Raw genomic sequence first — 57,671 nt, forward strand, 5'->3', positions numbered from 1 at the left:
GCCAAAGCGGAGATGGGGCTTGGGATATTGAGCTACAACCTGGCCAGAATAGTGAATGAGGTGGGTGTGCCGAGGTTGCTGGCGGCGATGAGGTAATACACCCCCTGAGAATCAGGTACCGAAAAGAGAAAAGCCCAGCTGAAATCAGCTGGGCTTTTTAGTTCAAGGCCGCTAGAGCGTGTTTTTACACAGTCTCCACTCGGTGGCCCTTTTCATTTCTTGCCGGTCAGTTTCAAGCCGGCATTCCAAAGTTCGTAGGTGCGCCGCCCGGCGCAGAACGATGGGGGCAGGGCAATTGTAAAACAACATCCCGCTCGCGCAGCTACTAATCAATTTCTCCCAAACACAATACTCCCACCGCCGTCACTCGTATCATAAGAACTCGCACCAGGAGATTTCACGGATGCCTGCCTATCGAGTCGCGAATAAACTATCCATTGCTGAAGCAGCCTATATAGCCGGACTGGTCGATGGCGAAGGCAGTATCACCCTGACTCGCAAACACCGAAATGAAAATCGACACCTGGGACTGACGATCAGCAGCACGGAACTGCAGCTTCTGCAGTTTGTAATAGATGCTGCTGGTGTTGGGAAAATCTCTAACAAGAGAGCGAGCAAACCCGGCCACTCCCACAGTTTTGCCTACGGTGTATACAATCGACAAGCCCTACAGCTGATTGAACAGATCCATCCACATCTACTGTCTTACAAGGCAGAACGTTGTGCGCTTGTCCTGAGCGAATACCTCAGACTGACACCCAGGAACGGCAAGTACAGTCCGCAACTGATGAAGGAGAGAAAGCATTTTGAATCCCGCTTCCTGGATATCAAACCAAACAATTTCAAGCGGGAATGAAGCTCTGGCCTCTCTCCAATATGCTCAACTAAAAACACACTTTAAGTGCCAAATAAGACACTTCTTTCGACCATTCGTCATCAGGAACACCCCAGCACATACCCAAAAAAAACGTAAGTTGAAACTAACAGCTACTTCTTGGTCATGGAACAGTGCGCCAGGCCCTGGTAATCGTTAATCGCTAAAGTAGCCATACAAAGCCGCTGAAAGAGGTGTTTTAAGCAACCAGGTAACGTTCATCGGCTTCTCAGAAGTGTGACCTTGATAGTCAACTTGACCACAGTAAATAAACGGCGCCGCTTTACCCTTTTGAAGTTTGTGCTTCCTAACAAATAGCTGAACAAGGCTGCCTTGAGCTCGATGCTCAATGATACCCCTCCCCCTCTTTCCGGTGGGGCCTGTGCTATTTTGGCTTTGCCAATGAAAGGTTTTCTTGTCTAAAAAGTAGTCATGATACTGCTCACTCTTGTTTTTTCCCTGCTTATTCAGCGTGACCAATAAAATCTGATAGTTACTATTTTTTGGGCAGACATGTCCTGTTTCCCAAATGGCCTTGCTGAACTCCAACCCAAAAAGCGGCGGAATATCTGCGCGCATAAACGATTGATGTACCTGCAACTCCAGTTCATCGATTACACTCTTTAAGCGTGCGAGCAGAGCGATATCTGCTGTCAATGGCATTGCAGGATAGCTAGGATTCTGGGCAGCCAGGACGATATCGCCGCTAACTGCCGTTTCTACATTCCGAACCAAGAACTCATTGCCGTACTCTTTGCGATTCTCGGCGATGACAGTTCCCAACTCAGCAATCTCTGATTCCTTCACACTGGGCTCTCGTATCTCGTTTGAGGCGATCTGGCTAGATCCCCTTCCGGGTGGAAGAAGTTCGAAAAGAAGATAATCACCATCCCGAATTGGATGATCACCGCCATCCATAGAGTTACCAGAGGCTTGAGCCACAAAATGCTTAGCAGGATCTAGTGCTCCATACACAGAAGGCAAGGGTCGATAATCAATACTCGTATTGTCGTGCGGACTCTCTCTAAAATAGCCACACGCCACCTTTAGGTCTGTAAAGAACGGAATCTCTACCGATGCTTGATCTAGATCCAGCACTGGTGCAACAGGTGTTTGCTGCTCGATACGAGACTCATACTGCCTAAATCGAAAATCAACGATCTCCTGCACCATATCAGCAAATGTAGCTAAAAGGCTTGGCGATATGGGTTGCCGAAAACGAAAGGCACCGTCATCTATCTGGAAGTGCGCAGTTGCGGTGGAAGTATTGCCACCAATCCAAGCATTGATAGGGTTGTCAGACCAATACTTTAACCATCCTTTGACCTGATCTTGAGATATATCGGAGACTTGACGATATATTTCGGGCAGATCAGTCAGTAAAACCCGCCGCCGCTGAAGGACGTCGAAACTCTTCATTGCTAGGGCTGCTATCGAAGGCGGATTGGTAAATCCATCTAACTCGATAAGCGCTTCAAGTAGCACTAGCTTAAACGACTTTACCAACGTGGTTGTTTCTAGCTCCCTCAAAAAGCTCCCAAAGGTTGAAAAGCATTCAATTTCATTGTCTGCGAGGTCCTGTTCATCCTTTAGGAACGCAAACCATTGACCAAAATCTCTGCGGATTGTATCTGCACTACCCCCTACTCGATAGAATTCTGCCAATGACGGCCTCCTACCCAGAGAGTCCTTCAGATTTCGATAGATTTCAATCTGTTGATCACCCTTGGTTGATATCAACTGCTCCATGAAATCTATCGACTCCAGGTCGTAGTTCACGAAACAACCCGCCGGCAGCTCTAAGTTTTTCTTCCGAACATCATCGATAAAGGCTTTGCGATCCTTTGTTGTCACTCCTACATTGAATAGTGCTTCGGGCTTTCTGAAGAAGCTAACATGGTTGCCGATAAAATCTAGAACCACCAATTGGTCTTTTCCGGTTCCCGAGCTGTTTCTAAGACCGCGTCCAAGCTGCTGCAAAAAAATAATCTTCGATTCAGTAGGCCGGAGCATCAAAACAGTATCTATCGCTGGAAGATCAACGCCCTCATTAAACAGATCGACCGAGAATATGACCTGCAAGCGACCTTGTTCCAGCAAAGATAATGCCTCATTGCGGCGCATTTCTGAGTCTGAATGGACAGATGCAGTATGGATGCCCTGTCGATTAAAGTAATCAGACATAAAATCCGCATGCTTTTTGGATATGCAGAACGCAAGCGTCCGACTCTGGTGTTTATCTTGCCAGTGTCTGAAGTTATGCCGTGCTCGGGCATTGGTTGCCAGCTGGTTCTCCAACTGTTGAGGATCAAACTTACCATTGCGCCAAGTGATCTCCTGATAGTTCACTTCATCAGCGATACCGAAGTAAATAAACGGGCACAAAAGCTTGGTTTCTATGCCGTGGAATAGATCTTTGGTGTAAACAAGATTGTCATCACATAAGGCCAGAATATCGGACTGGTCGGTCCGTTCTGGTGTGGCTGTAAGCCCCAAGAGAAACCTAGGCTCAAAATGAACTAGCAATTTACGGTAGGTACTCGCAGCAGCATGATGAAATTCATCAACAACTATGTAGTCGAAGTGCTCTCGACCAAAAAGCTTGAGATGGCTGGCTTGTCCCAGTGTTTGTACCGAGGCGAACAGCATATCTACATCTAGCTCTTTCTTTTGTCCGTTGTAGCGACCTACTTTTACATCGGGCCGAATCCTGACAAAAGTCTCCTCTGCCTGCTTGAGAATTTCTTCTCTATGAGCCACAAACAACACTCGCTTGGCGTTCATTTGCTGACTATCGAAGGCTGACAACCAGGTTTTTCCAAGTCCTGTCGCTAAAACGACTAGTCCCCGCCTGTAGCCTTGCTGCCGAGAGGCGGCTAGTGCTTCAAGGGCTTCTAGTTGGATTGCATTGGGCTCAGGTGGGGGTACTTGCTCATCTTGACCAGGCTCACTCGCTGGCGGCGCTGCAGACGCCTCCGGAATCCGCTGTATGTATTCATCAATCCATTCGTGTGACAGCGTTTTGCATGAAGGATTAGCGTAAAGTGTTTCGTACTCGCACAGAATACGAGCAAATCGATCATGATCCTCCGCTTGATCGACTTTAAGGTTCCATTCGAGTCCACTTACCAATGCAGCATGACTAAGATTACTCGAACCGATAAAGGCACAGCCCTCGGCGTCGGTAGCTGATTCACTGCGCGTAAATAGGTAGGCCTTCATATGAAAGCTCGTCTTCCCACGGCTTTCAAATACCTTAACTTCGGCACCTTGCTCATGAAGCAGCATCAAGTACCTTAGTGCTTGTGGGTCGGTAACCCCAAGGTAGTCTCCAGTGAGCACCCTCACCCGAGCACCCCGCTCTAACGCGTCCTCTAGCGCACCTTGTATGAGACGAACGCCTGTCATGCGGATAAAGGCGGTAGCGATCGCTATATCATCGGCGTGATTAATTGCTTCCAATAGACTCGGAAGAAACGGGTTATCCCCTCCGACAGTAAGCGCAGTATCTGGAAATTGGCTCACACCTGCCCTCCACGCTTACGAACAATCGCGTATACCCATCTTTGTGGCTTGTCGCGTAGCGTCGTTTCAGCGTCCCAGAGCTCCAGAATTTCAGTATCCTGAATGCTTTCCAGAAGAAAACCAAGTGACTGAGTCGTCTGGTTAGTGAAATATCGTCCTCGTTCATCGACGGAGGGTGACTCCCCCCATTTGAAAGACATATAGGCAATCGCTTGGTCCTTCAACGCCGCAAGTATCTTTTGGATAACATCCTTCAGCTGCGTTTCGGGACAATGCAATAAGCTGGCGGATGCCCAGACAGCATCGAATTCATCTTTGTAGTCCAGCTGTTGGAAAGATTTCACCTCCACAGGATGTCCTGTAAACACACTCGCCCATGCCGCGATTTCAGCGTTTCCATCCACCCCCGTGACGTTGTGGCCCATTTCTCTAAAGGCTTTACTGTCTCTACCCGAACCACAGCCCAAGTCAAGAATATGGGCTACTGGCGATAAATGCTTAAGAAACGGGCGATATAAATCGCCGATATCAAATTCGCTGGTTTCTCTACAATACTCGACTGCACTGGTTGAATAATAACCAGCTGTTCTTGCCCAGGCTTCATACTGCTCTACCAACGGGATGTCGGCAGGCGCCCATTTCACATCAGTAAGCTGATCCATTTTAAGCCAGCGCAGCTCATCGTGATCTACCAACTCGAATTTGCCAGCCGTATGCTCAACCTCATAGCCCAGTAAACGAACTACCTTTTCTCCGTAATCGTAAACACTCTCGCCTATATACTCCCCTATTTTGGAGGAAATACTAAACTCCTCCGCCAGTTCGCGCTCTAGACAGCTCTCTGGAGATTCATTTTCCTCAAGCTTGCCACCAGGGAACTCCCAGTATCCTTCAAGGTGCTTTCCAGGGCCTCGTCTTGCCGCAAGGACCTTACCGTCTCTGACTATTACTGCAGCGGTGACTTGAATTACAGTCTTCATCGCATCCATTGTTTTTCAGTGAGCATTTTTTTCGAAAATAATAGACCGACTATCAGCGAGCAACTATGGCCCGAGAAGCTGCTTCGTGAATACAGTCCATGATGCTGACCAGTTGAGCCATTCCGCTCGGGGATTAGACGATCAGAGCTGGAAAGTAATGAAAATTTGATTCAAAGTAAACGAGCGTATAGCGTACCCGGTCAGTGGAGGGTGGTTTTTTGTCACGCCAGCCGAAGAGCTCGGGAAATTTTTTTAGTGCATTTAAGGGAATTACTTGGAGAAAAATGAAGGTTTCAGAACTAATTGTAGAATTAAAAAAAAATAGCGGATCAAGGTGATGCTTGGAAAGATGCTGAAGTGGAGTGGTATGGCACAAAAGAAGAGACCGAAAAACGCGGTGGGCCATGTGCTCTTGGTGAGATCGAACAATTGGATTTTGGAGATCATCTTCTAGTAGTTATCTCCGCCGCTGAATCACCTTGACGAGAGTCAGATCCGACAGCTCTCGGTTGGCCGAGCAAAACAGCGATCTGAAACCAATCCATATTCGCCCCCTCGCACCGCCAAATTTCAGTGATATACGTAGGGCTATAGCTCTATAGAGGATCGCATAGTGGTCATCGATAAACAGAAGATCATGCGTCCTCTCAATTGCCGCCGCCTCCACCAACGCAGAACAGGGCCACCACTTGGTGGCCCTGTTCATTTCTTGCAGTGCAGTTTCGACCACTCCGTTCAAAGTTTGCGGCCGCCCACCCCAAAGCAGTGTTAGCATATTCACCATGGGATTGCCCATTGGGACACAGGAATGCGCATGAACGACCCCGACAGTGCGGCGCTCATCGAGCGACTCGGCCTCGAGCCACATGTAGAGGGTGGGTATTTCAGGAGAACCTTCCAGGCTGATCACCGGGAGTGCGTGGACCAGGGCGATGGCCCGCGCTTCACCATGACCTCCATCTACTACATGCTCACTCGCGAATCACCGGTCGGGCGCTGGCACCTGAACCGCTCTGACATCGTGCATTATTTTCACCTCGGCAGCCCGGTCAGCTATTACCTGATCGATGCCGAGGGGCGGCTGGAGACGGTCGAGCTAGGCCCTGACCTGGAGGCGGGCCAGCAGCTGCAACTCACTGTTCGCGGCGGCATGTGGAAAGCCTCACACCTGCAAGCGGGGGAATACGGCCTGATTAGCGAGGCGGTAGCGCCGGGTTTTGACGATCAGGACATGCAACTCGGCGAGGAAGCCAGCCTGCTCAGGGCATTCCCCCAGCACCATGAACTGATCCGCGCTTTCACGCCGTAGGCCGAAGAACGCGGCGGGGCTGCGTTTACGGCGAATCGTCCCGGTAACGCTTCGCCACTTGCGGCTTGCCGAAGAACAGGGCTGCACTGAGCACCAGGCGTTCCGGTGCACTGAGTTCCGCCAGCTGCGCCAGCACTTCGCGGGCCAGGGCGGGTTCATCGGTGATGACACCGTCCACTCCCCGAGTGGCCCACTTCGCCATCGACAGCCCGTCGTTCACCGTCCACACGAACACCTGCTTGCCCGCCTTGTGTGCACGGCGGACAAACGCAGTGGTCGCCATGCCCTGATTGACGGCGAGAAAGTCCACATCAACACGGCTGAGGTCGCCGATGGACTTGGCCGCCAGTACGCCGGCGGTCCATTGGGGGCGTATGGCCTGGAGTTTCTCCACGCCGCTGAGCTTCAGCGACATCACTGCCACCTCGTCGGTCATGTTAGCGGCCTCGACGATGTCCACCACGCGCTGTTCCAGCGCCTCATCATGGCCGTAGTACTTGAGCTCGATCAGCAGCCTGGAGCGGCCGCGCACGGTTTCCAGCACCTCGGCCAGTTTGGGCACCCGTTCCGCGGAGAAACGCGGGTCGAACCAGCTGCCGATATCAATCTGTTGCACGGAAGCCAGGTCGCCCTCCCATACCTTGAGCGGATTACCGGCGAGCTTCATAAAGTCGCTGTCGTGCACCACAACCACCTCGCCGTCACGGGTTTCCTGTACATCGATCTCCACCCAGTCGGCGCCGTCATCCAGCGCCTGGCGCACGGCAGCCAGCGTATTTTCCGGGGCCGCTCCGGCGGCACCGCGATGCGCTACCACCGCCACATCCCGATTGATATCTACGCCGCGCAACAACAGCAGCCCGGCGCCCACTGAAAACACGGCCAGACCTGCCAGCAGCAAAGCAGTGCCGGGCAGCCAGCGCCGCCCTGTGGGTTCGGCACCGGTGGCCGCAAGCAAGGTCGCGACATCCTGCTGCTGAGCACTGGGCGCCAGTTGCGCGAAGAGCCGGGCCACCGCCATGGTGAAGCCGGCCATGTTGATCGCGGCGACGAGCACGTTCAGCAGCGTCCACACCAGCGCGGCAAGACCCAGCAACGCCACCAGGGTGGGCAGGTGAGACACGCCGGCACCAATCAATCCGGCATTGGTAACCGCCAGAAACAGCAACGGCACCAGGGACAGCGACACTGCCAGCAACAACCAGGACAGCAACGTGCGCAGACACATTCCGCGCTTGCCTCTGGTAATTGCCTCGCTGGCGGCAAATGCGGCCCGCGGCGATTCGCCCGCCACCAGCACCAGCGGTAGCACCAGGCTCCAGTCCAGCAGACGGCGGCCGAGTAAGACCAACAGTGCCGCGGTCAGCACAACACCCACCACCAGGGCGACAACAAACTCCGGAGGCCGGCGGGAGAGATAATAGTTGATGTCATGGTCAGCGAGCAGCCACCACGCCACGGCGCCGATCAGCAGCAGATAGGGCACGAGGTAGACCAGCACCCGCAGGGTCAGGCTGAGCGTGAGGCGCAACAGCGATGGCGCGTTGCGCAGGGTATGTTGTATGGCGGCGGTCGCGGGCACGGTGCTGTCGCGCTGTGCAGCGCAGGCAAGCATCTGCAGAGCGCCCAGCTCCAGCGCGCTGATGGCAAGGAATATGGCCACCAGGGTAATGGCCACGGTGAGACCCAAGGGCGATAACAGCAGCAGGGCGATGTCCTGGTCCGCCACTGCTGCCGAGCCGGTCATCGCCACGGCGCTGCGTACCAGGAACCCGAACAGCGGCGTCAGCAGCGCCACGCCGAGCAGGGTGAAGAACAGGTGGATGACGACAATGCGCCGCCAGTTGGCGCGCAGCGGTGCGATCAAGCCTGGCATGGCCCTGGCTCCTCCGGGATGCAATGCGCCCACCTTAACACGACTTCAAGCGGCGCTCTTGACGATTCACCTCAGGTCGGCCCAAGCACTTCCACCAGGATAGCCTGCCGGGTGATATGACGGGCGTCGTCGCTGGCCGCGAATCTGCATCGGGGGGGGAAACGGTTGGCGGCGGGGAGTCACGGCTGGGGGTTCGGCCGGCCTTTACCCAGCGATCAATCCGCGCTCAGGAGCCGGTGACCCAGAGCAGCGAGAGTACCAACAGGCTACTGGCTGCGCTCCAGGAGCCGGCGACCCGAACGGCAATGCGTTGCCACTCACGTTGCGCCAACTCGGCAATGGCCGCGAACACGACCAGGCCGATACAGGCCCCGAGGCCACTACCGGCCAGAACCGCGGCGGCCTGGGCGACGCTGTCAGATTCAGGAAACGAATCCAGGCCCACGGCCACCCCCACCCCCGCGGCCAACAGTCCCGCCAACGCCACCGGGGTGCGCAATTGCAGCGCGGCGAAAAAGCCGCAGCAAATGCTCGCCGCCAACAGCCACGGCTGCATCACCGGCACCCAACCCGCGCCGGAGGCGAACAGGCCCGCCACAATGGCCGGCACGAACGCGCAGTAACCAACGCGCATCGCTGTGAGCCCCCGCTGCCCGAGGAACAGTCCCAGTGAGAACAGGGCGAGAAGCTGCGCAGGCACTACAGCCGGGTGCAGTATTCCGGCGTAAAAATCGCCGATGCCTTCTATGGGGCTGTGGGCGCTAGCACAAGGTGCTATCAATAACCCCGCGAGCACTAAAGGGATGCGCCAGCGAGACAGCACTACCAGGCGCCACTGAGAAACCCGACGCCAGCGCCCGCTATCAGCCCGCCTGCCATGCGCACGGCGAGGCGCCCTGCGGGCCAATGGGCCAACAGCCCAAAGGCAATACCCGCAACGTGCAGGAGACCGGTACTGAGCACAAAGCCAAGGCTGTAGGTCAGGGGGCTCACTGCGGCCGGCAATTCGGTGCCATGGGCATGACCGTGGAAAATCGCGAAGGCGCCAACGATGACAGCGGCGACCCACAGCGGCGCTTTCGCCGCAAACAGGATCATCGCGCCGAGTACAACGGCGGACGCGGCAATGCCTGTCTCCACGGCGGGCAGCGGCACACCGGCCACGCCAAGCACCCCGCCCAGTGCCATTACCAGCGGGAACACCACCGGCAGCAGCCAGATTGCGGGTTTGCCAAGGAAAGCACCCCACAGGCCCACCGCCACCATGGCGGCAACGTGATCCCAACCCAGTATCGGATGCATAAAGCCACTGGCGAAGCCGCCCGCCAGGCCAGTCGTTTCATGCGCGTGGGCGCCCCCTGCTGCGCACAATAGCAACACCCCTGTGGTTAGTAGCAGCCTGCTCATCGCTTCTCCTTTCGCGTCGGTTGCGGAAATCAAGTTCGGGGGATTATCAGGTAAATCGACCGCTTTCGCACCCTATCCGGCGCCGAGGCCTGACACATCGGCGACAGCCGTTGCGGGGCGCGTTGCCGGCGGATCCCACAGCAAACATGTTTCTGGCCGCCAGCTAACACTCCACAATACTGACCGGCAGTTCCAGTACGTTAACCGCCAGGCCACCGCGCGCAGTTTCCTTGTACTTTTCCTGCATATCGCGGCCGGTGTCACGCATGGTCTTGATGACCTGGTCCAGCGACACATAGTGTTCCCCGCTGCCACGCAGGGCCATACGCGCGGCGCTGATGGCCTTGATCGCGCCCATGGCGTTGCGCTCGATGCACGGCACCTGCACCAGGCCGCCGATGGGGTCACAGGTCAAACCGAGATTGTGTTCCATGGCGATCTCGGCGGCGTTCTCCACCTGTGCCGGTGTGCCGCCCAGTACGTCGGCCAGCGCGCCGGCGGCCATGGAGCAGGCGGAACCAACCTCCCCCTGGCAGCCGACCTCTGCGCCGGATATGGAGGCGTTGATTTTATAGAGGATACCGATCGCGGCAGCGGTGAGCAGAAAACGAACGATATCCTCCTCGCTGGCGCCGCGGCAGTGTTCCAGGTAGTACTTGAGCACAGCCGGAATGATGCCGGCGGCGCCATTGGTAGGAGCGGTCACGATGCGCCCGCCGGCGGCATTCTCCTCATTCACTGCCAGGGCATAGAGCGTCACCCAGTCCATGGTGTTCAGGGAGGCATCGCCAATGGAGTCGTGCTGGCTTTTCAGCTGCCGATGCAACTGCGCCGCCCTGCGTTTTACCTTCAAGCCGCCGGGCATCACGCCCTCGGTCGCGCAGCCGCGCTCGATACAACTGTCCATCACCTGCCACAACTGCAGCAAGCGCTGGCGCACCTCCGCCGGAGGCCGCCAGGCGGACTCATTGGCCAGCATCAGCCCGCTGATGGAAAGGCCGCTCTCCCGGCACTGCTGCAGCAGTTCGGCGCCCGAGGTGAATGGGTACGGCAGTGAGGTTGGGTCGTCGACGATGAAGTCACCGTCGGTGGCGGTGTCATCCACCACAAAGCCGCCGCCGACAGAGTAGTAGGTCTGGCTGAATAGCTCGCCCGCTGAGGTATCGAAAGCGGTGAAACGCATGCCGTTGGCATGAAAAGGCAGCGACTCCTGCCGGTGCATGACCAGGTCGTTGCGGTAATCGAAGGCAATCTCATGGCGCCCGAGCAGGCTGATACGTCCCTCCTCCCGCGCCCGGGCGACGCGCGCGGGCAGGCTGTCGATCTCCACCTGTTCCGGCGTTTCGCCCTGCAGGCCCATAATCACGGCTTTCGGGGTGCCGTGGCCGGCGCCCGTGGCGCCCAGCGAACCGTACATTTCACTGCTGACTCTGGCGCTGCGTTCCAGCACGCCTCGGCTCTCCAGCGCGAACACGAACCTTCGCGCGGCCACCATCGGCCCCACGGTGTGCGAACTGGAAGGGCCGATACCGACCTTGAACAAGTCAAATACGCTGATAGACATTGTGCCTGCTACTCGATTGCCTCTCCGCCAGGAGGGGCTGGACCTTGAAGGGAGTTTACAGTACCATTTTTGACTTCGAATGCAATAACAGCTTCACGCGGTAGCTGCTAAGCTTCTCCAACCTGCCGCGGCAGCAATAACACAGGCAACAATCTATTCATGGACAACCATTACGACAGCGCGCCGGCGGGCACAGATACCGGCTCCATGCGCGGCTTTGATCCCGAGTTTACCGATATCGTCGATTACATACTGCGCATCACCTATCGCATCTGGGAAGGCAAGCAAGTGGGCCTGTGTCGCGACTACTACTCCGAGGACTGCCCGGTGTACACGCTGGCCGGCTACACCGAGGGCGCCGAAGCCGTCACCCAGAACACCATGCGTACGCTGAGCGCTTTCCCGGACAGGACCCTGCACGCCGACAACATCATCTGGGGCGGCAACGACGAGGACGGAATCCACTCCTCGCACCTGATCACCACCAATATGACCAACCTCGGCCCCAGCGAGTTCGGCGAGGCCACCGGCGTACAGGCGCAGATCCAGGTGATCGCGCATTGCGTCTGCAAGGAAAATCGCATCGTCGAGGAATGGCTGGTGCGCGACAACCTGTCGCTGGCGCTGCAGTTGGGCGTCGATCCGCTGGCCTACGCCCGGGAACAGGCGCGCAAACCGCTGGATGCAAAGGGCACCTTTGCGCGCTGGCTGAACGACGAACACACCAGGGTGTCGACCTCTGGCCGGGAGCGCCAGGACTACCCGGCGCAGGACGAGCACGAGGCCCGCATCAGCACCGCTCTGCATAATATCTGGAACGCGCGCATGGTGGGTGATTGCCACCTGCTGTACGCAGAGAACGCACGCCTGCACGCCTCCGCGCGGGACGACTACGACGGCGTGGACAACATCGTTCGCTTCTATCTGGAGATACTCGGCAGCCTTCCCGACGCCCGCATCAGCGTTGACTACACCTGCAGTAACGCGATGCTCGAAGGTAACTACATCGCCGCGCGCTGGGTGATTGCCGGTACGCACAGTGGCGCGTCACTCTGGGGGGAGCCAACCCACGCTCCCATCGTGATCCTTGGCGAAAGTCACTACCGCCTGGTCGACGGCAAGGTGATGGAGGAGTGGCTGGTGTTCGATGAACTGGCGGTGCTGACCCAGGTAGCACGCGCAAGACTGGCTCAATCCGAAAATAAAGAAGGAGACGACAGATGACGGCGTTTGCTACAGCAACGGCTTTTTTTCACGCCTGCGAGGGCCTGCAGGGATGGCAGGGTTGCGCACAATACATCGCCGATGGCGCCGCATTCTCCGCACAGTGCGAGCCGCTGGTGGATATCAGCAGCGTGGCGGATTACTGCGAGTGGATGGCCGGCCTCGGCAACGGTCCACTGCCGGGCTGCGGCTATACCCTGCACAGCAGCGCCTGGGATGAAGCCAACCGCACGGCCCTGTTCTTCGCCACTTTCAATGGCAAGCATACCGGCGAAGGCGGCCCGGTGGCAGCAACCGGCAGCGAAACGCACACGCACTATGTGTACGCCATCACCATGGACGCCGACGGCAAAGTCTGCGCCATGACCAAGATCTGGAATGCCCCCTGGGCGCTGAAGGAACTGGGCTGGGCCTGAGGCTAGCGGAACCGCTCGAACCAGGCCAGGTCCCTGGCTACGGCGGTGGCAAACTGCTCGCCGGTGAACAGGTGATCGCCACCCGGGTAAACCATCAACTGATAGTCCCTGCCGGCCAGGTACAATTGCGCCGCCAGTCGCAGAGACGCGGCTACCGGCGTGGTCGGGTCTTCCGCCGCATGCTGTATCGACAGCGGTACGCGCAGATTTCCCGCGCCGTCGATGGGGCGCAAAACCTCCCTGTTGCCAATATTCTCCAGCTCAGCGGCCAGCTGGTCCAACGCCGGCTTGGCCCGGGTGCCAGCGTCCTCTCCAGCCGATGCCTGCAGCGACATCTGCATCAGGTAGTCCAGCCCACCGCCGGCGGTGGTTGACCAGACAGCGCCAGCGCGAACTCGATCACCCAGCGCGAGCAGGGCTCGCAGCGTGACGCCCGCTCCCATGGAATGTCCGAGCATATACGCGCGACCGAGGTCGATATTCTGCAAGGAGGGTAACGCCAGGAAACAGGCGACAGCGTCCCGCGTATACCACATGTCGGCAAGCAGCCTGCGCGTAAACGCAGCCCCGGCTGAGATATTGTGGCCGCGGTAGTCGGGCACCACGGTGACATAACCAGCCCTGGCCAGGGCCTGCACGGTTTCCCGGTAGTAGTCGCCGGGCCTGTCACTCACGCCCTGGGCATTGAACCCGTTACGCGGCGGGTCGGGATGATAGCCGTGGTTGAATTGCACCACCGGCCAGCCCTGCCCGGGTGGCTCACCCGCTGGCCACAGCACCAGCGCATACTGGCGCAGGTCGTCCACCGAGAAACTGACCACCTCGCGGCGAATGCCTTCTGTCGGTGTGTTCTCACGCACGTGAGCGAAGGCATAGCCGCCCTTGCCGATCAGTGCCTGTAGATCCGTCGGGTCAACTTTCTCTGCATTGGCTGTCGCCGGCGACAGCGATGCCGCCAGCATCAGGGCCAGTGAGATCAGCAGGCGATTAGTTGTTTGCATCTGTATTCCCCAGGGGTTCTTATATGTGACGACAGCCGATTTTTTGCTATGCTCCCGCTTATTGACTTCGAATGCAAATAATTGGGATCAATCAGTTCATGGATATACACAGCCAGAATAAAAACCGCTACGCGCCGCTGCGCGATGCCCTGTACAACTTTGAGACCGATCACGTCCGCAACACCCTGAACGCGCTGTTTCGCGATGACGCACTGATCCAGTTGGCGTACCCCTTCGAAACCCTGGCGGGCCCCGGCCAGTTGTTCGACCAGGCCTACGCGCCGCTGCAGCGCGCCATCCCCGACCTGGAACGCCGCGACACCATTGTGATGGCCGGGCGCACCGCGCACCAACAGGACTGGGTCGGCTGTTGCGGCTACTACACCGGCAGCTTCCAGCGCCCCTGGCTGGATATTCCCCCTACCGGCCACCAGGTGGCCATGCGCTACCACGAATTCTTTCGCTTTGAGGAACAGCGCATTGTTGAAATGCAGGCCCTGTGGGACATACCGGAAGTCATGATGCAGGCCAACGCCTGGCCCATGAGCCCGAGCCTCGGTCGCGAGTGGCAGGTGCCCTCCCCCGCGCCCCAGAACGGCATCGTGCCCGGCCCCTGGGACGCGCAGCACTCCGCCGCCAGCCTGCAACTGGTAAGTGACATGTGCGAGGGGCTGGGCAGGTACGCCAGCGGTGGTGTGGAAGCGATGCAACTGGAAAAGTACTGGCACCCGCGCTGCAGTTGGTACGGACCCTCCGGCATCGGCACCGGCCGCGGCATCAGCGGATTCCGCAACTGGCACCAGATACCCTTCCTCAACGGGCTACCGGATCGCGTGGGCGATGCCGCCGCCGGGCACCTGTTTGCCGACGGCGACTTTGTCGGCTTCACCGCCTGGCCGGGTATGCACATGTCAGTGAGCGGCGATGGCTGGCTGGGCATCGCCCCTGCCGGACAGCAGATCACCATGCGCAGCCTGGATTTCTGGCGTTGCGAGCAGGGTCTTATACGCGAGAACTGGGTGCTGGTGGACCTGCTGCACGTCTATCATCAACTCAATGTCGATGTCTTCGCGCGACTGCGCGAATTCAACAAGGCTCGGCCCGGGCTATTCAGGGATTGAGAATCGCGCTGGTGCGCTCCAGCACGTCAAGGCCCTGTTGCTTGAGCCAGTAGGGAATGTCGATGATGACCCAGTTTTCCAGCAGTTTATCGCCTTCCCGGCGATAGACGTCTACCACGCGCATATGCGTGCGCTCGCCTCCCGGCAGGCCCATGAAGCCGCCGGTGGGCCGGTGTGACAGATTGGGCCAGCCGAAGAAACAGGCGAAATCGCCCTCGGCAAAACGGCACACATGGCCGTTATAGACTTTGTCGGTGAGCCCCTCACGAAAAGGGTACTGATGCTGCTGCTGGTAACGCGGGATGGTGCAGGTGGCGCCGATACCGGCGGGCCCATACCACACCATGTTTTCGTGCCAGGTGCGTGCGAGGTACTCGGGAGGGCAGTTGTCGTTGCCACTTTTATTGAGTGCGTCGAGATCATCGATCATCTGGTTGAGCACAGCCAGGGTCTTCTCGCCCTCCTCCGGCGCCTGCCGGTCGAGCAGAATACCGTCATGGCCCCGCGGCCCCGGATAGACGAAGGACGCCCCGGTCTGCGGCGGCAGCGGGTTGCATCCCACCTGCTGCATCAGGCCGATGATGTCCAGGAACATGCCCGTCTGCACGATCTTGCCCCCGGCCACGCAGTTGAACTCGGCGTAGCGCAACATCACCATCTTGCGGGTCGCACGAATACCCAGCCAGTCGGCATCGAACAGGCCCATGAAGTGCCCCATGCTCATGACCCACTGGTCGCCGGCGATTTCGCTGGTACCGGCGATGAAAATATCCTGCCGCCGCTGCAATGAGTTGAACGCGCGCAGCAGCGGCTGCCAGAATCCTTCTGCGATGGCCTCCTGCCCGTGTATCTCATCGAAGGGATGGCTACCGAGAAACCGGCAATCGGCACTGGTGTAGCGCGCGAGCACCGCCGGCAGCGTGTCCGCAGCGGCGGCCTCCAGCGCCTCGAAGTACTCGATCACCAGGGCCTTGTTTTGCTGGTAATCACTCATGACATCACGCTCCGGGTATCAACCGATCATCGCATTGAACAGGTACAGGAAAACCACCGTCAAGATGAAAAGGCCCAGCAGGTAGTAGCTGACGCGATCGACCCGACCCGGGATCAGGTACCAGTTACCCTCCTTTTCCGGTCTGCCCTCGGCGGCAAACTGCGCCTTCTGGCCCACCACCGTGTAGGGCGAGTATTCCTCCTGCCTGCCGTCCAGCGCCAGGCTCGCCAGCAGCGAGACGCTGATATTGACGGCGCCGCCGATCGCGCAATACCAGGGCCAGGCGATATCGGTGTTGGTCGCCACGTACCAGATCACCACAAAACCCACGGCCACACCGATCAACAGCCCGCGCTCGGTCGTATGCTTGGAAAAGAATCCGAGGGCGAACATGCTCAGCTTGGCACCAACGAAATAGGAGCCCACCTTGCTCAGCGTCTCCAGCACCGAGCCTTCGCTCTCTGCAAACATCAGCGCAGGAATCACAATCATCACCGCCCAGAACACAGTGAACAGGCGCGAAACTTTCAGGTAATGCTCACCGGATTCGCCGGGCTTAAAGTATCGCTGGTAGAAATCCACGGTGGAAACCGTGGACATGGAGTTGAAGGCGGAATCGAGGCTCGACATGCTGGCGGCGAGCACCGCAGCCGCAATCAGGCCCATCAACCCGGGGAGCCCATAATCAGTAGCGAACTGCAGGATGATGGTGTTGCCGTTCTCAAACTCGCGGCCGCCATAGTAGGAGTAAAACAACACGCCCAGCAAGATAAACAGGAAGTAAATAAAGAAAGCACCAAAGCCCATCATCAGGAAAGACTTCTTGGCATCGCCGATATTTTTCGCCGCCAGGGTTCGCTGCACCATCATCTGGTTGGCCCCGTACACGGTGACGTGGAACAGGGTCATGGCGATTACGCCGGACCAGACCGTGGTCACCCTGGTCATGTCCACGCTGAAATCCAGCGCATCGGTGCGGCCCTGGGCTTTCAGCTGCGCCAGTGCCTCCGCCACCGGCACGGGCATCTCGCCCAGCAGGGCGAACAGAATGACGAAGGCCCCGACGAAGAGGATTCCCGCCTGTATCACGTCGGTCCAGATCACCGCGGCAATACCGCCGAGGGAGGTGTAGATCAGCGCGATCAGGGTCACGATGGCAATACAGTATTCCACCGGCAGGCCGGTAATAAATTCCAGCACCAGCGATGTGGCGTAGAGCACCGCCGCCGAGGTCAAGCCCTGGGACAGCAGGAACACCCCGGACATGACGCTGCGTGAAGCGGGGCCGAAGCGCTTCTCCTGGTACTCGTAAATCGAGGCCACCCCGCTGTTGAAAAAGAAAGGCAGGAAAAAGGTCACCACAAAGAAGATGACCAGCGGGTAATTCAGGTGAATGGCAATCACGGATAGCCCATCGGTATACGACCATGCAGGGCCGCCGAGGAAGGTGAGTGCACTGACGTAGGTGCTGACCACGGAGATACCGATCGCCCACCAGGGGATGCTGCGATCACCCAGGAAGAAGTCGTCCGCCGAATGAATTTTCTTACCGAGAAAAAAGCCCAGGCCCAGGTTGGCAATCACGTAGATCACCAGGATAGACCAGTTCAGCGCACCAAATTCCGCCATTACCACTCACCTTGTTGTTATTGCTTTCACTTTATTTGTGCTTTCATTTCCGCGAATACATCGAGGCCCATTTGCGCGAGCATATGCGGTATATCGATCGCCACCCAGTTTTCCTTGAGCCGGTTGCCCTGCCGGCGCCAGATATCCATTACCCGCAGTGCCAGGTGCTCGCCGGAAGGCGGCAGGCCCAACCAGCCGCCACCGGAATGGGTGCCGTGCATATGCGGCCAGCCGCCGGTGGCAACATAGTCGCCGCAGGCCACGGTACAGGCGTGGTGATCCACATCACGGTCGGGGAAGCTGCGCAGGAACGGCCCCTGGTGGTGGGCGCGGAAACCGGCAATACCCCGGGTGGTGCCGATGCCGCCAGGCCCATACCACATGAAATCCGGGTGCCAGTATGTCTCCAGATCCATGCTTTCCAGATCCCGGCCATCATAGCGGCGCAGGCAATCCAGCATATCCATCACCAGTTGCACCGAACTGGCGCTGTAGGCCGGGTCAGTATCCTCGCCGCACAGTCCATCCAGCGTGGCCGGAGGCATCACCAGGCCGGGGTGCCCCAGCGCAGGTCGCAATGGATAAACACCGGCCTGGTGCATGGCATCGAGAAAATCCGGAAACAGGTAACACTGGATGATACGCCCGTTCTCCAGGCGTACCAGTTCAGAGTAGCGCAGGTACAGCGCCCTGCCCGTGGGCGGGATACCAAACAAGGGCGCCAGAAACGTGCCGCAGAAATATCCGGCCCCGGCAACCCACTGCTCGCCCTGATACTGGCCCGGAATCTCGATGAAAGGCCTGCGCTCAAGGTCCGGTAGCGCCGCCCGCAAAGGCAGCATGAATTCTGTCAGTACTGCGTCGGGGCCGCTCAGGTCATTTACCGGATGGCACACCGACCACGCCACCTGTTCATGCAATGCGCTGCGCGCGGCACCGGCTGCATCAGGCCCCGCGGCAGCGGCGTAGAACTCGGCTATCACACTCATGTACGGATCCGCTATGGTGAACGCGACAGGCGCAGGGTGATCTTTTACCCCCCCCTCCTGACAGACGTGATTAATTGGCTGCGGCCGAGCGCGTCGGGGCTTCCATCCACACTGCCGCTGCGGGGGCGTCGCCGCCGCGGACCACGTAGGCCACGGTATTACTGGCGCCGGGATTACTGAAGCCATGCATCAGTTCACGGGGCACGGTAAGCACATCCCCCTGCTGCAACGTCAGCTCACCGCCATCCCAGCTGAACAAGAGTTCTCCGCTGTGCAGGTATACGACTTCTTCCTCGTGACGGGCATGGAAAGGCAAGCGGGCGGCCGGCTCGAAATCCATGCGGCGAACCTGGAAGCCGTGCGGCCAGGCCATCTTGCCCGCAGGCACGCCCTCCGCCTGGCTGGCGGGGCCAATCAGCGCGTATTCAGCCACGCCGGGCACGCTATCGGTGAGTGCGGAGCCGGCACGTGAGCACTGTTCCTCCTCGCGATAAACACACTCGAGCATTTCTTCAACACTCATCACCCGGTGCGCCTTCACCTGCTGCTCGGTAGTCTTCGGTTTGGGATTGACGCCTGCAGGCACCTGCTCCCCCCGCGTGGTATCCACCAGGCGGCCATTCTCCAACAGCACCAGGCCATACTCACAGGCCTTGTCAAAGACATCCGGCGCCCAGAGCACGTTGCCCGGGTCGTCACCACCGAGCACGGCAAACAGGTAGCCGACGTCATCACCCACGTTCTCAAAGCCGCGGAACACGTTCACCGGAATGCTGATACAGTCTCCCGGACCCAACACGGCCTCGCCATCCTGGCACTGGTCGCCCCAACGGAAGGCCCAGCGACCGCTGTGTACGATAAAGACTTCCTCGGTTTCATGACTGTGCTGGGAGTTGGTGCAGCCCGGGGGCTGCCGCGCGCCGCCAATGTTGAAGCCGTGCGGCTCGGTAATGTGCACGTACTGGTCGGGATGCTCCGCCACACCCGGGCCGATAACGGTGAAATTCTCTTTTTTGTCGCTGCCGGGGGTATAGGTATCGACAAACGCGTTGGTGCAGGGTCGCAACTCCGTATAGCGCACCAGACGCTGCTGCATCGCTTCGGTAGTCCACTGCTTGGACATGGGGCCTCTCTCCACTCAAATAGTTATTAAAAATCACCGGGGCCACTTGCACTGGCAATCTGATTGGTGAAAATGTACTTCGAATGCAAAAATTTATCAAGCGCAAACAGAGACTGCTTCATGCCTGACTCAATGCCCATGTTTATCGATGCCCACCACCACCTCTGGGACCTGCACCACTGCCACTATCCCTGGCTCATGGCCCGGGGCGAGAGGCGCTTCTTCGGCGACCCGACCCCCATTCAACGCAATTACCTGCCCGCGGAGTTTGCTGCCGAGTCCGCCGACTATAAACCCGTGAAAAGCGTGCACATACAGGTAGGAGTGCGCACCGAGGACGAAACCAGGGAAACCGCCTGGCTGCAATCACTGGCGCCGTATCCACAGGCCATCGTGGCCGCGACCGACCTGCGGGCACCGGACCTGCCCGCCAGTCTGGACGCACATGCCGCCCATGAACGCTTTCGCGGTGTGCGCCAGATCGTCGGCCGTCACATCGCCGAAGACCGCAAGCACGGCAGCGACGAACTGCTTGACGACCCGGCGTTTGTGGCCGGACTGCGCGAGCTTGCCACCAGGGGCCTGTCCTTCGACCTGCAGATGATTCCGCCACAGATGCCGCGGGTGCTTGCCGCGCTGCAGCAGGTGCCCGAGCTGCGGGTGGTGCTGTGCCACTGTGGCTCACCCTGGGATCAGAGCCCCGACGGACTCGCCGACTGGGGCAAGGGCCTGCGGGCGCTGGCCGCACGGCCCAATACCTGGTGCAAGGTCTCGGGCCTGGGTATGTTCAACCCGCAATGGACCGACGCGGCGCTCGCTCCGCTCATCACCGAGGTGGTGGATATCTTCGGCCCGGGGCGGGTGATGTTCGGCTCGAACTTCCCGGTGGACAAGCTGTACAACAGCTACGAGGCACTGTGGCGCTGTTACAACGCCGCCACGTCGCAATACACCGCCACGGAACGGGAGCAGATGTTCTACCACACCGCGGCGGACTTCTATGGCATCTAGCGGGCTGTGCGGATGACTGCCCTGAACCGCTAGCTGCCGCGAAACCGCTGCACCAGGCTGGCGGCGCCCTGCAGCAGGAAACCGTGATCCGATGACAGCAGGAAAAGTGTGGCACCGGCATCCTGCCAGCGCGGGATCTCGTCCAGGTTGCCCACGAACATACCCACCGGTCGCCCTGCCGCGGCGGCACTGCGGCAGACTTTTTCCACCGCTTCGACCACCTCCGGGTCTGCCGGCGATGCAGCGCCAAGGGCGACAGTAAGGTCGATACGGCCGACAAACAGGCAGTCTATGCCATCCACCGCGGCGATATCATCGATCGCCTCCAACGCTTCCAGATCCTCTATCTGTGCGATCACCACCGACTCGGCAGCGCTGGCGGCAAGGTGCTCGGCCATCGGCCGGGTAGTGTATTCCGCCGCCCGGGTGGAACCGGCGTAGCCACGCCCGCCGGCGCCGAAATGCGCGGCAGCGGCGATCTCCTCAGCCATCTCCGCTGATGTCACATGTGGCACCACCACACCGGTAGCGCCGCAATCGAGGGCGTTGAGGGTGTGCTCCGGGGCCGCCGAGGGCACGCGTACAAGCGCCGGTTTGCCTTCGCTCCTGAGCGCATAGAGACATTGATCCTGCACCAGGCGATCGAAGGGGGCGTGTTCGGCGTCCAGGCAGAGCAGGTCGAGATCGGTTTTTCCCAACACCTCGCAGAGGATCGGTGACGGGGTTTTGACAAAACTACCCAGCAGCTGCTCACCGGCGGCGATACGCGATTTCAGCGTCTTGTTCATAGCCCTAGCTCCACAGCCTGTCACTGGCCAGTGCTGCGCCTTCCACCATCGCGCCCAGCTTGGCGTAAACAATATCCTCGTCCACCGCCCCGAATCCGGCAAAGGTGGAGAAACCGCAGTCAGTGCCGGCGATCACGCGCTCGCGACCGACGATGTCGGCGAACCGCTCGATACGCTGCGCCACCAGCCGCGGGTGCTCGATGAAATTGGTAGTGGAGTCGATCACCCCGGGCACCAGCACTTTGTCGTCTGGAATAGCCGCATCGCGGAACACCTCCCATTCATGTGCATGCCGCGGGTTTGATGATTCGAACAGTAGTGCCTGCGGCTTCGCTTGCAAGGCGATCGGCAACACCGTCTCCATGGGTGCGTCGCAGTGATGCGGGCCCTCGTAGTTGCCCCAGCAAACATGCAGGCGCACCTTTTCCGCGGGAATATTGCGCAGGGCATCGTTGAGTACTTCGACGTGCAGGTTGGCGAGAGCGACATACTCTGCTTCGGGCTTGCCCTTGAACAGCATATGGCGCCCCAGGCCGAGATCGGGAGAATCCAGTTGCAGGATAAAGCCGGCATCGACAATCGCCTCGTACTCGGCGCGCATGGCATCGGCCAGGGCCTGCAGGTAGGCCTCGTGTCCGGCGTAGTACTGGTTGGGTTGAAACAGCGCGATCACCCCCGGCGAGGCGGCATTCATAAAGCCCTCTGTCGGCGCGTGCGCGGTCACCGCCGCCCTGAAGTTATCCAGGTCTTCCTGCAGCGGCGCCATATCCTTGACCGCGATTTCGCCAACACAACAGGGGCGCTTGTAGCTGGGGGTGCCGCCGGAACTGGCCTGGCGCTCGAGAAACCCCGGGAAGGCTTCCAGGTCGGCAGGCGGATTGCGCTCGCTGTCGCCGTCGAACCCGCTGATGCGGTCCTTGATGTAAGTGGCGTAGCTGATCTTGCTCATCTCGCCGTCGCTGACGATATCCACGCCGGTCTGCACCTGGCGTGCAACCACCGCCTCCACCGCCGATCGCAGTGTGGCCGCCATGGCATCCGCATCAACAGGCTGTTCATTCTCCTTGGCAAACACCGCGTCGGTAACGGCTTTCGAGCGCGGCAGGCTGCCCACGTGGGTGGTGAGGATCCGGTCTGTACTGAGTTGCATTATTGTGGTCTCTCTCTTCAGTTAAGCCATTTTTTAAGGGCGGCGTTGACCGCGCCCGGTTGCTCCATCGTGGCCAGGTGACCACAATCGGGGATGACCAGCAGCTGCGCTGCGGGAATCCGCTGCGCCATCTCCCCGTGCAGCGACGGCGGGCACAGTTCGTCTTCCTCGCCGCACAACACCAGCGTCGGGCAGGTGATCGTCGGCAGGGTTGCGGTGCTGTCCGGGCGGTCGCGCAAAGCCAGTGACTGGCGCACGAACACCTCGGCCCCAAGCCCCATACCCATGTACAGCACCTCGTCCAACAGCGCCCGGTTGTCACGGTGGCAGGACGCCAGGTAGTTGGGCTTTAACTCGTCGCGCAGAATGGCACCCAGTTCGCCCCGCCGCGCCTGCGCCATTTGCCGATCGCGCACTGCGCGCCGCTGTGGAGTATCGGCGCGAAAATTGGTATCCAGCAGCGCCAGGCGCGCTATGCGTTCGGGTGCCTGGCGCCACATTTCCAGGGCGACGATACCCCCCATGGACAGCCCAGCCAGGGCGAAGCGCTCCGGCGCCCCGGCCAGCACACCGCGCGCTATGGCGGCGATGTCGTCATGGCCGGTGATATCACCATGCAGCAGCGGCAATTCGCCACCCAGTTCCGCTTCCTGCGCTCGCCATAGCCCGGCATCACACATCATGCCCGGAAGCAGCAGCAGCGGTGTACTTCGAATGCATTCAGCCATAAATAAAAACGTCAGCCGCGAATGCTGCTGCCATTGCGCAGCACGCCGGAAAACAGCCGCTTCTCCGGCGGTAGCTCAGGATTGTCTACTCGGTCCATCAGCATGGAAACGGCCGCCTCCGCCATGCTCTCCACCGGCTGTACCACCGTGGCCAGGTCAAAACTCGCCCAGGCCGCGGCGCGCACGCCGTCGAACCCGACCACGGAGACGTCGCCGGGCACATCGTAATCCAGCCGATAACGCAGCTCGTCCATGGCGCCAAAGGCCATCACGTCGTTGGCGCAGATAATCGCATCGGGCATGTCGCCTCGCCGGTCCAGGATTTCCTGCACCGCCCGGCAACCGGACCGGTAGCCGTAATCGCCGCTGACCTGCAACACCTCGGTGGCGCCACATTCCCGCAGTCGCTCCAGCGCACCGCGGGTGCGCTGCATGCTCACCACGGAATCTGCGGGGCCGGTAATAATGGCAAAACTGCGGTGCCGGGATGCCTCTACCAGGCGATTGATCAGCGCGCGCTCGCCTTCAATCTGGTCGCAACTGACCGAGCAGACCTGCACGTCCTCGTAGGAGCGGTTATAGAACACCAGCGGAATATCACGCTCCACGAAGGTGGCTATTTCATCCGGCGACAGGTGGGCAGCGGCGATCACGCCGTCTACCTGGTATTGCCACACCTGTTGCAGTGTGCGGCTGACATCGCTCTCGTGGTCCAGGGTGAACAGCAGCACGTGCACACCGCGCTCGGTGAAGCGCGCACTGAGTTCAGAGACCACCTCGGGATAGAAATTCAGGTTGGAAACGATCACCGCGACCATGTTGGAACGACGCGTGATCAGCCCACGGGCAATCGCGTTGGGCGTGTAGCCCAGTTCCTCGACCGCAGCCATCACCCGGGCGCGCATCTTCTTGGAGACACTCGCGCCGGGTTTGAAACAGCGGGACACGGCTGACTGCGAAACACCGGCGTGCTGTGCGACATCGTAGGATGTCACATGCCGCTTGGTGCTGGCGAAGTTTTCTTTTCGGGTGCTAGCCCCCGCTTTTGCCATACCTTCTTACGCGAATATCAGCCTGTTCCTTGTGCCCGGCAAAGCCCTCTACAGCACAAAGCCGTGAGCAGTATTCGCCCACCATGGCCGAGGCTTCCGGAGTTACCCGCTGGAAGGTGCAGGTCTTGATAAACTTGCCCACCCAGAGGCCGCCAGTATAGCGTGCGGCTTTCTTCGTTGGCAAAGTATGGTTGGTGCCGATGACCTTGTCGCCGTAGGACACGTTGGTTTCCTGGCCCAGGAACAGCGCGCCATAGTTGCTCATGTTGTTGAGGAAATAGTCGGGGTCGCGCGTCATCACCTGCACATGCTCGGAGGCGATCTGGTCGGCGATCTCGACCATCTCCTCATAGCTGTCGGCGACGATCACCTGCCCGTAATCGCGCCAGGCGGCCCCCGCTATCTCTGCCGTGGGCAACACCGTCAGCTGCCGTTCGACTTCCGCCATGGTGTCGCGCGCCAATTGCTCGGAATTGGTCAGCAGCACCGCGGGAGAATTGGGCCCGTGTTCGGCCTGGCCCAACAGGTCGGCTGCGCATAACTCGCCGTCACAGCTGTCGTCGGCGATCACCAGCGTCTCGGTGGGGCCGGCAAAAAGATCGATGCCGACGCGGCCGAACAACTGACGCTTGGCCTCGGCTACGAATGCATTGCCGGGGCCGACGATCATGTCTACCGGCGCTATGGTCTCGGTACCGATGGCCATGGCACCTACCGCCTGCACACCGCCGAAGCAGTAAATCTCGTCCGCGCCAGCCATATCCATGGCGACGACGATGGCGGGCGAGGGTTCGCCGTTGAATGGTGGCGCCGCCGCGATCACCCGTTTGACGCCGGCAACTTTGGCCGTCACCACGGACATGTGCGCGGAGGCCACCAGCGGATACTTGCCCCCCGGCACATAGCAACCGACGCTGTTCATCGGTATGTGCTTGTGACCCAGTACCACGCCCGGTAGCGTTTCTTCTTCCACATCGAGCATGGAATTGCGCTGGATCTGGGCGAAATTGCGCACCTGTTCCTGGGCGAAGCGGATATCGTCGATCACCTGTTGGTCCAGCTGCTCGTAGCAGGCTTCGATCTGCTCACGGCTGAGCCGGAAACTGTCCGGGGACCAGGCGTCGAACTTCTCCGAGTAGTCGCGGATCGCCGCGTCTCCCTCACTCTCGATGCGGCCGAGGATATCCTCAACGATGCCCCTCACTTTGGCATCCTGAGTCTGTACTTCCTCGACGGACATTCCCTCTTTCAGATATTTGGCCATTGTTATTTCTCCGAGGCTGTCTGACGTGTAAAAACCGGCATGCTAAACAGTTTTGACTTCGAATGCAATTTATCGTCTATAATGGCTCGCGATCAAGCACCACAACAGGCAAACTCTGGATTAATGCGTTTTATATCACTCGCCATCACTGCGCTCTGCGTGCTGCCATGGCCGGGCTTTCACCCGGCCGCTGCGGCAGAGGTGACGACCCCTGACTGCAGGTCCACGCCGCAGGTTTGCCTGAACTCCCTGGCAGATATCGCGCCGCCGGCGCTACGTGTGCGCGAGTACGGCAGCACACTGACGCCCCTGAAGCGAGTGCGGGAGTTACCGACGCAGCGCACCAGCCTGCTCCGCTATACGTCCGACGGGCTGGCGCTCTACAGCCGCCTCGACCTGCCTCGCTCAGGGCCGCCTGAACAGGGCTATCCACTGGTCGTCATCGCCCCGGGCTGGATCAGCCGGGAACAGGCACCGGGCTGGGATTTCGGCATCGGTAGCGAGGCCACATTCAATGCCGTGATTGACGCCTTCGTCGCCCGGCGCTACGCCGTGATCACTGTCGGGTATCGCGGCAGGGGTACGGTAGACAACGTGCCCGCGCAGGGCATGGCCTTCCGCGATGCCTGGGGCAATGGCAGCTATATCTCACCGATCTTTTACGCTATCGATGTGCTCAACCTGCTGGCGGGCCTGGGCAGCCTGGACGCTGCTCCCTGGCAAGCAATGCTCGCTCCCGGCGAGGCCAGGCCACGCTTCGATCTCTCCCGGGTTAACCTGTGGGGGCATTCCCAGGGCGGCGATGTGGCGCTCACCGCGCTGGCGGTGAGCGGCCGCAACCCGCAATTCCCGCAGCGCGTGGCAGCCGCCTCCATCTGGGCCGGCAACATACCTGACCGTTTCATCCAGGCTGACACCTTTGGACCCATGGCCTCAACGCCGCAGGCGTTCATGTCCGGCGATGGCACCTGGACCGGCTCAGCCATTGGCAGGCAGGGTGAGGTAAACCCGGACTTCGTCTTTGCCTGGCCGGCGGACTGGATCAGCAGCCTCGACAGGCGGGACTGGACCTGGCAGACGCAGCAGTGGTCAACGCCCAGCGTGGCCGACGCCAGGCTGGCCAAGTACCGCGAGATGTACGCGGCGCTGAATCGCTATGTAGCGGACATGGACGACCTCGCGTTTTCCCTCTATCAGGATGACAACGGCAGGACCCGTATTCGCCATGCCCCCGAGGTCGCCGCGATCATGCCCACTCTCGGGGGTTATCACCATGCCCGCTTTATCGACACACCCTTGGCCCTGCACACCTCCGACCGCGATTACTATTCACTGCCGCGGTGGAATCACGACCTTGCCGGGCGGATAGGCGAGCACGGCGGACAGGCCCGCGTCTACATCTATCCCGGCAATACCCATTCGCTGGGCCGTAGCGAACACCCCTGGTTCTCCCCTGCCGGCACCGTTGCCGGCGCACCCGTCGCCATAGCCCGCGACCTGGCACTGTTCGGCGGTGCCGGCTTTTCTGACTGAACCCATAGCAAGGAATCCCCCATGAGCGACCAGCAGCCCTCCCCGTTTCGCCTTGATGAAAAAATCGCTCTGGTCACCGGGGCCGGCAAGGGCATCGGCCGCGCCTGTGTCGAAGGCCTGGTGGCCGCCGGCGCCCAAGTGATTGCGGTGGCACGCACGGCCAGCGACCTGGAGAGCCTGCAGGCGGCGCACCCGCAGCGCGTGCAGGCCTGGGCTGCGGACGTCACCGACCCCGGGTTCCTGGAACGCATCGCCTCGCTGCCGCAACTGGATGTGCTGGTCAACAACGTCGGTACCAACAAGCCACAGCCGTTTACCGACGTAGAGATATCGGCGCTGGATCTGATGCTGGAACTGAACGTCCGCTCCGCCTTTCTGGTGGCGCAGGCCGCGGCGCGCATCATGGTGCGCCAGGGCGCCGGCTCCATCATTCACATGGGCTCACAAATGGGTCACGTGGGCGCCGCTAACCGCACGGTCTACTGCATGACCAAGCACGCCATCGAGGGATTGACCAAGGCCATGGCAGTGGAACTGGCACCCCAGGGCGTGCGCGTCAATTCCGTGGCGCCCACGTTTATCGAAACACCGATGACCCGGCCCATGTTCGAGGACCCGGCATTTCACCGCGATGTCATGGCGCGCATACCCCTGGGCAAGATCGGCCAGGTGCAGGATGTGGCCAACGCGGTAGTGTTTCTGGCCAGTGACGCCGCCGGCATGGTGACCGGCGACAGTCTGAAAGTCGACGGGGGCTGGACGGCGGTATGATACGCCGCCTTCGCGCCGCGGCCGGGAAGCGTACGGCACTGGCCCGGCAACACCTCGCAGCGGGCGTCGGTGCTGCTCAGTCGTGCCCCAGCGCCGCCACCAGTGGCTGCAAAAACTCCTCGTATCGCTTCCAGGCCGCGACCGCGTCCCGATAAATCGGCTCGCGGACCTGGCTGGCGCTGGGTGTTTTCACCAGCCCGCCACCGCTATGGAATTCGAGCATCGCCGGCTGGAACTCAAGTTCCAGAAACCCGAGCATACGCTCGCACTGTGCGCGCAGATCGGCGACGGTGGCTTCGTAATCCACGTCCAGGATGCGCTCCGGGTAGAGTGCGTGCCACGCGTCCATCATCCGGCGGTACTGCTGATAATAATCAGCCAGAGACTCGAGACCGTGGGCGTAGGTCTGCTTTTCATCGAAGGGTATGCGGTGAATGGAAAAGCAGTTGTCCACCGGCTCACGGCGGCAGTGTATGAACTTCGCCTCCGGCAGCGCCCGCGCCATCAGCCCCAGGTACTGAAAATTCAGTGGCGTCTTGTCGACTATCCACGCCGTACCCTGGTCGACCTCCCGGTGACGGCTGCGATAGTAGCGGCCGATTTCCTCCAGGTGCGCGTCCGTGAGCTCGGCCACGCACTGGGGAAACGGCTGGTTGGTCAGGTGCGATGCCAGCCGCGCGCAGTCAAAAGCGTAGCTGACCTCGCCGGCACCCATGATGCAGCTATGGGCAGACAACACCTGTTCGGTAAGGGTGGTGCCGGATCGCGGCATACCCATGACGAAGGCAATACCTGGCGAAGCCGGCGCGCGCGCCTGCCCGGGAGGGCGAGCCTGCAGTGCACGCGCAGCGGTGATGATGCCGTCGGTGAGGCTGTGGGTAAATGCCCTGTCGTAAGGACTCGCCTCGGCCTTGATGCGATTACCCTGTGCCAGATAGTGCCAGGCTTTCGCTACCTCATCGCGCTGGTCCCAGGCCCGGAACAGGGCGAAGGCAAGCAGCTTCCTGTCCTCATCGAGCATGCCATCGGCGCGCCACAGTAGTTCCATCTGTTGCAGCTCCTGTTCCGGCGTCTGCCTGCCCTTGAGCTGCGCCAGCTGGTAATGCGCACTGGCGTAGTCCGGCGCCAGCTGCAGGCAGCGCTGGAAGCATTCGGCGGCACGGTCGCGGTCTCCCAGCTGTTCATGCAATACACCCAACGCATGCCAGGCAAACGGATTGCCGGGCTCGCGCTGCAGCACCGTATCAAGAGTCTGCCGCGCTTCGTCGGCGCGATTCAGGTCCCTGAGCGCATCCGACTTCTCGATCATCACGTCAGTGCGTCCGGGCTCCAGTTCGAGCACGCGCTCAAAGCAGGCCAGCGCGTCCTCGAAGCGGGCCAGCTTAACGAATACAGATGCGCGCAGGTGATGCGCCGCGACCTGCTCCGGGTCCAACTCCAAGGCCCGGTCCAGGGCTTTCATTGCCTTGCCGTAATCCTCCATATCGCGCTGCGCGGCGGCCAGGTTGCTCCAGCAGGCGGCGTAGGCCCTGTCCAGGCGCAGTGCGGCTTCGAAACAGGTAATGGCGTCGCGTGCATTACCACTCTCGCGCAGGGCATTGCCAAGATTGTTCATCATCACCAGGTTTTTGGGGTTCAGCTGCAGGGACTGCTTGAAGTGCGCCACAGCGGCTTCAAACTGGCCAGCATCCTTGTAGGCCAGGCCCAGGTTGCCGTGCGCCTGCGGGTCATCGGGGTTCTCCGCCAGAGCCTGTGTAATCAACTCGATGGCCTCCAGCGGCCGGTCAGAATTGATGGCCAGGATGCCCAGCAGGTTCAATGCGTGCACGTTGCGGGGATCGAGCTTTAGTACCTCTCGGTAGCCTGCCTCCGCCTCGCCATAGCGCCCCTGTTGCTGCAGTTGATAGCCCTGTTCGAGATACCGCATGATTTTCTCAGGTGATGTCATCCTCGCTCCGCTACTGGTGGCGCCACAACAAAAAAAGCCCCACGAGGTGGGGCTTTAGCATACTAGCACTGTGCCCTCATCCCGGGGCAAGCCTGGACCGGCTAGAAATTGTAGCCCAGCCTGACACCGTAGGTGCGCGGGTCGCCGAAGTCCGCAAACGCGCGCGCTCCTGAAAACACCGTGGTCTCGGTCAGGTATTCCTCGTCGGTGGCATTCTTGACGAATGCCTGGGCGGTGATCGCACCGCTTGCCGACATCCAGGTCAGGCGCAGGTCCAGCGTGGTGTAGGCATCCTGCTTGGCGAAGAAGTACTCGACATTCTGCGTCTTGTAGTCATCCGTGTGATAGATAAAGGCGCCGGGTATCAGCACCCCTGCACCACCCAGGTCCCAGTCGTAACTCACACCGAGGTTCAGCGTGTAATCCGGGCTGAAGCGGGGCTTTTTGCCGCTGAGGTCGTAGATACGATCCCCTGCCGGGCCTATCTCGCCGCCTTCGGCGAAGCGACTTTCGCCCTCGGTGAATTCGTCGAGTTCGGAATCGTCGAAGTTGGCTCCGGCAGTAATATTCAGGGCCGGGGTGGGCTGCCATACCATCTCCACTTCCAGCCCCCGCGCCGTCATGCTGCCGCCGGGAGCTGTCTGGGCAATGATGGTTCCGCCCTGGGGCACGAACACCGTAGTGGACAGGCCATCGAAGTCGTTGTTGAACAGCGCCAGGTTCAGAGTCATGGTGCCGTCCAGCAGGGTCGACTTCAGGCCCAGTTCAAAGGCCTCGACCTCATTGGGGTCAGAGAGCTCCGTGCTGCCCGCGCGAATCGGGTTGCCGGCAATGTAGCCGGTGGCTGCCGAGGCGTACAGCATCATGTTATCGCCAATATCGTATTGCGCTGCCAGGCGCCAGTCGGTGTGATCGTCATCGCCCTTGTTCGCCGAATCGCGGTTCAGCGTAAAGGTTGGCCAGTCGCGCTGGCGGCTCTCCTCGTTCAGGGAACCACTGTAGAAGTTGCGCTCATCCTTGGAATAACGCAGGCCCGCAGTCATACGGAAACGATCAGTGAAAGAATACTCAGCCTGGCCGTAGACGGCCTGCGACTTGGTGCCGCCAAAGCTCGCACTGAGCCAGTGCGCCCAGCGCGGCCGCTGCGGCGTTGCTGAATTGGCGTAACCGTATACGAACTCATACTGGGTATCGTCGGGGTCGGAGTCGTCGTACAGGAAGTAACCCAGGGTCCACTGCAGGTCGCCATCGCTGTTTGAGTTCAGGTTGATATCGGCCTGCACAGCATTGGACTCATTGCGTTCACCGGCGGCGATACCGCAGCGCTGCTGCGTGGTCGCGTCCCAGTACCACCAGGGCCCTTCCGGATTGGAATAGTCCACGCAGAAACCGTCGTACTCACCCACCAACTGGCCGTTGAGGGTGGGGTTGGCCGACATGTCACTGTCCGTCAGGCGTCGCTCTTCGTAATCGAACACACCCAGATTGGCGCGCAGGTCTGCGAAGCCCAGGTCCCAGTTGATCAGTGCACTGAACGAGGTTTCCTCGATATCGCGCTGCGGCCGGAAATCGGAGGAGATTTTGAAAGGATCATCAATGGTGGCAGCAGTGGAATCCTGGGGGAACACGCCTGTGAACTCCTTGCCGCCACCGAAGCCGTCGGTGACGCCCTGGCGCGGTTGCATCACGCCATTGATACCGTTGGTCTGGCCGGTTTGCGGATTCACGGGGATACCCAGCACCTTGTAGGCGTAGTCAGAGTTACCGTTGGCAGTATCTTCCCAGTAGGTTGCCGTCAGGGTGATATCGAAGCGGTCGGTGGGCGCCCACAACAGCTGGGCACGGGCGTACTGGTTGTCCTCGTCCTTAAGCCCCGCGCTGGAGTTGAACACGTTCTCCACGAACGGGTCCTGGGAGGTGTCGCTGGCGGTGATGCGCAGCGCGACCGTATCGCCCATGGGGATATTGACGTAGCCCTCGTAGCGCTGGTAGTCGTAATTCCCGGCGGTGACGGCGGCGCCCCAGGACAACTCCCCCACGTCGGGCTTGTTGGCAATAAGGTTAACCAGGCCACCGAGGGTATTGCGCCCGAACAGCGTGCCCTGGGGGCCGCGCAACACTTCCACCCGCTGGATATCGATGTAACTTGCCAGCGCCTGGCCAGCGCGCGGGCGATACAGCCCGTCGATATAGATGGGCACAGCGATATCGTTGACCCCGGCAGCACCGGCGCCGCGCATGATGATCACCGGGTCGTTACCCTTGTTGTTGACCTGCATGCCCGGAACGCTCTTGTCCAGGTCCAGCAGGCTGGTGATCTGCAGTTCCGTCAATCTGTCGCCGGAGATGGCGGTAACGGCGAGGGGAATATCCTGCACACTGGCGGAGCGCTTGGTGGCAGTCACCACCACCTCTTCCAGGAAACCGTCCTCCATCACGGTGGAGCCCGATCCGCCCTGGGCCCACACCGGGGCCGTCGACAGTGCCAGTGACACCCCGATCGACATGGCCGTGCGTTTGGTGTTCATACCGTGTGTTCTCATGCTGTGTTTCTCCTGGTAAAGCTTATATGAGCCTTTTTGAGTAGGTTCCCTGGCGCTCCCAGGAAAAATCTTCGCGGCCGCCCGCAAATACTTCAGGCCGAGGGTGCGTCCACCCCCGGCCTGTCATTCAGTGGTGTGCTGGTATCGTGGCAAAAAAAATCCCGGCCCTGCGGACCGGGCAACCACAATGGCCACGAGGGCCTACCGCACCTAGAAATTGTACGACGCGCTCAAACCCCAGATTCGCGGATTGTTCCAGCTGGCCTGGATTGAGGCGATGTCCGGTGCGTCACCCGGGTTGAAGATCACCGAGCGGGTGAGCACCTCTTCATCGCCGATGTTGAGGACGTAAGCCTGCACTTCTACAGATCCGCTCGCCGACAGCCAGACAACCCTTGCGTCTGCCATGACATAGGCGTCCTGCGCGGCCTCGTCCACGTTGATATCAAACGAGTAGTACTCGTCCGAATAGGCCAACTGCAGTATCGGGGTCAGCAGGCTGCCGCCCGGGAGCTGGATGTCGTAGCTGGTCTGCAGGCTCGCGGTCCACTCCGGCGACAAGGCCGGCGTCCAGCCCTTCAGGGACAGGTTACCCTCGGGAGTCAGGCGCCCCGAGAACTGGTCCAGGCCGTTAACCCAGGAAATCTCATAGTCCCCGAACTCGGAGTTCATGTAGGCCAGGGTGGCGTCGACGCGCCAGGAATCACCTGCCAGCCAGTTGAGTTCAAACTCGGCACCCCAGGTGTCAACCTCACCGCCACTTTCCGTGAACTCGGAAACCACGTTGTCTTCGCCCAGTATGGCGAAGGACTGTGCCTGCATGTCATCGTAGTCGTTGTAGTACAGGGCCGTGTTGAAAATCAGCGTATTGTCCAGCCACGTGCTCTTGTAACCGAGTTCGTAAGCGGTGACTGTCTCCGGGTCATAGGTAAGCGGCACACCCTCGGCGATAAAGTTGATGCCACCGGCACGATACCCCGTAGAGACCTGCGCATAGGCCATGGAGTCGTCGTCAAGGTCTTGTTCCACACCGAACTTCCACAGGTTGTCGTCCCACTCGCCCTCTTCGCCCGTGCCCGGTGCCGGTATCGGCGGGAACACCGTCCAGTCCAACTGGTCTTTCTTGGTCTTGGTGTCCTCGGCGTAGCGATAGCCGCCCAGCAGTCGGGTGCTGTCGGTGAGCGCGTAGTTGACGTTGACGAACAGGCCGGTGGAGTCGCTGGTGTAATCACCAACGCGATCCCAGTGCGGAATTTCGAACTGGCCGTCGGTGCGCTCCAGCCAGTTCCAGGCACTTTCCATCTCGAAGTAATAGGCTCCCACCAGCCATTCCAGCGGGCCATCGCCATTAGATACCAGTTGTAGTTCGGTAGACCAGGTCTCCTGGTCAGTACCCCAGCCGGTAAAGCCGTTGTTCTCGGGGTCGCCGCCGTCGCTGTAGTCAGAGTCGTAGTTCTGCTCGCCTTCGAAATCATTGATGTTGCCGATGAACTTCACCGTGGCGAAGCCGATATCCCAGTTCATGTGCAGGGTGTAGGCGGTACTCTCGAGATCGGCGTTCGAAGGCAGGTCACGCCGCACTTCCCAGGGGCCGTTGTCGAAATTATCCGAGGCGTTTTCCGGCGCCCACAGGTGACCCGACTGGTAGTTGCCGTCGATGAAGCCGCCAATCTGCTGATAGCCCCAGATGGCGTCACCGCTGCTCTCCTGGTCCATGTAGGCGATGCGCAAGGTGGTCTCGAAGTTCTCGGTGGGCGCCCACAGCAGGGTGCCGCGCAGGTACTTGGAGTCCTTGTCACGCAGGTCATCCCCACCGGGGTACTTGTTTTCGATGTAGCCGTCGTGCTCGTCCATCATCCCGGCGAAGCGCACTGCGAAGTGCTCACCCAGTGGCAGATTGATAGCGCCTTCCAGCTTGGTGCGGTCGTAGTCTGCGTAGACGCCGGTCAGGTAACCATTGACCGAATCCAGGGTCGGCGCCTGGGTGTGCACATTGATGGTGCCGCCGAAGGTGTTGCGACCATACAGCGTACCCTGGGGACCGCGCAGGACTTCGATGCGCTCAAGGTCTACGTAGGAACCCAGCGCCTGCGTGGTGGTGGGCACGTAGACACCGTCTTCGAAGATACCGATAACCTGCTCTGCCTCGGTACCGACGTTATTGGTGCGCGTACCGCGCATCGCCAGGCGAGCCTCATTGCCCGACTGACCCATTTTCATGCCGGGAACCATGTACTCCACGCGCGTCAGGTCTTCGATGCCGCCGCGTTTCAGGTCTTCTACCGAAAATGCCGTGACTGACACCGACACATCCTGGACGCTGGTCGAACGCTTGGTGGCGGTGACCAGGACCTCTTCAAGTTGACGGCCTTCTTCCTGGGCGATAGCGCCGACAGGTATACCGAGAGCCAGGGACACGCCCAGAGACAGGGCAGTACGGTGATGAAAAGGGCGCTTAAACATTGGCATGAAATCCTCTCTTATGACGTTATTTTTGACTGCAGTCTTATGCTGCATAAACACGTTTGGTGATGCGCTGGGAGTATTTGTACTTCGAATGCAATTTAATGTCAAATCTTTGCCACCATGGCGCCGTCTGTTGTTGCGCACGCCATACGAACGCCATGAGACGAGCCAATAAACCATACTTTTCCTATTATTTTCAGTATGTTAAAGCAGGTAGAACGAATGATGACAGAGCCATTTCCAGCCCTGAGCAAGAGGGAAAAAGTCATTTCCCACAGGCGGCAATGCAGTTTTTTCCATAAATCAGATGCAGGCACAACGGTCGTCCTGGCAGTCTCTGAGGGCTGCAGAAACGGCAGCGCAGGCGTTACAGGGCCACGCATCGGCAACAGGTGCTGCAGTCAAATAGCGTTAGCGTTCTTGCATTCGAAGCCAAAATTATCTCAAATGCGCGCATGAGTATTACCAAGGCACAACTGGCCATGCGCGAGGGCAGATTGCCGGAAGCGCGGCAATTGCTGGAAGCCGTGGTCCGGAACGGGCCCTCCAATCCGGAGGTACACTACAACCTGGCCATGGTGCTGGTCAGGTTAAAGGCGTACACCGAGGCCGCCAGTCAATTCAGGCACTGCCTGCGGCACGCGCCCGGTCACGTCGACCTGCTCAACAATCTTGGCAACGCACTGCGGCTGAGCGGGCAGCATCAGGAAGCGCAGCGCACTATCGATGAAGCCCTGGCATCGGCGCCACGGCACGCAGCGCTGCGCTGCAATCGCGGCTGGCTGCAGCTTGCCATGGACAACCCACCCGCCGCTGCCGCCGACTTCAGATCGGTTCTCGAGCAAAACAAGGATATCGAGGATGCCTGGCATGGTTTGCTCAAGGCGCTAATCGCCCAGGCGAAGTGGCGCGAGGCAGCCTCCGTGGGCGAAATTGCGACGCAGCGTTTCGCCAATTCATCCTCGCTGTGGAATGCTCTTGGCGTCACCCACAGCAAACAGCACGCACCGGACAACGCAATGCCTTGCTTCCGCAAAGCCGCACAGCTCGATTCGAGTAATGCAGAAGCACTGGTGAATCTCGGTATTTGCGCCGAGCAGACAGGCGACCTGGATGTCGCCGAACGCAGCCTGTTGCGGGCACTGGAGCTGAATCCCGATCACCCCGGCGCACACTTCCACCTGGCTAACCTGTCAACGCACCGCGGCAGCGCAGCCGAGGTATCAGCAATCGAACGAGCGATCGACAGACACCAAACCGAGAGTGCCAAGGTTGAACTGCATTTTGCCGCCGGCAAGGCTCTGGCCAAACTCGGCGAGCACCGTCGCGCGTTTCAGCATTTTCAGGCGGCACGCAAGCAGCGTGCGCGCGCAGAAGACTTCGATCTGGCGGCGGCGATCGATGCCCTCACCCCTCCGGCGTTGGCCCTGGGGCCACAACCAGCTACCGATGCGCGAATGCGTATCTTCGTGGTCGGCATGCCCCGCTCAGGCACCACCCTTGTAGACCAGATACTGGCATCGCACTCACAAGTCCACTCTCTCGGCGAAGCCCGCGTTGCCGAAAAACTGGCCTCCCGTTTGCAATCCCTGTCGTCTACGCAGGTTCACCGGACGCTTGACGGCCACGACTCTGCCGAAATCGCGCGATGGCTGCGTCAACAGATGTCGACGTCAACACCCAAAGCGGCCATCGTCGAAACCAGCCCCGGCAGTTTCACAATGCTCGGTGCGCTTGCGCAATTACTGCCCGAGGCGGTTTTCATACATTGCACTCGAAACCATCTGGATAACTGCGTTTCGCTGTTCGAGACCCCGCTCACGGGCCCTCACGGTTACGCCAATACGCTATCGGGCCTGGGCCAATATTACAGCGCCTATCGCCATACCATGGCACACTGGCAGGCAATGTATCCCCAACGTATCCATAACGTTGCGTACGAAGACCTGGTCAGCAATCCGCACAGCACCATCAGCCGCCTGCTGGATCATTGCAAGCTCCCTGTGGAGGATACTTGCCTGTCCTTTCATCAGCACAGTCGCAACGTGATGACGCCGAGCGCCGCACAGGTAAGGCAGCCTGTCACCACGCGTTCCATCGGTCGCTGGCGACACTACGAAGAGTTTTTGTCGCCACTGCGTAAAACCCTGCAGGATTGCCCTTCCCAGGGTAAAGCCTGAGTCTTCACTCCGGCGACTGAAGGCAGCGAGGGGCCCAGCCTGTATCTGCATTTTCATATTACCGACCTACCGGGGCTGGACCTGAAACAACAGCGCGCACGGTGGTCGGGTTTCATCGAACGCGAGCCGCTCGCGGTCTGGGTAGCGCCGCAACAGCGCCTTATCGTGAGCAAGCCCTGGGTCAATGCCGAGACACCTTGACCCGGAGCGCCGGTGAATCCGCTGTCAATACAGCTCGCAGGTCTCCTGGGTCTTGTAGCTCACGGAGCCGTCATGCCAGTTGCCCTCGCCCACGGCTTCACCGCTGTCGGCACGCACCACTTCCACCGTGTCATCTTCAGCGCGACTGACCTGCAAGGTATAGGAGGTTAACTCCGGGTAGTTGACGGCGATAAACTCGCTGTCGCAGCCCCGGCTGAAGCCGCTGCGCTCGGCATCCAGCAGAAACAGCTGCCCGGCGGCATCGAAGACCCCGGTAATGGCATAGGTCACGTGACACTCGACGATGTCATCATCGCCGGGATTACTGTAGTTATAGTGGGTTTCCGTCCCTATGGTGTCACCGGTCGCGGCGTCGAACTGCAGTTCACCGATGTAGTAGCGGCTGCTACCGCGAAAGCCGGTGCTGTCCTGTGACGGATCGCAATTGCGAAAGGCCTGGGCTGTGCTGTGCCAGCCCAGGCTCGCGGCAATGAGCGCACAAAAGGCTACTGGCCTGCGCATCGGCGTTTTACCCCGGGCACCCGGTTCGAGACCCGGCGCTAACGGCCGGTGACCTGGTCAAGCCCGTCGCGGAGCAGGCCCGCCCAGCGTTTCAGGGTGCGATCGGCCTCGGCCTTGTTGGTAACGCCGTTGGTCCACTGCAGGCGCCCCATCTCCGGTGCGCGCCGGCGATCGAGAACACGGGCCAAGACCTGCCCGGTGGTGCCATCCACCAGTTCCAGGCTCAGCGTCATTTCACCCGTGGAGGTCGTATAGGTTGTCGACCGGCCCGAGCTCATGGTGTCCGGCGCATTGATATCCAGGTTGATTATGCCGGGCCGCACCACCAGCACCGCTTCACCGTTATCGAAATTATCTACCAGCGTATACGGGGGCGCCTCCTGCAGGGCCGCACGGAAGTATTGCTGGCAATCCCGGCCGAGATTGTCCTTGATCTGGTCCACGTCCTGCTGTGTGACCCGACGGCTCAGGTCAACCCGACTGCTGTTCTGGTCGCGCAGCCAGTTCTTGCGAAACGCCACGGTGCAGTCGGCGACACCAAACTCGCTGTAGCTGCCGAGGTCCGCACCGGGCAGCAGGTACACTTCCTTGAAACGGGTGTCTGGCTGCAACACCAGGCCATCGTGGGTTTCCTGGGGCGCCTGGCTGGCGCAGGCACTGAGCAGCACCACGGCTGACAGGGACATCATGTATTGCCACAACTTGATCACGGTATCGTGCTCCTTTTATCTGCTAACGACTGCATAGCCACAGTCGTATTTACTTACGTTGCTGGCGGCCTCGCGGTTTTCACCATGCTGGCGCGCGGCTAGCGCAACAACCAGACATTATCATAGGCGGCCGTTTCTTCACGTCGCCGCCCGCTATCTCGCTGGGCCACACCGTCGATACTCTGGCGGATGTCCGCCGCGACATTGCCCACCAGGTAGTAGCTGTGCTCCACCAGCCCCGTAACCACGCCGCTGCAGTCCACCTGGTGTACCTTGCGGTGCAACTGCCCGGGGCGCGCCGCCCCGGCTCCGCCAAGGCGTTCCGGTTGCCCCTTACTGTAGTCGGAAATCACCATCGCGGTGTCACCACGGTTGTGGTAGACGCTCACCTGCCGCGCCAACTGGTTGATCTGGCCCAGGGGTTCACCCGGTTCCAGCGCGGTGTCATCCACATCCGGGGCACACAGGAACACCTGGTCAAACAGGCGCGGCAGGGCGCGCCCGGGGGTAAACTGGTTGAGGCGATCAATCACCTCCTGCAGCAGGTAGTTGCCCATGGAATGACACAGCAGGTGAATCTGCTGGTCACACAGTTCCACCTCACGATTGCGCGCCCTGTCGTGCAGGGCATGCAGGTAGTCGCGGGTTTTGAGCAGGGCGCGACCGAAGGACGCACCGGAGCCCCTGGCCTCGGCGCGGTCGGATTTGTAAGAGACCCAGGGCAGCATCAGGCCGTCAGAGGGCCAGGTAAACAGCACCACCACCACATCCTTGCTCTCACAATTGGCGGAGAGATTGGCCTTGGCCTGCATCATCAGTTGCAGGGCCATGGCAGTACCTACCGCCTGGTGCCAATTGACGTTGAAACCGTGCACGTAAACCAGCACATCGGCGGCGTTGGTCATCGCTTCCTGCAGGTCGGCGAGCATGGCTCGCGAACCCAGCACGGCATCGTCCTGCGCCGACTCGGCAATGCCATCGCTGAGCTTCTCCGGATACGCACGGATAGTGCCGGTGTCTTGCGACTGTTTCGCCAGGTAGGAGGCCAGCGCCTCGCCGTTACCGGTGCCATTGGGTGACATGTCCCGCTCGAGGCAGGCATTGATGTCGCGCTTCAGGGCGGTGACGCGCACCACACCGAAACGCAGGTTTTCTATGCCATCCTGGCTGAAGTGGCGGCTGTAGCCCGTCGGCCGCCAGCGATTGCGCCCCTCATGGCGACGGTTGGTCGCGTAGTAGAGCTTCAGCCGGGCCATGTATCAGGGCGCAGCGGCGGGCGTGGTGCGCGAGCCCAGCTCATTGTCGATCATGAGCAGGCCGTAGCCGTCGTCCTTGACCAGCTTCAACTTGGAGATCAGCTCACTCACCGTGGCTTCTTCTTCAACCTGCTCATTCACGAACCATTGCAGCAGGTTGTAAGTGGCGTGGTCCTTTTCCTTCAGGGCCTGGTCACTGAGGTTGTTGAGTTTCGCGGTCATCTTCTGTTCGTGCGCCAGCGACTTCTGGAATACCTCGAGGATGGTACCGAACTCGGTTGGCGGCCGCGGGATCTGATCCAGCACCACGTGCGCGCCCTGGTCGATCAGGTAGTTATAGATGCGCGTGGCGTGCTGCTGCTCCTCCTCGTACTGCATCTTGAGCCAGTTGGCGGCGCCGCTGAAATCGATATGTGAACAGTACGCTGACATCGCCAGGTACAGGTAAGCGGAGGAAAATTCGTCGTTGAGTTGCTGGTACAGCGCTTGCTGCATTTCGGTGGAGATCATGGGAAGCCCCTTGCTACTGGTCCCCCCATTCTAGTGAACGGCAGTAGCAAGCGCCACTGCCGGGCCCACGCATCCTCACATCTGTGGTATTTCCTCGAATACGATGGGCAATTCCGCGCGCCGGTAGCGCTCCGAGCGCACCCGCAACTGCTCTGCGGCCTCGTCCAGGTTCATCATGATGACAAAACGCTGTTCGCGCACGCCATCCAGGGTAAAGCGCGCCAGCTCATCCAGGTCCTGGATCTGCAATTCTACGCCGGCCGTCTTCATGGCCTCCTTGAAGGCCTCGATATCCGGCGGTGGCGCACCGGGCTTTTCCCGCGCCAGTTCGGCAGGACGGTTGCGCTCCGGGTTCCACAGGCCGGTCACCAGTACCCCGCCGGAGGGATAGAACAACGATGCCCGCAGTTTGGTGTTCTCGCTTTCCAGCTGCGAGGCCAGGCACTCGGTCAGCGCACACACGGCGGCCTTGCTCGAGGCGTACACCGACTGGTAGGGCAGGCTGGAAATACCGCCATCGGCAGAGGTGGTATTGATGATGTGCCCTTCCTCACCCCCGGCGATCATGCGCGGCACGAAGGCCTGGATGCCGTGGGCGACGCCCATGACATTGACACTGTATATCCAGGACCAGTCGTTGGGCGTGGTCTCCCAGACATTGGCAGAGGGTGCCGCCACACCGGCATTGTTGAACAACAGGTGACAGGCGCCGTGCTCGGCATAGACGTAGTCCGCCAGCGCCTCGACCGAATCCGGTTTGCGCACATCCACCTTGAAGGCACTGACCTGGCGCCCCTCACCACTGCATTCGGCAACGGCTGCGTCCATGGCGCCCTGCTCGACGTCGGCGATGACCACTCTGGCGCCGTCGTCCAACAGCGCCTTGACCAACGCCTTGCCGATGCCGCCGGCGCCACCGGTAACTACCGCAACCTTGTTATTGAAGTCCTGCATGCTGTACTCCCTGTTCGCTGCAAAAGGATAATCATTTCACAACCACGGCAAAGCGGCAGTGACCACAGAGATCACTGCCGCTGACCGATTCGTTCACAGCTTGCGATTATTCGCGGGGGAAGTTCACTTTCAGGGACAGCTGGGCGCGCAGGTCGTAGCCATCGTCACCGCTGACATCCTCGCGTTCACCCCAGATCAGTTCGCCACCGATCAGCACGCCACTGGTGGGATAGTGCAGCAGGTTGATCTGGGCGATCTGGCCCTGTTCAAACTCACTGCCGTCCTGGCCCTTGGTGGTATCGAGCTTGGTGGTACTCCAGCCCACGGAGGTGGACCACTTGTCGCTCCAGTAGTGGTCATAGTAGGCAACGACACCGAGGATAGGCACCGCCTCGGCACTATTGCCGACTCGCGTGGCCTCGCGCGGCGCGAGGTCGACGCCGCCATCGTTCATATAGTTACCCACGCCTTCGCCATAGACCAGCTGCAGCTTGAGCTTGTCCTGGCCGAAGGTGTTGATCACCGTACTGGCGTTCACACCCCAGCCGAACTCACTGTCCTTTTCGCCGGTATCCAGGCGCTCGTAACCCAGCTTGCGCGCGATACCCGCCAGCTGCCAGTGTCCCCAGTCCGTGTTGTCGCGGTAGCGTATGGAGAGATCGGGAATGTCGTTGTATTTCCTGAACACATCGTTGAGCACCGAGTCGCAATTCTCCTCCAGCTCGGCGGCGCACTCATCACGGAACTTGCCGACGGTCAGTGCCGTGTCGGGGTTCTCCAGCGCGATGGAGAATTCATCATCGCCCATCGGAAAACTGTAGCGCACCTGCTGGTTACGGTAGAACACCATGCCAGTGGGGCCCCAGTAATCGATGGTGTTCGGGAACACATCGATATCCATGAAGTTGGACCAGTACTGACCGAGGCCAATGTTGTTCCAGGTGGCCCAGGCATGACGCAGGCGCGGAGTGGTCTGACCGGCATCGCCGCCGGTGCCAAACAGTTCCGCTTCCAGCAGTGCAGTGACCTTGCCTGCCGGGGTGTCGTACTCGCCGCGCACACCCAATCGCGACTGGCGCACGCTGAATACAAATTCGCCGTCTTCGCCGTACTGCCCGTCCTGGGTCGGGATGGTGCTGACACGCAGGGTGTCGTTCCAGTCAGGATCCACCCGTTTGAAGTCGTAGATAGCATCGGCCATCACGAATCCATAGATATCAAAACCGAGCGGGTCGGTCTCCGTGGGCGCCACCGCGACCGCTTCCGCCTCAATCTCCTGAGGCTGTACAACGCTGTGCACCGCCGTCGATTCCACCTGGCCCGGGTCGGCCCGGCCAGGTTCGGCCCGGCCAGGCGCGGCCTGGCCTGCTTTTAACTGCTGCAACTCCTGCTGCATCATCTGCAGCATCTGTTGCTGCTGCTGGAGCTGTTGTTCGAGTTGTTTTATACGTTCGGCTTCAGTGGCAGCGCCGGCAGACATGGTCATCACCGCTGCCGATACGGCCGCGGACAACACTAGACTGTGTTTCAGCATCGAGATTTCCCCGGGTTACTCGTTCGCCAGAATGCGAACACTTCCCAGACTATAGTTGCCCACGGCGTCGTGGGCAAACTCAATGTGCGGCGGCCGCAACAGCGCAGGCAATAGCCCCATCCGGCCCACCGGATGAGGCCGCAAATAGCTTACTCAAGCAGTTCCGGCTGCTCGGCAATGATCACGTCGTACAGGGGCTGGAAACTGAACCAGCCCGCCAATGGGGAGCCGACGGTCTCGCGCGTGCCCAGCGCCACCTCATGCGGAATCAACTTCGGCTCACCCGCCGCCTCGGCCATAAGCTGCGCCTGGCAGCTGCGCTCCATGGTGATATACCACCAGGCCGCCGCATCAATGGTCTCGCCCACGGTAAGCAGGCCGTGGTTCTGCAGGATGGCGGCCTTGCGGCCGTCCAGCGCGGCGGCAATGCGCTCACCCTCGCTGTTATCCAGCACCACGCCGGAGAAATCATCAAACAGCACGTGGTCTTCATAGAAGGCACAGGCGTCCTGGGTCAGCGGGTCCAGGGTCTTGCCCAGCGCGGAGAAGGCCTTGCCGTATACGGAATGGGAATGCGCCGCCGCAGTGATGGATGGGTCGGACATATGAATCTGCGAGTGGATGGTGAACGCGGCGCCATTGAGCAGGCCCGCGCCGTGAACGACTTCACCCTTGTGATTGACCAGCAGCAGATCGGATACCCGCATCTGCTTGAACGAGCGCCCCATGGGGTTAACCCAGAAATGATCGGTCTGCTCCGGGTCGCGCACAGTGATATGGCCCGCCACGCCCTCGTCAAAGCCGAATTTGCCAAACACGCGCAATGCCGCCGCCAGTTTGTTCTTGCGATCCGCGCGGATCTCCTCCGGATTCTCGGTAGAGGGCAGGATTCCCTCCGCCGCGTCCATATTCATCACAATGTCATTGGCTGCATCGCTCATGAGACTCACCTCGGTTGGTTTGTTATCGGTACGCTTAAACTGCCACCGTGGCTCACGTACACTTGGCAGAAGCATTAAGCTACTTTCCACGCCACAGCACAAGGGCAGACAGTGAACGCAACACCGGAAGCCGGCATTTACCGGCACTACAAGGGAAACGAATACCAGCTCTACGAGGTGGCCACGCACTCCGAGACGGGGGAACAGCTGGCAATTTATCGCCCGCTCTACGGCGACCGCGCACTGTGGGCACGCCCACTGGCAATGTGGAGTGAAACCGTCACCACAGGGGGTATCACGCAGCCGCGATTTACCTTCCTGCGCCCAACGGAGTAACCCGGGCAGGACTAGCCCTGCGCGCGCTCCGTTGCCGGCAACAGGCTCACCAGGCCACGCATCAATGGTGTGTCGCGTGATTGCCAGGCCCATACTGAAATCGGCGCCACCGTCGGCACGATCAGGACGTTGAGCTGGTAAAACAGCGCGATGAAGTTGTCATTGGGCACAAATACACCCGGTTGCTCCATGAACAGGGCGCCGAGGGCCACCATCAGTTCCTTCAGGCAGATACTCAGCAGGCCGATCAGGATCAGGGGATAGAGCCACATCACCCCCGCGACAAAGCCGGTCAGGTAGTGCTGTTTGGGTGTGGCAAAGTGCAGCGCGGCGTAGAACGGCAGGGAATAGGACAGGATTCCCGGGTTTACCGCCAGTGCCAGCCGGTATTCGGACTGGTCCGGGGGTACCGGCCGGCCATCAAGCTCCCCAAATCGGGTCATCAGCACCACGTCTTCACCGTGAAACACCAGCCCCTCCACGACCGAGGGAAACCAGGCCGTCAGGATCATATCGGCAAGCCCGACCACGGGCATGGCCAGGGCACCCGCGACCAGGGTCCACAGGGCAAAGCAGGGCAGGATCAGGGCGAAGGCGAATAACAGGAACTGGCGCAGGTTGTGGTCACGCGGCAGCGGCATGGGCGCCCTCCTCCCCCGACCTGCCCAGGTAGCGCAGATAGAAAATGAACACCACCAGTACGTCGAGCATGATCAGCGCGGGCCACAGGTACAGATGCACCCAGGAGAAGATGTCCAGGTCCCAGTCCCCGAGGTAAAACAGGGTGATAATGCGCACGATGTTGAGCGCCTGAATGGTCAGGAAGCCCAGCGCAATGGCCAGAATGCGCGCCTTCCAGCTGGCCGGGTAGGCGACCACGGCGGCGATCAGCACGATGGCCGCTTCCACACCGTTGCAACCCGCCTCGATCGACACCGCAAAGCCGGTGTCGCGAAACTGCAGGATCTTGCCGTAAGCAATTACCGTGTCATCAAATGGCGCAATGATGGCCGCGCTGATAGTGGCAAGCATGCTGGTGAAGGGAATGATCACATGCTCCTGTACCGGGTTGAGCATTTCCAGCGAAAACAGTGCTACCAGCACGACAAGGAAGGTAATGACAAAACGTTTCAACGCGAGGGCCCCTGGATACTACAGCGGCCAGTTTAACACGTCAGCGGCTACACGCTCACTGCCGGTCGAGGCTGGAAGAAGGCTTCCAGCATGTCGCGCTGCTCCATGGCGTCGCGATAGCCGCAGGCGATTAACTCGCGGCAAAAACTGCCTTCGAACAGCAGGTAACTGGCCAGGCTGGTGCCACCGCCCTGGGGCGTGGCGCCGGTGATGCTGAGCACGCTGCGCATGGCCCGCGGCAGACTGCCAATGTGCCTGGACACCAGCTGGTCGATCTCGATCGAGGGGTTGATGCACAGGAAATCCACCAGCCGCAAGGCACCGGTGGACTTGTAGGGTGCCTCGTTGTGCACCATGCCGACCAGCTCATTGATGCGGGTCAGGTGGTCCATGTCATTTTCCAGTGCATCGATAAAGGCGCTGTTGAACACATGGCCCACCATGCGCGCCAGCGAGGGAGAGTGGTTTTCGTGGTGCACCTCGGGCGGGCGCTCGGGATTACCACTGACACCCACCACCATCACCCGTTGCGCACCCAGGTGCAGCGCGGGACTGATGGGCGACACCTGGCGCAGGGCGCCGTCACCGTAGTAGCTGTCGCCAATTCGCGTCGCCGGCAGGATAGTGGGAATGGCCGAGGAGGCCAGCAGGTGTTCAACACCAAGGCGCGTGGGCACCCCGCGGCGGCGTGAGCGCAGCCAGGGCAGCAGCACCGTGCCCTCGAGATCGCTCTGGTAAAACGTCACCGACTCACCGCTGTCGTAGCTCGATGCGGTCACCCCGATCGCGTCCAGCTGCCCACCGCGCAGGCGTTTCTCCAGATCTTCGAAATTGATAGCGCGCTGTAACAGCTCCGCCAGCGGCGCCGCGTCAAGCAGTGACAGGGGCTTGCTGATGCCGGTACCGCGGTGAAACAGTGAACCCACCAGCCGCAGCACACTGCGCAACAGGTCGAGGTAACCCGCGCGATACACCTGGTCAACGCTGAGGTTGCTCCAGATATACTCCACTTTCTTTACTGCCAGCCGGAAATTGTTGGCCGAGGCACCCAGCGCCACCGCGTTGATGGCGCCGGCAGACGTGCCGGTGATGATGGAAAACGGGTTGTGCGCACGCTTGGGCAATACCTCGGCGGCGGCCTTGAGTACGCCCACCTGGTAGGCCGCGCGTGCACCGCCACCGGTCAGGACCAGGGCAGTGCGGTCGGGCGCGGGCAGGCGTGGCGGGGTCATGACGCCATTGTTACCGGAAGTTGTAGCCGATTGCCAGGCCGTAGGTACGGGGCTCCAGGGTAAACACGTTTGTAAACAGCCCGGAGGACGGGCTGGACAGGTAGTAGCCCACAAAGTGGTCCTCGTCGGCGATATTTTTCACATAGGCGCGTGCATACCAGGATTCGTCCGGCGACAGCAGGTTGGCCTGCGCGTTCCAGATATCCCAGGCGTCTATGCGATCGATGTCGCGGTTGTACAGGCGCGTGTACATCTCATCCTGCCAGTAGTAATCAACCCGCAGCGACAGGCCGTAATCGCCCGGCAGGCTGGCGTTGTACTGCGCGCCCAGGCTGAGCGACCACTCCGGCGAGTTCAGCAGCTGGTTGCCGTCCAGGTCCTCCAGCACGCCGTCGGTCACCGGCAGGCCCTGGTCGGTCAGGCCGCGACAACTGTTGAACTGGCCGCCCACATCCAGCGCGGCAAATTGGTCCGGCGACAGCAGCACCACACAGTTGGTGGCCTGGGTATCATCCTTGATCAGGGTCACGTCATCACGTCCGCCGGTGGGATCGCGGGAGTCGATACTGGCGAAATCCTTGACCTCGGTGTGCAGGTAGGACGCGTTGGCGTTGAACTGCCAACTGGCACTGGGCGCGAACAGGAACTCGGCTTCCAGACCGTAGATCTCGGCATCGGTGTTCTCGTTGAAGGATGTGCGGTTGACGATCTTGGATGTCTGCATGCCCTCGTAGTCATAGAAGAAGGCGGAGAAATTGGCCTGCAGGGTGTTGTCCAGCAGGGTATTTTTCACGCCCGCTTCCCAGGCATCCACAAATTCCGGGTCGAAGGTCGCCGTCTGGCTGGGGAAGTCTATCGGGTCAAAGGGCGGGTTGAAGCCGCCGCCCTTGTAGCCCCGGGACCAGGAAGCGTAGGCCAGCGTGTCCTCGTTGACAGCCCAGTCGAGTACGACCCGGCCCGTCCACTCTTTCCATTCGTTGCTGTCGTTGCGATAGGCTACCGGGATGGGTTCATCGGCGCCCAGCGCCTGGAACAGCGGTGCACCGGTAGCCTCGTCGTTGTTGAGCAGGATCTGGCGGTCACGGATGTCTTTGGTATCGATGTTGTAGCGCGCACCCAGCGTCAACTTGAGGTCAGAGGTGAGGTCCAGGTAGAGCTCGCCGAACAGGGCCTCGGACTCGATCTTGAACTGCTCGGTATCGGTATTGAACTGGGGGCCCACCCAGCCAAAGCCGTCACTGAAATTCACGGCACCGGCCACCGCCGCCACGTAGTCGAAGCCGTTGGCGATGACCCAGTAATCATCCTGCATATCCACCTCCATGTAGAAGGCGCCGACCAGGAAGTTGAAGCTGCCGTCGTAATCCGACTGCAGCCGCAGCTCGATGGAGGATTGCTCTGACTCGCGATCCGACTGGTCGAAGGACTCCAGGCCCTGTGGCGTATAGGCGATGTTGCCACCCACGGACCCGGTAGCATTCGCCGACGGAGCAGACAGCGGCAGGCCCTCGCTGAACAGTGTGGCGTAGGTTTCCGGCGCCAGCACCTGCAGCAGCGCCGGCACTTCCAGCGGCACACCGACATTCCAGGTGTAGTCCATGCGCGAGAGTACGCTGGTCTCATGGTAGCCAGCCACCAGCGCCAGGGTGTGGTTTTCCATCTCGTGCTGGATATCCAGGGTCACCAGGGTCTCGTCGGCCTCGTAGATGGGGTCGAAGTCGGCAAACACCTTGCGCAAGTCCCGCGGCTCCTCGCCGGGATTGTTCGAGCCATACTCAAACAGGCCCAGGGGGCCAAGTAGTGCATCCGAGGCGAGTATGTTGGACAGCTGCGCACTGGGGTTGGGCTTCTCGAAGGCCAACCGGTCCGGGGAGCAGCCCAGCAGGCCGGTTGGGTCATTGCCGCACATCTGCTTCTGGCTGCGACTGCGGGTGCTGTCCTCGTCAAAGTAGGAAATCATCAGGTCGGCGGTGGTGCTTTCGCTCGACCAGTTGAATGAAGCGCGCAGTGAGTACTGATCGCGGCCATCGATATCGTTGCCGGTATACAGGTTCTCGGTATAGCCGTCCCGCTCCAGCCACAGGCCGGCGAAGCGCGCGCCCAGCTGGTCACCCAGGGGTACATTGATGAAACCCACCACTTTCTTGTGGTCGTAATTCCCGTATTGCGCCTCCAGGTTCCCCTCGAGGTCATCGGCGTGGGCGGTGCGCGTAATCATGTTGACCGCGCCACCAGTGGAGTTGCGGCCGTAGAGTGTGCCCTGGGGCCCGCGCAACACCGCGACCTGGGCTACATCGTAGTACTCGGTCTCGAACAGGCGCGGCGAGAAGACCGGCACCTCATTGACGTGGATGCCGACACCGGAATCGGCGGAGGCGGCGACCAGGTTGGTGCCCACGCCGCGGATCTGGAAGTTGTTACCGGTGAAATTGCCCTTGCTGTAATTGACGTTGGGGGCGGTAAAACGCATATCGCCAAAACCCACAATCTGGCGCTCGCGCATCGCGTCCTCGTCGAAGGCGGTGATGGCGATCGGCACATCCTGCACCGACTCACTGCGCTTCTGCGCAGTAACAATCACTTCTTCCAGTTGCGCAACGGCGGGCAAAGGCGCGATCAAACAGGTGGCGAGAGCAAAAACCAGTGGACGCTTCTCGGGTGCAAAATACCCCTTCATACAGACTCCTCATTTATTAGAATTATGCAAGCAGCGCGAATACTGTGGCACAGTGTCCGCAGAAATTCATCCCCGAAACGGTCGTTTTTGAACTTACACAGGTAGACGCCATTGCGACGGACGCTTTACAAACCCCTGGGCCTTGCCTGCCTCGCGCTGGGTGCCGCCGGCGTGGTGCTGCCGGTATTGCCGACCACGCCCTTTGTGCTGCTCGCGGCCTGGTTCTTCGCCCGCTCCTCGGAAGCCTGGCACCAGCGGCTGCAGGACAGCGAGCTGTTCGGGCCCATGATTCGCAACTGGGAAGAGCAGCGCTGCGTGTCGCGGCGGACCAAGTGGGTGGGGATCGGCTCGATGCTGCTCGCCGGCGGCGCCTCGATCGTGTTTGCCCTCAGCAACCCGTGGGCGAGGGCCGGCACCGCGGCATTGATGCTGGTGGGGGCTATCGTGCTCGGCTCAATCAGAACCTGCCCGCAGGCAGCCGACACCGCGCCGCCAGCTAGAGGGAGCGAGTAACCAGGGTCACTTCCGGGTCTTCGGCGCTGCGCATGGCACGGAAACCCAGCTGCTTGCACATGCGCAGCATGCGCGCGTTCTGCGACAGCACCTCGCCGATCATGGTGTCCAGGCCGCGCTCGCGCGCCACGTGCATCAGCCGCTCCATGAGCTTGGGGCCGACGCCCCTGCCCTGCCAGGCATCGGCAACGGTGAGGGCGAACTCACAGGAACTGCCGTCCGGGTTGATGGTGTAACGCGCCACACCGAGGAATGAAGGGCGCGCGTCCGCACCCGGGGCAATGGCCACCAGCGCCATCTCCCGGTCGTAGTCGATCTGCGTAAAGCGGGCCAGCATCTCCGGCGTGAGCTTGTTAAGGCCGTGCATGAAACGGAAATACTTGGACTGCGCAGACAGGTTGGTGACGAAATCCTGCTCCTTGCGCGCGTCCTCCGGGCGGATAGGGCGCACCAGCACCTCAAGGCCATCCGCCAACACCATGTTGCTTTCCAGGTTGGCCGGGTAGGGGTGGATGGCCATGTGCCCGTAGCGCACGGTGCTGGCGGCCGGCGCCTTCACGGTAATGCGCGCGCCCACCGCTACCACACCATCCTCGTCCACCAGCAGTGGATTGATGTCCAGCGTGTTGATGCTCGGCAGCTCACAGGCGATCTCTGACACCCGCTGCAGCATCCGCGACAGCTCGCCCAGGTTTGCTTCCGGAAAACTGCGGAACTGGCGCAGGAAGCGTGACGCCTGGGTGCGATCAATCAACTCCCGGCTGAGGAAGTCATTCAGTGGCGGCAGTGCAACCTGGTTGCCTTCGGAGAGCATCTCGATCGCCGTTCCGGCTGCGCCAAGGTGAATGACCGGACCAAAAACAGGGTCCCGCGCGATGGCGACCATCATCTCCCTGGCATGGGGCCGGTCGATCATCGGCTCTATGCAGACGCCCTGGATACGCGCCTCGGGCACGCGCTCGGCCACCTCGCGGGTGAGTTCCTCGTAGGCCTGGTAGATACTGCGCGATTCCCGGATGTTCAGGCGCACCCCGCCCACATCTGACTTGTGCAGGATGTCCGGTGAGTTGATCTTCATCGCCACCGGCAGGCCGAGGTTCTCTGCCGCCACCAGAGCATCGACGGCGTCGTGGGCGTTGATGCTGGGCAGCACCGGAATCTTGAATGCGCGCAGGATGGCCTTGGACTCAGCCAGGGTGAGTATTTCCCGACGCTCCGCCAGGGCATGATCGATGATGGCCTGCGCACCATAGATATCCGGCCTGTCGTTTTCCGACAGCGGTTCCGGTACCTGCAGCAGCGCGCTCTGGTTGCGGCGGTAACTGGCCAGGTAGGCAAAGGCGTCGACTCCGCCTTCCGGCGCAATGAAGTGCGGGATGCCGGCGTCCGTCAGGCGCTTGCGACCGGCAGCCACCAGGCGCTCGCCCATCCACGATGCCAGTACCGGTTTGCGCCCGCCCCTGGCGCCATCGATGACGCCCTGCGCACAATCGTCGGGGTCGGTAAAGCCCTGGGGCGTGCACAGCACCAGCAGGCCGTCCACATTCTCGTCCCGCAGGATGATCTCGGTGGCCGCTCGATAGCGCTCACCATCGGCGTCACCGAGAATATCCACCGGATCACAATGCGACCAGTGCGCCGGCAGCACGGCGGAGAGGGCCTCGACCGTGGACTCTGCCAGCGGCGCCAGCGGCACCCCCTCGCTGCCCGCCCAGTCAGCCGCCATAACACCGGGACCACCGCCGTTGGTGAGCACCGCCAGCCGCGATCCCTTCACGCGTGCACCGGTGGCGAGAATGGTGGCGGCAGCAATCAGCTGGCTGACCAGCGTCACCCGGACGGCGCCGGCACGGCGGATGGCCGCATCAAAGACCTCGTCACTGCCCAGCGGCGTATGGATATGGCCGAGCGCCGCGCGCTTTCCCGACTCGTTACGACCGGACTTGATCACCACTACCGGCTTCAGGCGCGCGGCAGCGCGCAGGCCGCTGAGAAACAGGCGGGCGTCGGTAATCCGTTCCACATACAAGAGGATGCTGTTGGTGTGTGGGTCCTGGGCGAGGTAATCCAGCATATCGCCAAGCTTCACCGCGCTGGACGCACCCAATGAGGCCACGGCGGAAAAACCGAAATTATTGCTATCTGCCCAGTCCAGCAGCGCCGAGCAGAACGCCCCTGACTGTGTCACCAGCGCCACTTTACCGCGGGCCACCGGGCTGCGCGCGGACGACACATTCAGCTGGTTTACGGGGCGCACGACGCCGAGGCACCTGGGCCCGACCAGGGCGATGTCATAGGCGCGCGCAATGTCTACCAGTTCGTTCTGCAGTGCCAGACCGCGCTCCTGGGTTTCGGTGAAGCCGCCTGACAGCACGATGGCGGCCCTGACCTTGCGCTCACCACACTCGCGCAACAGGCCCGGCTGGGCTTCCGCCCTGGCGGCGATCACCGCCAGCTCAACAGGCCCGTCAACGTCGGCTATACAAGCCCGGGCGGGGATGTCCGCATCCGGCGAGCAGTCGGGCATGACCGCGTGCACGGCACCCTGGTAACCGGCCGCGCGCAAATTATGCAGCACCTGCAAACCGATGCCGCAGTAAGTGCTGTCGCAGACCACCGCCACCGAGGCCGGGCTGAAAACGCTTTCAAGATAGTGTTTGCTCATAGACTCCGCTGTCTGCGGTGAGCGTGGCCACCGGCGACTGATCCAGCGCAAAGTATAAGCACAAATTCCGCATGTTTGTTGCACGTGCTGCTGACAGCGTGCAAGATCACGAAAACTGGAGCGCATTTATGAGTATCGGTTACATCACCCACCACCACTGCCAGATGCATGAGATGGGCGACTACCATCCCGAGCAGCCGGCGCGGCTGACGGCTATCAACGACCGCCTGATTGCTACCGGCCTGGACATGGTGTTGCGTCAGTACGATGCCCTGCCCGCTTCCCGTGAACAGGTGGCGGCAGCCCACGAATCCGCCTATATCGATACCGTGTTTCGCAAGTCCCCCGAGCACGGGCACGTGTCGCTGGACGGTGATACCAGCATGAACCCATTTTCGCTGCAGGCGGCGCTGCATGCGGCCGGCGCGGTGGTGCAGGGAGTGGACAAGGTCATGTCCGGCGAACTGACCCAGGTGTTCTGCGGCGTACGCCCGCCCGGCCACCACGCCGAGCGCGACAAGGCCATGGGCTTCTGCCTGTTCAACAATATCGCCGTGGGGGCGTATCACGCCCTGGAAAAATACGGCCTGGAGCGCATCGCCATCGTCGACTTCGATGTGCATCACGGCAATGGCACCGAAGACATCGTCAAGGGCGATGAACGCATCCTGTTCTGCTCCAGCTTCCAGCACCCGCTGTACCCGCACACCGGCCACGGCACCAGTGCTGCCAATATCACCAATGTGCCCCTGCCCGCAGGCTGCGATGGTCCGGCCTTTCGCAGTGCCATCAGCGAACACTGGTTACCGCGCCTGGCGCAGTTCCAGCCGCAACTGGTGATGATATCTGCCGGCTTCGATGCACATCAGGCGGATCCGCTGGCGGATTTCAACCTGGTGGATGAGGACTTCGCCTGGGTTACACGGCGCCTGTGTGAGCAGGCCGACGCCAGTGCCGAGGGCCGGATCGTGTCCTCACTGGAAGGCGGTTACGACCTGCATGCACTGGCGCGCTGTGTAGAGGCGCACCTGAAAGCAATGCTCGGGGACGCATAGAACCCAGCTGACCTAAAACCGCGCCAGCCTCGGTTTCAGCAGCGCCGGGCCAATGACAGTAGAGAGCAGGACCACCATGACCAAGGCGCTGTAGGTTTCAGTGCGAAACACGCCCTGCGCGAACGCAAACGCTGCGAACACCAGGCCTACCTCGCCCCGCGGCACCATGCCGAAGCCAATCCCCAGACGATCAAAACCAGGCCCCCTGACCAGGAAGCCGGCGGCGCCCTTGGAGACAACGGCGACCAGCGTGAGTACGACAATGGTGAGCAACATCACCGGATCGAGCAGCACTTCCAACTGCACCAGCGCGCCAATGCCGACAAAGAAAATGGTGATGAGAATATCACTGATGGGCCGTATCAGCTCCTCGAGGGTATGCTTCTGCAGGGTGTCGCCAACCCTGAAATCCACATCGTCCAGCAACAGCCCGGCCACAAAGGCGCCTATCAAGGGCGCAAGGCCGGCAAACGCCGCCAGTTGCGCGAAACCCAGCGCCAGGCAGAAGGCAAATCCGGTCCAGATACTGGCGTGCTTGGTCAGCGCCAGCATCTGCACCATTTCCGGCATCAGCCGCTGGCCGATGTACAGGGCGCCGGCAAAAAACAGCACGGCCTTGACGATAATGATGAACAGGTCGGCATAGGCGAATTCACCACTGGTCGCGATACTGGCCAGCACCGCGAGCAGCATGATGCCGAGCACATCGTCGATCACCGCGGCACCGAGAATCACCTTTGCGGAATTCGATTTGATCACGCCGTGCGATTCGAGCAACTTCGCGGTAATACCCACAGAAGTGGCAGCCAGCATGGCGCCCACGAACCACCCTTGCAAGCCTCCATCGATCCCCATGGCGTAGGCTGCGGCCAGACCCAGTAACACCGGCAGCAGCACCCCGGCACAGGCCACCGCGGCGGCATTACTCCCCACCCGCAGCATGTCCTTCATATCGGACTCCAGGCCCACCAGGAACAACAGCAGCACCAGGGCCAGCTCCGACGAGTAGGTCATGAACTGACTCTCGCGCAGCAGGGCGCTGAAGTTGAAGTCGATGCCGACCAACGCCAGATTGCCAAGCAGGATACCGGCCGATATCTCGCCCACCAGGTTGGGCATGCCAAAGCGCTCGAACAGCAGGCCACAGGCATCCGCCAGGGTAATCATCAGGATCAGCGCCAGTGACGTGCGCGTGAACTCCTCGCTGGCACCATTGGCCCAGGCCAGCGAGGGCAGCAGCAACGCCGCCACCAGTAACACGCCTATGCGCTTGCCTCGTTTCAAGTAAATACCTTGCCCTTGTTGTTAGAAAAGTCATGACAGGGATAGGCACATGCTAGCACGCAGCCGCCGCATCTGCCGCGCAGCGAATACGGTGGTGGCGGGAAGCGGACACACGGCGATTTATCCACTTGCAGAGAAAGTAGACATATGTATACTTTTGCCTCCGTCCTGTTTCTTCCGGAGTGAGTCATGGCCGAAGCCGCCACCACCCTGCCCCCCGTTGCGGAGATTTTTAATCCCCACTCGGAGGCTTACATGAATGACCCCGTGCCCCAGTGCCTGGCGCTGGCCGCCCGCGGACCGCTGGTCTGGTATGAGCCCTGGCAGGCCTGGATCATGACACGCATGGACGACATCATGCGCTGCTGGAAGGAAGAGCCACTATCTTCCGATTTCTACGACTGGGAGTTCGCACCACCGCGGCCACCGGAAGATGAATGGAGTAACTTCGAGCGTGCGATGATCGGCCACAGCCTGCTGGCAGACCACGATCATCACCGCCTGGTGCGCAAAGTCACGGCACCGGCCTTTTCGCGCAACGTGGTTGACAACATCCAGGCCAAAATCGAGCCCGAGGTAAAGAAACTCTTTGACCGACTGGGCCAGCCGGAGACCTTTGACTATATCGAGGAAATCGCCAACCACATTCCCTTCATTTCCATCACCCGCATGGTTGGCATCCCGGAGAAGTACTGGCCGCAGATCAAGCAGGTGATCCTGACCTTCACCGAGACCTGGAACCCGACCATCTCCGATGAACAGCGCGAGGCCGCGCGCCAGGACTCCAACCGCGCTATCGATATCATCAAGGAAGTGATCGCCGAGCGACGCCAGGACCCGGAGCAGGACGATTTCCTGTCCACGCTGCTGCGCATCGAGGCGGAAAACGAGGGCTTCGAGGAAGGCGACATCATCACCCTGATCCTGGCGCTGATCGGCGCCGGTGCGGACACGACCCTGGTCGCGCAGCAGTGGTCGGTCTACTGTCTGCTGAAGAACAAGGACCAGGTTGAACAGGCGCTGGCGACGCCGGAAAGCTTCGCCAACGCGTTCAGTGAAATCAATCGCTGGGGCGTGTCATCAAAGATGGGCTTCGCGCGCTATGCGCCGCGGGATATGGAGTTCATGGGCGAAAAGCTCCGTCGCGGGGTGATGGTACTGATGATGCCGCACCTGAAAGACTATGACCCCGATTACTACGACGACCCGGAAACCTTTGACGTGAACCGCGAGTTCGACCCCGATGTGATGTTCGGCTATGGCCCACGCTACTGCATCGGCGCGGCCCTGGCCAAGCGCCAGCTATACCTGACGCTGACGGAACTGTTCCGTCGCTTCCCGAACATCGAACTGGCGGAAGAGCCGGAACGCGATCCCAACGACCACAACGCGATTGTGTTCAAGCGGCTGTTGCTGCGCACCAACGCCTAGACCCGGGAATTCTCTTCCCGGGCACCTCGCAGGCGAATAACGCGGCCAGCGCTGTGTTATTCGCCTGTACCGTTACCTCTACCCAGCCCGGTACAGGGCTAGATCCAGATCATCGCGCCCATTTCAAACGGGTGACTCTGGGCGTCGTTGAAGGGATACATACGCAATTTGTAGTATTGCAGGCCCGCCAGGTCGGCATCCAGGTCGATGCCGAACAGCACGGTACCGTTGTCTTCACCCATTGCTGACAGTGCCGCGGTCTGCTGCACATCCAGCTCGCCGTCCGGGCGCTCGCGGCCAAGCAGGCATTCCAGTTTGACGTCCCCGGCACCGAGGCCGTTGAGGTGCGCATTCACGCGCAACATGATTTTTTCATCGTGAAACAGGTGCGCAGAAGGCTGCACCAGCAGCTCCATACTCACACCCGGCCAGGCCTCGCGCACCCGCTGTTTCCAGGACGCCAATTGGCGCGCCAGCGCGGCATCGTCCGCCTCCAGCTTGCGCCGTTGATTGCGCGCCGGCGCGTAAAAATCACGCACATAGTCGCGCAGCATGCGCTGTGCATTGAACCGCGGGATCGTGGACTTCATCGACGCCTTGGACAGCGCCACCCACTGGTGGGAATACCCGGAACCATCGCGCTGGTAGTACTTGGGAATCACTTCGTGCTCGATGATATTAAGCAGGTCGCTGGCTTCCTCGTGCTGGCGCTGGTCGTGTTCGAAGTGCTCGTCGCGCGGCGTGATACCCCAGCCGTTGTCGCCGGTGTAGCCCTCATCCCACCAGCCATCCAGCACACTGAGATTTACCGCACCATTGAGGCCCGCCTTCTGCCCTGAAGTACCGCTGGCTTCAAGCGGGTATTCCGGCGTGTTCAGCCACACATCCACCCCGGAAACCATCGCCCGCGCCAGTGCCATATCGTAGCCTTCCAGCAGGAAGATCTTACCGATGAAGTCCGGGTGCACCGAGTAGTCATGAATCATCTTGATCAACTGCTGCCCGGGGTGGTCATTGGGGTGGGCCTTGCCGGCAAACACGATAACCGCCGGGCGCTCGGGATCATTGAGAATCCGCGACAGCCGCTGCGGGTTCTCGAACAGCATTCCCGCGCGCTTGTAGGTGGCGAAACGGCGTGCGAAGCCCATCACCAGGATGTCGGCGTCCTCGTCGTCCAGCGGGCGAATCATCCGTTTCACCACGGCATCGCTGGTGCCGTTGCGCTCATGTTGCGCCGACAGCACCTCGCG

At 60.5% G+C, this 57,671-nt stretch carries 46 protein-coding genes (1 of these 46 running past the window's edge); 13 read left to right on the forward strand and 33 right to left on the reverse strand.

The annotated features are described in order from the left end of the window. Positions 1-403: 403 nt before the first annotated feature. The gene (locus F0M18_RS15660) at positions 404-856 is read left to right on the forward strand and encodes an LAGLIDADG family homing endonuclease (protein ID WP_149612410.1); all 453 of its coding nucleotides are present in this window, start codon (positions 404-406) and stop codon (positions 854-856) included. Positions 857-1,030: 174 nt separating this feature from the next. Here the strand turns inward: F0M18_RS15660 and F0M18_RS15665 are convergent, their stop codons facing one another. Further along, a complete protein-coding gene (locus F0M18_RS15665) occupies positions 1,031-4,399 on the reverse strand; it encodes a DUF3427 domain-containing protein (protein ID WP_149612411.1) in 3,369 nt (1,122 codons plus the stop codon). Beyond that, positions 4,396-5,388: an NUDIX domain-containing protein gene (locus F0M18_RS15670; RefSeq protein WP_149612412.1), complete on the reverse strand. Its 993-nt coding sequence runs from the start codon at positions 5,386-5,388 to the stop codon at positions 4,396-4,398. The genes F0M18_RS15665 and F0M18_RS15670 overlap by 4 nt, the downstream gene beginning before the upstream one ends. Positions 5,389-6,193: 805 nt before the next feature. Here F0M18_RS15670 and F0M18_RS15675 point away from each other — a divergent pair. After that, positions 6,194-6,688, forward strand: coding sequence for a cupin domain-containing protein (locus F0M18_RS15675; RefSeq protein WP_149612413.1), 495 nt, complete (start codon positions 6,194-6,196; stop codon positions 6,686-6,688). A 25-nt stretch (positions 6,689-6,713) separates the two neighbouring features. Here the strand turns inward: F0M18_RS15675 and F0M18_RS15680 are convergent, their stop codons facing one another. From F0M18_RS15680 to F0M18_RS15695, 4 genes are all read right to left on the reverse strand, one after another. Continuing rightward, complete coding sequence (locus F0M18_RS15680; protein ID WP_149612414.1) at positions 6,714-8,564, reverse strand: glycerophosphodiester phosphodiesterase family protein; 1,851 nt, start codon at positions 8,562-8,564, stop codon at positions 6,714-6,716. A gap of 226 nt (positions 8,565-8,790) precedes the next feature. Then, positions 8,791-9,387 carry a HupE/UreJ family protein gene (locus tag F0M18_RS15685; RefSeq protein ID WP_316838981.1) on the reverse strand — a complete coding sequence of 199 codons (597 nt, stop codon included), beginning with the start codon at positions 9,385-9,387 and terminating at the stop codon, positions 8,791-8,793. Beyond that, positions 9,387-9,971: a HupE/UreJ family protein gene (locus F0M18_RS15690; protein ID WP_149612416.1), complete on the reverse strand. Its 585-nt coding sequence runs from the start codon at positions 9,969-9,971 to the stop codon at positions 9,387-9,389. The genes F0M18_RS15685 and F0M18_RS15690 overlap by 1 nt, the downstream gene beginning before the upstream one ends. Before the next feature lie 163 nt (positions 9,972-10,134). After that, positions 10,135-11,535, reverse strand: a complete 1,401-nt coding sequence (locus F0M18_RS15695) for an L-serine ammonia-lyase (protein WP_149612417.1) — start codon at positions 11,533-11,535, stop codon at positions 10,135-10,137. 159 nt (positions 11,536-11,694) lie between these two features. Here F0M18_RS15695 and F0M18_RS15700 point away from each other — a divergent pair, with 159 nt between their 5' ends. Together F0M18_RS15700 and F0M18_RS15705 are read left to right on the forward strand one after the other, a co-directional pair. Then, positions 11,695-12,759 (forward strand): ester cyclase, encoded by a 1,065-nt coding sequence (locus F0M18_RS15700; protein ID WP_149612418.1) that lies wholly within the window; start codon positions 11,695-11,697, stop codon positions 12,757-12,759. Beyond that, positions 12,756-13,175 (forward strand): hypothetical protein, encoded by a 420-nt coding sequence (locus F0M18_RS15705; RefSeq protein ID WP_149612419.1) that lies wholly within the window; start codon positions 12,756-12,758, stop codon positions 13,173-13,175. The genes F0M18_RS15700 and F0M18_RS15705 overlap by 4 nt, the downstream gene beginning before the upstream one ends. A gap of 2 nt (positions 13,176-13,177) precedes the next feature. Here the strand turns inward: F0M18_RS15705 and F0M18_RS15710 are convergent, their stop codons facing one another. Then, positions 13,178-14,176, reverse strand: coding sequence for an alpha/beta hydrolase family protein (locus F0M18_RS15710; protein ID WP_149612420.1), 999 nt, complete (start codon positions 14,174-14,176; stop codon positions 13,178-13,180). Between the two features lie 98 nt (positions 14,177-14,274). Here F0M18_RS15710 and F0M18_RS15715 point away from each other — a divergent pair, with 98 nt between their 5' ends. Further along, the gene (locus tag F0M18_RS15715; RefSeq protein ID WP_149612421.1) at positions 14,275-15,297 is read left to right on the forward strand and encodes an ester cyclase; all 1,023 of its coding nucleotides are present in this window, start codon (positions 14,275-14,277) and stop codon (positions 15,295-15,297) included. On the opposite strand, the gene F0M18_RS15720 is transcribed toward F0M18_RS15715, so the two are convergent. From F0M18_RS15720 to F0M18_RS15735, 4 genes are all read right to left on the reverse strand, one after another. Next, the gene (locus tag F0M18_RS15720; RefSeq protein ID WP_149612422.1) at positions 15,287-16,291 is read right to left on the reverse strand and encodes a nuclear transport factor 2 family protein; all 1,005 of its coding nucleotides are present in this window, start codon (positions 16,289-16,291) and stop codon (positions 15,287-15,289) included. The genes F0M18_RS15715 and F0M18_RS15720 overlap by 11 nt on opposite strands. Before the next feature lie 18 nt (positions 16,292-16,309). Next, a complete protein-coding gene (locus tag F0M18_RS15725; protein WP_149612423.1) occupies positions 16,310-17,920 on the reverse strand; it encodes a sodium:solute symporter in 1,611 nt (536 codons plus the stop codon). 26 nt (positions 17,921-17,946) lie between these two features. After that, the gene (locus F0M18_RS15730) at positions 17,947-18,909 is read right to left on the reverse strand and encodes an ester cyclase (RefSeq protein WP_149612424.1); all 963 of its coding nucleotides are present in this window, start codon (positions 18,907-18,909) and stop codon (positions 17,947-17,949) included. Between the two features lie 70 nt (positions 18,910-18,979). After that, complete coding sequence (locus F0M18_RS15735) at positions 18,980-20,032, reverse strand: cupin domain-containing protein (RefSeq protein ID WP_149612425.1); 1,053 nt, start codon at positions 20,030-20,032, stop codon at positions 18,980-18,982. 120 nt (positions 20,033-20,152) lie between these two features. On the opposite strand from F0M18_RS15735, the gene F0M18_RS15740 reads away from it, so the two are divergent. Continuing rightward, positions 20,153-21,043: an amidohydrolase family protein gene (locus tag F0M18_RS15740; RefSeq protein WP_223177999.1), complete on the forward strand. Its 891-nt coding sequence runs from the start codon at positions 20,153-20,155 to the stop codon at positions 21,041-21,043. Between the two features lie 29 nt (positions 21,044-21,072). On the opposite strand, the gene F0M18_RS15745 is transcribed toward F0M18_RS15740, so the two are convergent. Genes F0M18_RS15745 through hisD form a run of 5 tightly spaced genes read right to left on the reverse strand, consistent with a single transcriptional unit; the run spans position 21,073 to position 26,025 of the window. Beyond that, positions 21,073-21,831, reverse strand: a complete 759-nt coding sequence (locus tag F0M18_RS15745; protein ID WP_149612426.1) for an HpcH/HpaI aldolase family protein — start codon at positions 21,829-21,831, stop codon at positions 21,073-21,075. Positions 21,832-21,835: 4 nt separating this feature from the next. Beyond that, complete coding sequence (locus F0M18_RS15750) at positions 21,836-22,981, reverse strand: cobalamin-independent methionine synthase II family protein (protein ID WP_149612427.1); 1,146 nt, start codon at positions 22,979-22,981, stop codon at positions 21,836-21,838. Between the two features lie 17 nt (positions 22,982-22,998). Next, positions 22,999-23,709 (reverse strand): alpha/beta fold hydrolase, encoded by a 711-nt coding sequence (locus F0M18_RS15755; RefSeq protein WP_149612428.1) that lies wholly within the window; start codon positions 23,707-23,709, stop codon positions 22,999-23,001. A gap of 11 nt (positions 23,710-23,720) precedes the next feature. Continuing rightward, positions 23,721-24,704, reverse strand: a complete 984-nt coding sequence (locus F0M18_RS15760) for a LacI family DNA-binding transcriptional regulator (protein WP_188109757.1) — start codon at positions 24,702-24,704, stop codon at positions 23,721-23,723. 37 nt (positions 24,705-24,741) lie between these two features. Beyond that, on the reverse strand, positions 24,742-26,025 hold the full coding sequence (gene hisD, locus F0M18_RS15765) for a histidinol dehydrogenase (protein WP_149612430.1): 1,284 nt from the start codon (positions 26,023-26,025) through the stop codon (positions 24,742-24,744). Between the two features lie 123 nt (positions 26,026-26,148). Here hisD and F0M18_RS15770 point away from each other — a divergent pair, with 123 nt between their 5' ends. After that, entirely contained in the window at positions 26,149-27,558 is a 1,410-nt protein-coding gene (locus F0M18_RS15770; RefSeq protein WP_149612431.1) for an alpha/beta hydrolase family protein, read from the forward strand. 21 nt (positions 27,559-27,579) lie between these two features. Beyond that, positions 27,580-28,329, forward strand: a complete 750-nt coding sequence (locus F0M18_RS15775; RefSeq protein WP_149612432.1) for an SDR family NAD(P)-dependent oxidoreductase — start codon at positions 27,580-27,582, stop codon at positions 28,327-28,329. Between the two features lie 76 nt (positions 28,330-28,405). Here F0M18_RS15775 and F0M18_RS15780 read toward each other — a convergent pair whose 3' ends face one another. The 3 genes from F0M18_RS15780 to F0M18_RS15790 form a co-directional block, all read right to left on the reverse strand. Continuing rightward, positions 28,406-30,277 (reverse strand): tetratricopeptide repeat-containing sulfotransferase family protein, encoded by a 1,872-nt coding sequence (locus F0M18_RS15780; RefSeq protein ID WP_149612433.1) that lies wholly within the window; start codon positions 30,275-30,277, stop codon positions 28,406-28,408. Between the two features lie 101 nt (positions 30,278-30,378). Further along, the gene (locus tag F0M18_RS15785) at positions 30,379-32,820 is read right to left on the reverse strand and encodes a TonB-dependent receptor (protein ID WP_149612434.1); all 2,442 of its coding nucleotides are present in this window, start codon (positions 32,818-32,820) and stop codon (positions 30,379-30,381) included. A gap of 210 nt (positions 32,821-33,030) precedes the next feature. Then, the gene (locus F0M18_RS15790) at positions 33,031-35,289 is read right to left on the reverse strand and encodes a TonB-dependent receptor (protein ID WP_188109758.1); all 2,259 of its coding nucleotides are present in this window, start codon (positions 35,287-35,289) and stop codon (positions 33,031-33,033) included. 452 nt (positions 35,290-35,741) lie between these two features. On the opposite strand from F0M18_RS15790, the gene F0M18_RS15795 reads away from it, so the two are divergent. Continuing rightward, positions 35,742-37,466 carry a tetratricopeptide repeat-containing sulfotransferase family protein gene (locus F0M18_RS15795; RefSeq protein WP_149612436.1) on the forward strand — a complete coding sequence of 575 codons (1,725 nt, stop codon included), beginning with the start codon at positions 35,742-35,744 and terminating at the stop codon, positions 37,464-37,466. Between the two features lie 225 nt (positions 37,467-37,691). Here the strand turns inward: F0M18_RS15795 and F0M18_RS15800 are convergent, their stop codons facing one another. From F0M18_RS15800 to F0M18_RS15830, 7 genes are all read right to left on the reverse strand, one after another. Beyond that, positions 37,692-38,189, reverse strand: a complete 498-nt coding sequence (locus F0M18_RS15800; RefSeq protein ID WP_149612437.1) for a hypothetical protein — start codon at positions 38,187-38,189, stop codon at positions 37,692-37,694. A gap of 38 nt (positions 38,190-38,227) precedes the next feature. Further along, positions 38,228-38,899, reverse strand: coding sequence for a DUF3313 family protein (locus F0M18_RS15805; protein ID WP_149612438.1), 672 nt, complete (start codon positions 38,897-38,899; stop codon positions 38,228-38,230). 98 nt (positions 38,900-38,997) lie between these two features. Next, positions 38,998-40,155, reverse strand: coding sequence for an alpha/beta hydrolase (locus F0M18_RS15810; RefSeq protein WP_149612439.1), 1,158 nt, complete (start codon positions 40,153-40,155; stop codon positions 38,998-39,000). Positions 40,156-40,158: 3 nt separating this feature from the next. After that, positions 40,159-40,665 (reverse strand): ferritin, encoded by a 507-nt coding sequence (locus F0M18_RS15815; protein WP_149612440.1) that lies wholly within the window; start codon positions 40,663-40,665, stop codon positions 40,159-40,161. 75 nt (positions 40,666-40,740) lie between these two features. After that, on the reverse strand, positions 40,741-41,619 hold the full coding sequence (locus F0M18_RS15820) for an SDR family NAD(P)-dependent oxidoreductase (protein ID WP_149612441.1): 879 nt from the start codon (positions 41,617-41,619) through the stop codon (positions 40,741-40,743). Positions 41,620-41,725: 106 nt separating this feature from the next. Further along, entirely contained in the window at positions 41,726-43,153 is a 1,428-nt protein-coding gene (locus tag F0M18_RS15825; protein ID WP_149612442.1) for a DcaP family trimeric outer membrane transporter, read from the reverse strand. 149 nt (positions 43,154-43,302) lie between these two features. After that, positions 43,303-44,094, reverse strand: coding sequence for a class II aldolase/adducin family protein (locus F0M18_RS15830; protein WP_149612443.1), 792 nt, complete (start codon positions 44,092-44,094; stop codon positions 43,303-43,305). Between the two features lie 111 nt (positions 44,095-44,205). Here F0M18_RS15830 and F0M18_RS15835 point away from each other — a divergent pair, with 111 nt between their 5' ends. Beyond that, complete coding sequence (locus F0M18_RS15835; RefSeq protein WP_149612444.1) at positions 44,206-44,430, forward strand: DUF1653 domain-containing protein; 225 nt, start codon at positions 44,206-44,208, stop codon at positions 44,428-44,430. A gap of 11 nt (positions 44,431-44,441) precedes the next feature. Here F0M18_RS15835 and F0M18_RS15840 read toward each other — a convergent pair whose 3' ends face one another. The 4 genes from F0M18_RS15840 to F0M18_RS15855 are packed head-to-tail and all read right to left on the reverse strand — an operon-like array spanning position 44,442 to position 49,473. Then, on the reverse strand, positions 44,442-45,071 hold the full coding sequence (locus F0M18_RS15840) for an exosortase H-associated membrane protein (RefSeq protein WP_149612445.1): 630 nt from the start codon (positions 45,069-45,071) through the stop codon (positions 44,442-44,444). Then, complete coding sequence (xrtH, locus tag F0M18_RS15845; protein WP_149612446.1) at positions 45,055-45,564, reverse strand: exosortase H; 510 nt, start codon at positions 45,562-45,564, stop codon at positions 45,055-45,057. Before xrtH ends, F0M18_RS15840 begins: the two co-directional genes overlap by 17 nt. A 47-nt stretch (positions 45,565-45,611) precedes the next feature. After that, positions 45,612-46,796, reverse strand: coding sequence for a patatin-like phospholipase family protein (locus F0M18_RS15850; protein ID WP_149612447.1), 1,185 nt, complete (start codon positions 46,794-46,796; stop codon positions 45,612-45,614). A 10-nt stretch (positions 46,797-46,806) separates the two neighbouring features. Next, complete coding sequence (locus F0M18_RS15855) at positions 46,807-49,473, reverse strand: TonB-dependent receptor (RefSeq protein WP_149612448.1); 2,667 nt, start codon at positions 49,471-49,473, stop codon at positions 46,807-46,809. Between the two features lie 111 nt (positions 49,474-49,584). Here F0M18_RS15855 and F0M18_RS15860 point away from each other — a divergent pair, with 111 nt between their 5' ends. Beyond that, the gene (locus F0M18_RS15860) at positions 49,585-49,986 is read left to right on the forward strand and encodes a YbaN family protein (RefSeq protein WP_149612449.1); all 402 of its coding nucleotides are present in this window, start codon (positions 49,585-49,587) and stop codon (positions 49,984-49,986) included. On the opposite strand, the gene F0M18_RS15865 is transcribed toward F0M18_RS15860, so the two are convergent. Beyond that, a complete protein-coding gene (locus F0M18_RS15865) occupies positions 49,970-52,651 on the reverse strand; it encodes a bifunctional acetate--CoA ligase family protein/GNAT family N-acetyltransferase (RefSeq protein ID WP_149612450.1) in 2,682 nt (893 codons plus the stop codon). The genes F0M18_RS15860 and F0M18_RS15865 overlap by 17 nt on opposite strands. Before the next feature lie 128 nt (positions 52,652-52,779). On the opposite strand from F0M18_RS15865, the gene F0M18_RS15870 reads away from it, so the two are divergent. Next, positions 52,780-53,706, forward strand: a complete 927-nt coding sequence (locus F0M18_RS15870; RefSeq protein WP_149612451.1) for a histone deacetylase family protein — start codon at positions 52,780-52,782, stop codon at positions 53,704-53,706. A gap of 12 nt (positions 53,707-53,718) precedes the next feature. On the opposite strand, the gene F0M18_RS15875 is transcribed toward F0M18_RS15870, so the two are convergent. Next, positions 53,719-54,990 carry a cation:proton antiporter gene (locus F0M18_RS15875; protein WP_149612452.1) on the reverse strand — a complete coding sequence of 424 codons (1,272 nt, stop codon included), beginning with the start codon at positions 54,988-54,990 and terminating at the stop codon, positions 53,719-53,721. 189 nt (positions 54,991-55,179) lie between these two features. On the opposite strand from F0M18_RS15875, the gene F0M18_RS15880 reads away from it, so the two are divergent. Continuing rightward, positions 55,180-56,421: a cytochrome P450 gene (locus tag F0M18_RS15880; RefSeq protein WP_149612453.1), complete on the forward strand. Its 1,242-nt coding sequence runs from the start codon at positions 55,180-55,182 to the stop codon at positions 56,419-56,421. 98 nt (positions 56,422-56,519) lie between these two features. On the opposite strand, the gene glgP is transcribed toward F0M18_RS15880, so the two are convergent. Continuing rightward, positions 56,520-57,671: the end of an alpha-glucan family phosphorylase gene (gene glgP, locus F0M18_RS15885; protein WP_149612454.1), read on the reverse strand. 1,395 nt of this gene lie beyond the right edge of the window; only the last 1,152 of its 2,547 coding nucleotides appear in the window; the start codon falls outside the window, past its right edge; it ends in the stop codon at positions 56,520-56,522.

Source organism: Pseudohalioglobus sediminis (assembly GCF_008370495.1).
Taxonomy (GTDB): Bacteria; Pseudomonadota; Gammaproteobacteria; order Pseudomonadales; family Halieaceae; genus Halioglobus.

Excerpts from the sequence above, each read along its gene's own strand:
- F0M18_RS15660 (WP_149612410.1), top strand. The coding sequence starts at position 404 with ATGCCTGCCTATCGAGTCGCGAATAAACTATCCATTGCTGAAGCAGCC.
- F0M18_RS15670 (WP_149612412.1), bottom strand. The coding sequence starts at position 5,388 with ATGGATGCGATGAAGACTGTAATTCAAGTCACCGCTGCAGTAATAGTC.
- F0M18_RS15675 (WP_149612413.1), top strand. The coding sequence starts at position 6,194 with ATGAACGACCCCGACAGTGCGGCGCTCATCGAGCGACTCGGCCTCGAG.
- F0M18_RS15680 (WP_149612414.1), bottom strand. The coding sequence starts at position 8,564 with ATGCCAGGCTTGATCGCACCGCTGCGCGCCAACTGGCGGCGCATTGTC.
- F0M18_RS15690 (WP_149612416.1), bottom strand. The coding sequence starts at position 9,971 with ATGAGCAGGCTGCTACTAACCACAGGGGTGTTGCTATTGTGCGCAGCA.
- F0M18_RS15695 (WP_149612417.1), bottom strand. The coding sequence starts at position 11,535 with ATGTCTATCAGCGTATTTGACTTGTTCAAGGTCGGTATCGGCCCTTCC.
- F0M18_RS15700 (WP_149612418.1), top strand. The coding sequence starts at position 11,695 with ATGGACAACCATTACGACAGCGCGCCGGCGGGCACAGATACCGGCTCC.
- F0M18_RS15705 (WP_149612419.1), top strand. The coding sequence starts at position 12,756 with ATGACGGCGTTTGCTACAGCAACGGCTTTTTTTCACGCCTGCGAGGGC.
- F0M18_RS15710 (WP_149612420.1), bottom strand. The coding sequence starts at position 14,176 with ATGCAAACAACTAATCGCCTGCTGATCTCACTGGCCCTGATGCTGGCG.
- F0M18_RS15715 (WP_149612421.1), top strand. The coding sequence starts at position 14,275 with ATGGATATACACAGCCAGAATAAAAACCGCTACGCGCCGCTGCGCGAT.
- F0M18_RS15720 (WP_149612422.1), bottom strand. The coding sequence starts at position 16,291 with ATGAGTGATTACCAGCAAAACAAGGCCCTGGTGATCGAGTACTTCGAG.
- F0M18_RS15725 (WP_149612423.1), bottom strand. The coding sequence starts at position 17,920 with ATGGCGGAATTTGGTGCGCTGAACTGGTCTATCCTGGTGATCTACGTG.
- F0M18_RS15730 (WP_149612424.1), bottom strand. The coding sequence starts at position 18,909 with ATGAGTGTGATAGCCGAGTTCTACGCCGCTGCCGCGGGGCCTGATGCA.
- F0M18_RS15735 (WP_149612425.1), bottom strand. The coding sequence starts at position 20,032 with ATGTCCAAGCAGTGGACTACCGAAGCGATGCAGCAGCGTCTGGTGCGC.
- F0M18_RS15740 (WP_223177999.1), top strand. The coding sequence starts at position 20,153 with ATGCCTGACTCAATGCCCATGTTTATCGATGCCCACCACCACCTCTGG.
- F0M18_RS15745 (WP_149612426.1), bottom strand. The coding sequence starts at position 21,831 with ATGAACAAGACGCTGAAATCGCGTATCGCCGCCGGTGAGCAGCTGCTG.
- F0M18_RS15750 (WP_149612427.1), bottom strand. The coding sequence starts at position 22,981 with ATGCAACTCAGTACAGACCGGATCCTCACCACCCACGTGGGCAGCCTG.
- F0M18_RS15755 (WP_149612428.1), bottom strand. The coding sequence starts at position 23,709 with ATGGCTGAATGCATTCGAAGTACACCGCTGCTGCTGCTTCCGGGCATG.
- hisD (WP_149612430.1), bottom strand. The coding sequence starts at position 26,025 with ATGGCCAAATATCTGAAAGAGGGAATGTCCGTCGAGGAAGTACAGACT.
- F0M18_RS15770 (WP_149612431.1), top strand. The coding sequence starts at position 26,149 with ATGCGTTTTATATCACTCGCCATCACTGCGCTCTGCGTGCTGCCATGG.
- F0M18_RS15775 (WP_149612432.1), top strand. The coding sequence starts at position 27,580 with ATGAGCGACCAGCAGCCCTCCCCGTTTCGCCTTGATGAAAAAATCGCT.
- F0M18_RS15780 (WP_149612433.1), bottom strand. The coding sequence starts at position 30,277 with ATGACATCACCTGAGAAAATCATGCGGTATCTCGAACAGGGCTATCAA.
- F0M18_RS15785 (WP_149612434.1), bottom strand. The coding sequence starts at position 32,820 with ATGAGAACACACGGTATGAACACCAAACGCACGGCCATGTCGATCGGG.
- F0M18_RS15790 (WP_188109758.1), bottom strand. The coding sequence starts at position 35,289 with ATGCCAATGTTTAAGCGCCCTTTTCATCACCGTACTGCCCTGTCTCTG.
- F0M18_RS15795 (WP_149612436.1), top strand. The coding sequence starts at position 35,742 with ATGAGTATTACCAAGGCACAACTGGCCATGCGCGAGGGCAGATTGCCG.
- F0M18_RS15800 (WP_149612437.1), bottom strand. The coding sequence starts at position 38,189 with ATGCGCAGGCCAGTAGCCTTTTGTGCGCTCATTGCCGCGAGCCTGGGC.
- F0M18_RS15810 (WP_149612439.1), bottom strand. The coding sequence starts at position 40,155 with ATGGCCCGGCTGAAGCTCTACTACGCGACCAACCGTCGCCATGAGGGG.
- F0M18_RS15815 (WP_149612440.1), bottom strand. The coding sequence starts at position 40,665 with ATGATCTCCACCGAAATGCAGCAAGCGCTGTACCAGCAACTCAACGAC.
- F0M18_RS15820 (WP_149612441.1), bottom strand. The coding sequence starts at position 41,619 with ATGCAGGACTTCAATAACAAGGTTGCGGTAGTTACCGGTGGCGCCGGC.
- F0M18_RS15825 (WP_149612442.1), bottom strand. The coding sequence starts at position 43,153 with ATGCTGAAACACAGTCTAGTGTTGTCCGCGGCCGTATCGGCAGCGGTG.
- F0M18_RS15830 (WP_149612443.1), bottom strand. The coding sequence starts at position 44,094 with ATGAGCGATGCAGCCAATGACATTGTGATGAATATGGACGCGGCGGAG.
- F0M18_RS15840 (WP_149612445.1), bottom strand. The coding sequence starts at position 45,071 with ATGCCGCTGCCGCGTGACCACAACCTGCGCCAGTTCCTGTTATTCGCC.
- F0M18_RS15850 (WP_149612447.1), bottom strand. The coding sequence starts at position 46,796 with ATGACCCCGCCACGCCTGCCCGCGCCCGACCGCACTGCCCTGGTCCTG.
- F0M18_RS15855 (WP_149612448.1), bottom strand. The coding sequence starts at position 49,473 with ATGAAGGGGTATTTTGCACCCGAGAAGCGTCCACTGGTTTTTGCTCTC.
- F0M18_RS15865 (WP_149612450.1), bottom strand. The coding sequence starts at position 52,651 with ATGAGCAAACACTATCTTGAAAGCGTTTTCAGCCCGGCCTCGGTGGCG.
- F0M18_RS15870 (WP_149612451.1), top strand. The coding sequence starts at position 52,780 with ATGAGTATCGGTTACATCACCCACCACCACTGCCAGATGCATGAGATG.
- F0M18_RS15880 (WP_149612453.1), top strand. The coding sequence starts at position 55,180 with ATGGCCGAAGCCGCCACCACCCTGCCCCCCGTTGCGGAGATTTTTAAT.